The organism is Pontibacter chitinilyticus (genome assembly GCF_039748935.1).
Lineage (GTDB): Bacteria > Bacteroidota > Bacteroidia > Cytophagales > Hymenobacteraceae > Pontibacter > Pontibacter chitinilyticus.
The window spans coordinates 400,440-458,110 of record NZ_JBDIZJ010000002.1 but is presented as its reverse complement, the minus strand read 5'-3'; the positions used below and the strand labels follow the sequence as shown (position 1 = coordinate 458,110).

Below are 57,671 nucleotides of genomic sequence, written 5' to 3'. Positions count from 1 at the left end.
CGTTATCCTTCGGCAGTTGAGCTTTCAGCTTGTCGCTGCTGCCAATGATGTTAATGGCGTCAGCATCGATCACCAATTGGCTGTTGGTGGTAGCCAGCAGCTGCCCGATAGCCGTTTTGGTTACCCGCTCAGTCCCGATGCCCGGCCCAGTGCCAATCACATTATATTTGCCTATATCAGGTGGCAGATGAGAGAACTGCCGGCGGTTCTTATCTACCAGTGTCATTGCTTCTGGTACGGCAGTCTGCAGAATATCGTACCCTGCTGCAGGTACATGCACCGTTAGCAGCCCCACGCCTGAACGGAGGCAGGCGCGGGAAGCCAGCACGCAGGCACCCATCTTGCCGAAGCCACCTGCCAGCAGCAACGCATGTCCGTACAAGCCTTTGTGCGAAAACTTTTTGCGAGGCTTCAGCAGTTGCTGCACATCCTGCTGTGTGGTGAAGTATAAATTAGTTTCGGTGGAAGCAATAAAGCGTTCACTCAGGCCGATCTGCACCACTTGCCAGGTACCGACATATTGTTCGTGCTGCGGCAGAAAGAACGCCTGTTTCGGCAGCTGAAAACTAACAGTATACGTGGCCTTTACAATAGCGCCTTCCTGCGGCGTCTGGCTGTCAGTATAAAGGCCCGAAGGCATATCGATGGAAGTGATGCAAGCGCCGCTGGCGTTCAGCAATTCGATCACCTGCGCATAAAAGCCAGTGACAGGCCGGTTCAGGCCAGTGCCAAAAAGCGCATCAATGACGTAGGCCTGTGGCGGAACCTCCGGTAGCTCTTGGCTGGATTGCAGCCGCCGCTGCTGTACCTGTTCCGGTAGCCGCTCCAGGTTCGCCTGGTAATCGTCGGAGGCTTTGTTGGGATCACCTACCAGGTATACCTGCACCCGGCATCTGTGCTGCAGCAGCAGGCGGGCCACCGCCAAACCGTCGCCCCCGTTATTGCCTGGCCCACAGAAGATCCACGCCTCTTCCGGTTGAAACTTGTTCTCAAACCAACAGGCAAATGCCTTCGCCGCCCGCTCCATCAACTCTAAAGATGTAATCCCTTCTTCTTGTATGGTATAGGCGTCGGCTTGTCGGGTTTGGGCAGCGGTCAGGAGTTTCATAGTGTTTGATGAGGTTTCCTAAATATACTGCTTCTAGGGTATGAGGTTGTTGTAGGATGATAGAGGGTATACTTGGTAGCTACTTTTCACAATCAGAATTGGCTATTCTTACTAGCTGCTGTTTAATGCTCGATTTTTATACTTCCAGCTGTAGTTAGTAGCTGTGGTTTATACTTTAGCAGGCAGGCTATACTTGCTAGCTTCTGTTTGATGCGCAGTTTTATGCTTATCCTGTTTCATCTTTGGCTTTGGTGCGCTCTAAGCCTACGAGGGCACGTCCTGGGGGTGCAGGCGCCCCCAACAAGGGCATCGCGCTGCTTTCATTTCCTGCCCTCGTGCTTCGGGCTGCCTCGCCCAAAAGCTCGTCACCGGAAACTCTCGAGGCGCTCCACCCAAGGACTGGAATCTTTCTCATAACTGCTGCTTATACTTGAGATGAAGCACAAATATCTTTATACAAGTATAACTCTGAACTTCTTACTCTCTCTTCTACTTCTCCTCATTTCTCATCTGGAAAGGATCTTGGTGGAAGGAAAGTGTCCTGATGAGCAGCGACTACAACGCACCTGCTCCAGCTAAAGCAACAACAGAGCTCCTCTCCTTAGACAAGGGAGAACGCGAGTTCGAAGCTTGCGGGCATAGCTCTGAGAGGCAAGGGGTGGTTGGACACGGCACCACAATGCTTATACGCCATCCCAAAGCAACTGCATAATTGCTTTGGCTGTACAAGCACCGGCTTAAAACGCCAGGGTGGCGGTAAGCTTCAGGGCAATATTATTTTTGGGCGCTTTGGCAGCATAAGGGCCGTAGTGGTAAAAGGCGCCTATGCCTATACCGGAGAAGGCTGACTGCAGAAGGTTGTTCAGCAGCAAACCTGATTCGTAATATCCTTTGCGCATGCTTTGGTACGGCTGCTCAGGTGCCAGCGGCTGCTTCAGATCGCCAAAGCCAATATTCGTCACCGCTACCAGATCGGGATGGAAAAGCTTGGTGCGAAACAGGCGCTTGCCAAAGTCCTGCTGCCAGAAAAGTGCGGCGTAGCGGTCAGCAAAGAAGCGGAATGGCGGCATGGTCTCAAAGCCTTCGCCGGCGTATACTTTGTAGTCGGGGTTGTAGCTACCATAGCCGTTAAAGAGCGTCACCAGGGGTGGCTGCCCGTCAATGTAGCCGCCGGCAAAGGTCAGGTAGCTCTGGCCAAACGTGCGGTGGCGAAACGATGCCTCCAACCGGCCCTCATACTTGTTATACCCATAGGCTCCGTGCAGCAGCCCGTTAAACCCGCGGGTATACTGCAGCCATACTACCGGGTACTCTGTCGGCATGGCCATCCGTTGGTGAAACTGCTCCATGTACTGCTCGCCATAGGCATAGCGCAGGCTTACCACGCCTTCTGTGAGGTTATACTTACCCGGTGCGGCAGGTAGCGTAGGGCGGCGCACTTCATAACGAAGCGCTGTTTGCACCTGCAGGTAACGTTGCAGCCGGGCAGAGAAAGCGGCGCTGTAATGGGTGGTATAATCCAGGTAAGGGAGCAGCGCCCACCGCAGGTCTTTCAGCAGAAAACCCTCTTGCTGAAAGGGCAACCGGCGGCCACCTGGCTCCAGCAGATCCTCAAAATAGACGGCCTTCAGTGTCAGCTCCGACGGCTTGTGCAGGATAACGGAAGCATCGGCGCCATACTTGGCCTGGTCGTCTCTGAAGCCATAGCCCCAGTAACCGCCCACGGCAAAGCGTTCTGACAGCCTGCTGTTGGTGTGCAGGCCAGCTCCCAGCCGAAGCCCTTCAAAGTTGCCCACGCGCAAGAGGCGGTTCAGATCCAGGCTGATGGGGCCGAGCGGCAGCTGCCGGGTTGTCAGGAACTCTATTGTGCGGAGCGTGCGGTCCAGGTGCTCCACTTTGCCGACGCTGTCCAGGCGCTGGTAGGTGCGCTGCTCCAGCCGGTTAAGGGAGTCCGGCCGCTGTTGCTCCCAGAAAGCAGCTGGCTGGCTGGCCGCATCAGGTGCCTGCTGCAGCGCTACTACTCCAAATTCTGATTTCCGGAGAGTAGGATGCAGGTTGATGTTGGTGATGTAAGTACGGATATGGCCGTAGGGCTGGTGGCCGCGCAGCTCTATTTGCGGAATGGTGATCTCCACGTCCAGCTCCGTCGGGAACCACTGCTGCTGCGAGCCTACTTGTTCAAACTGCTGCTGTAGCTTCAGGCCGCGCTGCTCGCTGTTAGTGGCCGATTGTGCCAGCACGTTCTGCACTGCCCAGCCGTTGCTGTTGATGTAGAGGATACCTTTCAGCCCATCGAAGTTCTTCCCCTCTTCCGGCGTAAAAGAGATCATAAAGGTGGTGTCCTGCCCGATGACGGATGTTTGCTGCAGCACGAAGTTATACTTGCGGGTACTGCCGGGGCTCAGCGGACTAAGGTAGCGCTTGCCGAAAAAGACGGGCATGTCGTCGTACACGGAGAAGTCGCGGGCTTCGGCGGCTACAATGCCAAAACTAGGCTGCTGTAGCCCCGATACGCGGGTGGCCCGGATGGTTTCTTTGCGCAGGTTGGGCTGCAGAAAGGCATAGTCGGTTATACTTTCTGACAGGAACAGGTGCTGCTTCGCCAGCAGGGCATGCATTTTAAGATAGGCCGAATCCTGGGGCGAGAGCTGCAGCGTGTCGCGCAAATCCAGGTGGCGGGCGTCGGTGGCGGTAAGTATAAATTTGTTGTAGGTGCGGTAAGTATATTGGGGCAGGTTTTTGATGTCGTTGCGGTCCCGGTTTTTAGTAGCCAACCGAATGATACGGTGCGCCGGGTTTTCGGCAGAGCCCCGTACGATCACTTCCTGCAGCTGCGCCAGCGCCGGTTGCAGGTATACGTCGAGGGTAGCTGCCGAGTCAGGGTAAAGTACCTGCGTCTCATACCCGACATAGCTAAAACGCAGGCTGGTAACCGGCTTTCGGTGCCGGAGCCGGTACTCGCCATCGAGGTTGGTGGTGGTACCTGTTTCGCCGCTGTTGGCCACAATACTTACAAACGCCAGCTTTTCGTGGGTGCGGGCATCGCGCACAGTGCCCTGCAAAATGTGCCCCTGCGCGGCAGCGGCCATGGTGAGCAGGCAAAAGGACAGGAACAGCAGGAGGCGTTGTAAAGACATCTGGTAAAGATAAATAAAAGGCGCTAACTCAACCTCGGGAGCCAGCGCCTTTCTTATACTTTATACTGTAGTGCCGCTGCCTAAAACTGCACTAGTATGGCCATTCCGGGTTGCCCGGTGGGTAGAACAGTAGGTAAAACGGCCGTATTGTAGCCTTGTTTCTTGAGCGCCATCTTCGCGTTCAGCCAGTAAACCGTGTTCACCGACAGGATGCCCACACCCGCACCTGCCAACACATCGGCCAGCCAGTGTTTGTTGTTCAGGATGCGCATCACGCCGGTGGCACTGGCCACTGTATAGCTGCCAATGCTGATCCAGGGGCTCTTATGCCGGAATTCTTTATCTACCATTGTCGCTACGGTAAAGGCAAAAGCCGTGTGCCCCGACGGAAAAGCTGTAGGATCCCCGTTGGGCCGGTCTACATTGGTGATCTCTTTGGTTGGGAATACGATGAGGGTGGTCAGTACGCCGGAAGCAGCCAGCAGGGCCGCCTGCCGCCCCAGGTCGTGGCGGTTTTGGGAAGATAGCAGGTCAAATGCAAACAGCCCGACCATCGGGGTAAAGAACAGGTAATTATCAATCTTGGTGCTGAAGTTTGCATACTTCCTGTTGCGTAGGTCGCGGGCATCGAAGCTGCTGATGATACCATGCCCATGGATGGTGTAGAGCCCGGCTGCTACTAAAGCCGCAGCGGGTATTACGGCTCTTTTCAAGAAATGGCCGTCGCTTCCTTCCAGGCGTTGCGCATCTGTAAAAGGGTGCTTTTGCCCGGGCAGCACCGAGTCGGCAGGTATAACACTGGCTGTATCAGCGGCGGTATTCTGCTGTACCTGTGCCTGCACAGGGGCAGGGGCCAGCCAGATGCTAAGCCACAGCAGTTGGACAAGTATCAGGTTCTGTCGTTTCAAGGTTGTTATTTGTGAGATGTTATCAAAATATTAACAAGTATAAATGGGAACGAAGCCACTTATACTTAGGTTTTATAACATCTCAACAAAACGCAGCGGCATGCCCGGCAACTGGTGGTGCCATTTTGCTCTGTAACGGTGGGGCAGTAGCTCTCAGCGGTCTACTTCACCCAGCACAATATCTACGGAGCCTACAATGGCAATCATATCCGCTATCATACAGCCGCGGCTAATTTCGGGCAGCACCGACAGGTTGACGAAGCTCGGCGCCCGGCCTTTGACACGGAAAGGTACATCGCTGCGGTCGGTGGTGCGAAAGTAGTAGCCCAGCTCGCCGCGTGGTGTTTCGCCCCGAAAGTATAATTCCTGTGTGCCCGTCATACGCATCTTTTTGGGGCAGGCGGCCTGCGGGTCAAAGTCGGGTGTGCGTTTGTAGTCGGTGGTGAGGCGGTCGAGACACTGCTGGATCAGCTTCACCGATTGGCGGCACTCCAGCGCCCGCACATAGTTGCGGTCCCAGCAGTCGCCGGTGGTGCCGGCCAGCCCCTGCCCGATGGGCACGTCAAAGTCCAGCTCCGGGTACACGCTGTAGCCATCGATGCGGCGCAGATCATACTTCAGCCCGGAGCCGCGCAGCATGGGGCCGGAGCAGGCGTAGTTGATGGCCACATCCAGCGGCAGTACGCCTACGTTGGCAGTGCGGTCGATAAAGATCTTGTTGCTGAGCAGAATGGTGTCCAACTCATCAAGCTTAGGCAGCAGGTAACTGATAAACTCGCGGCAGCGCTCTTCAAAGCCAATGGGCAGATCATAGTATAAACCGCCCACCCAGATGTAGTTGTAGAGCATGCGCGCGCCGCACACCCACTCCAGCAGGCGCTGGATGTGCTCGCGGTCGCGCAGCAGCCACAGAAACGGCGTAAAAGCACCAATATCGATGGCATAGGTGCCGATGGCGACAAAGTGTGAGGCGATGCGGTTGAGCTCCGTTACCAGCACCCGGATGTACTCCACCCGCTTCGGAATCTGGTCCGTAATGCCCAGCAGTTTCTCCACGCCCATGCACCATACATGCTCCGAGTTCATGGCGGCCAGGTAGTCCATGCGATCTACGTAGGGAATGGTCTGGTTATAGGCCATGTTCTCGGCATGCTTTTCAAAGCAGCGGTGCAGGTAACCAATGTGCGGCACTACCTCCTGAATGATCTCGCCATCGGTGACCACCTCCAGGCGCAGCACGCCATGGGTGCTGGGGTGCTGCGGCCCCATGTTCACGATCATCTCACCCGCCTTCAGGTTATCCAGGCTAAACTTGTTCGGCTCTGACTGCAGCAGGTAGTTGGTGTAGGTGGACACGGGGAGTTAGAAAAGTAAAAAGTTAAATTTAGAAAGTAGCTGCAAGATCGGAAAAATGAGGGAATTAGGAAGGGGTTTGTTGCCTGTGCCTTTCCTGTGTGCGGCTTGAGGCATTTAAGATAGAAACTACTGCCGCTTCCTGCGTCGCTCGAAGTTGGTTCCGGCCTATTATATTGTAGCTAATTTATATAGTATAACCGTTAGTTCAGTTACGGTTATTGGTTATATTTGGTAGGCTAAACGTAGTGGGTTACGTTTAGGAACAAGTTATGCTCAATTTCAAATAATGAATCTATGAAGGATAGCTCAAGCAAATGGAAGGATTTTTTGTTGAAATCAAGCGTCCCACTTGAGTATGAAGTAAAAAGGCTTCTCGATAATTATGGTTGTTTAAGCACGTTTGAATACACTTACTTGAGAAAGGATGAGAATCAAATTCTTAATGAATTCTCATATGATATAGATGCGTCTTTCATCAAAGGTTCACACTTCTTTGAGTTAATGATAGAGTGTAAATATCGAGACCCTTCCACAAATTGGATTTTCACTCCTGAAAATTATGAAGGCTTTCAAGAAGTAAAACCTTATTCCTTTATAAATCCCGTTGATGCGTTTACGGATTTTCATAAGTTTCGAGATTTAGAGTATGAGCCTTTAGCACCTCTCTGCGGGAAAGGGATAGAAATAACATCGGATGGACAAAATCCCAAAACAATTAGCCAAGCAATATATCAGTTAAGCTACGCAATGGCAGAAAAAGTTGTCATTGGGATGGAACATCAATACGAAAAACTTTTAGGTAATATTGATATGGTTTTTTATCCTACACCAATCATAGTAACTACTGCGAACTTATTTCGCTTGAAGGAAAATGTGAGTATAGAAGATATCAAAAAATCAAAGTCTATAGATGAGATAAGTACTAAAGAAGATTGCCTTATTTTAAATAATAATACAGGAAAGAGCTTAGAAGATTTTAACCTCAAGATATTTGATGATTTTATTAGCAAGTATGGCAGGGAAAATCTTAATAAAAAACTTAAGTCCTTCAATAAAGATATAGAATTTGTATGTTCTGTGTTTGCAAAAAATTATTGTCCCTCAGCAATAGCAATTATTCACTTCTCTGAGCTAAATACAGGATTTAAAAAACTATTTAATTTTTTTGAAGAGATTATTAAACCCTCAGAAAGGACACTTAAAAGGCTCGAAGAGAAGAACAACAAATTGAAAGAGATGTCTGAAAAGTTTGAAGCACTAAAGCAAAATAAAAACGAAGCATAACCACACCCATAAGCCAGCTGCGCCGCCTTATGGCCAAGTACGTTAGCCTACCTTCTAAACACATTTTGTTTCTGATTTGGGATGTTTCCGAATGGAAAGAACATACTTTAAACAGCCTATCATTCTAAAATTCTTATCTTAGTAAATTCATTCACTCTTTCTTAACAGGAATATGTTCACTACGAAAAATCTTGTGATCCTTTTTGGTGCGCTGCTCACCATACAGGCCTGCACAACGCAGCCAGAGGGCAAAAGTGTCGCGATACAGGGTATAGACGCTACGCTCCAACCCGGAGACGATTTTTTCCGGTATGTGAATGGCATCTGGTACGATTCTGCCCAAATACCTTCTACGCAGGCAGGCGTAGGTGCTTATATGTTTATGAATTACCCGCAAAGGATTCGTCTGCAAGGCATATTGGATAGTGTCTCTCTCGGTAACAACCCGGCGGGTAGCATTGGGCAAAAAGTAGGGGACTTTTATGCGTCAGGGATGGATACCCTAACTATAAACCGGCGGGGCTATGACCCTATCAAGCCCATACTGTCACGCATAGATGCCATCAGCGATATTCCGTCCTTAATGAAGTTTGTGGCTGATGAATCGAAAGTTTACAATACTTCTATTGTGGGTTTTGGCGTAGGCCCTGATGACAAAAACAGCAGTATGAATATTGCCCAGGTTTACCAAACAGGAATCGGGCTTCCAGACAGGGATTATTATTTTAAAACAGATCCATCCACGCTCGGCATCCAGGAAGCGTACAAAAAATACCTGGCCACCTTATTTGAGCTTACCGGTAAGGATGCCGTAGCGGCAGTAAAAGAGGCGAATTTGGTTTACAACATCGAAAAGCAAATTGCCGCCTCACATAGAACAAGAGTTGAACTTCGGGATGTTAAAGCGAATTACAATAAGCTGGCCGTTTCCGATCTTGCAAAGAGACAACCTGCTATCGGGTGGCAACAGGTGCTCCGTGGTTTAGGGGCAAAAACTGATTCTATCGATGTGATGCAGCCTGCCTATTATGAGCAATTGAACAAACTCCTCCAATCCATACCTGTTGAAGACTGGAAGGTTTATTTGAAAGCCCGATCAATGAGTAACTATGCGGATGACCTGAGCAAGCCCTTTGTGGATGCGCAGTTTGAGCTTACCAAAGTGCTGTCAGGGCAAGCGGTGCAAAAATCACGCGGTGAGATGTTGACCAGTGCGGTGGATAATTTGCTGGGTGAGGCTTTGGGGCAGTTGTATGTGAAGAAATATTTTCCTGAATCTGCCAAGAAACGGATGCTGGACTTGGTGAACAATGTGCAAAAAGCATATGCAGCAAGAATTGACAAGCTTGACTGGATGAGCGACAGCACAAAACAAAAAGCCAAAGAAAAACTGTTTGCCATCACAAAGAAAATCGGCTATCCCGATACATGGAAGGACTACAGTACGGTACCTATTGTACGGGATAACTATTTTGCCAATGTAGTTTCCGCCTCGGGAGGCCAATATCAATATGAATTGGCCAAATTAGGGCAGCCGGTGGATAAGCAGGAATGGTTCACCACTCCTTCCACCGTTACGGCTTATAATAACCCTTCGGCGAATGAAATGGTTTTCCCAGCGGGTATTTTACAGCCTCCCTATTTCGATAATGATGCTGATGATGCCCTCAACTACGGAGGCATCGGAATGGTTATAGGACACGAGATGACCCATACTTTTGACGACCAGGGCGCTCAGTTTGATAAGAATGGAAACGTGAAAAACTGGTGGACCAAAGAAGATTATGAAAAGTTTAAAGCGAAGACCCAACAGGTCATCGATCTGTACAGTTCATTTACCGTATTAGATACCCTGCATATCAAAGGTGCAATGACAGTAGGCGAAAATACCGCGGATGTCAGCGGAGTGGCGGTTGCCTATGATGCATTTAAAATGACCCCTGAAGGACAGGATACGACAAGAATTGGTGGCTTTACTCCAGACCAACGGTTTTTTATATCTGTGGCCAAGATCTGGAGAGTAAAAATGAAAGATGAGTTTCTGCGTTTGTGGATAAACAACAACCCGCATTCACCTCCTATGTGGCGTGTTAACGGTCCTCTGATGAATACCCCCGCTTTCTATTCAGCATTCAATATACAGCCGGGAGATAAAATGTATGTGCCGAAGCAGGATAGGATAGCCGTTTGGTAAACTGTTGGGAGCGAGCATGTTTTACATGTAAAATGCCTGTTTTAGAAAATCAGGTTCAATATAACTTGGCAGTTGTCATGCCCTTGCTACAAGTTTAGCGCCGGTGCAACTTGTGGCAAGGGCATGAAGCCGGTTTGTAAAGGTGTGTAATTTGTAAACTATACTTAGGCTTTTACTATACTTATGCCAATCACAAACTGGCTGCCATACTTTACCACTGCGCTTAAACTGGCGGTATGTTTTTGAATGGAAGGTTATGGCGTGCTTTTTCTAAAAGGTTATGAGATAGGAGAAGGCTGCAAACCCGTGCCAGCGAAAAGAATGCTTAGCCATAGTCCATTGTAACGCCGCAAGAACCGATCCTCTTTCATCTCCGCTAGTGCGAGCTTGCAGCTCGTACTTTCAATCTTTAAGAAACAGGCAAAAGCACAAGCTAAAAGCTCGCTCCACCGAAAGGCTTTTGAAGCCTGGCCTTTATAGTTGGTGATAGCCTTTAAAAAAGTACATAAATTAAAGGTTTTAAGTATATTGCCTTTGCAATTTACTTCCTTATGAAATTCCAATATCTCCTCTTGATTGCCCTGCTGCTCCTGGTTGATATCCTGACCTTTACGCAGATCGCCTCGCTGGTGCGGCAGCCATCTGATCTGGCCGTGGCCGGAGGACTGCTCCTGCTGGGCGTGCTGGCTGCAGCCAATTTCTTTGTGATCCGCTATGCTTTCTCTAAACTCAACGCTTAAATGAACCGACAGATCTTTACCTGGAGCCTCTCTTTTGTGCTCCTGCTCGCCCTTACCATCACTATGACCCAATCCTGTACCCGCATTGACGCTGGCCACGAGGGCATTTTAGTAAAACTGTATGGCACCGACAAAGGCGTACAGGACGTGAGCCTGGTAACAGGGCGCGTGTGGTATAACCCATTTACCGAAGAAGTATACCAGTTTCCGACCTTTGTGCAGACCGTGGACTATGCGCCCTTTACTGTAAATGCGAAGGATGGCTCTGTTTTTACCGTCGACCCAACCATCTCGTTCCAGGTGCTGCCCGGCCACAGTCCGCAGATCTTCAGCAAGTACCGCAAAGAAATCGGCCAAATCACCGAGACGACGCTCTACAACTACACCCGCGATGCTTTCCGGATACAGTTTAACCAGTACAGCACCGACAGCATCATCTCGAACCGCCAGAGCTTTGAAGACAAGGTGCAGCAGGCCCTCGGCGATGCCCTGCACAAAGAAGGCTTTGCCCTGGAGCAGATGACCAGCGGCCTGCAATACCCGGAAGTGATCGTGCAGGCTGTGAATCTGAAAAACCAGGCTGTGCAGCAGGCCATGCAGGTAGAGAATGAACTGAAAGTGGCTGAGGCGCAAGCCCGTAAAAAGATCGTAGAAGCCGAGGCCGAAGCTAAAGCCAATGAATTACGCCAGCGTACGCTCACGCCCCTGCTCATTCAGCAACAGTTCATAGAGAAGTGGGATGGCCGTACGCCGCTTTACGGTAACTCTCCTACGTTTTTCAAGAACGTGCAGTAGAGTATAAAGTAGAGCTTGTGAGAAGTATAACCGACAGCCTTTTTTTTCATGCCGGGTCCAACCACCCCTGCCCCTCAGAGCTGCGCCCGCAAGTTTCGAACTCGCGTTTTCGCTTGTCTAAGGAGGGGAGCCTGTAGTCGCTTTGGCTTAAGTATAAGCGTTGTAGTTCTGGCTAATCAGGATTTCCCTTCTACCAAGACCTTTCCAGGATAACAGGAGAAAAAAGCAAAGAAGTAGAAGTATGAGATTTATACTTGAGCTTAAGTATAAGCAGCAGCTATGAGAAAGCTTCCAGTCCTTGGGTGGAGCGCCTTGGCGGGTTCCGGTGCCCGCAGGGCAGCGCGCCAGCGCAGGTACACGCCACCGCGCAATGCCCTTGTCGGGGGCCCCTGCACCCCCAGGACGTGCCCTCGCGGGCTTAGAGCGCACCAAAGCCAAAGATGAAACGGGACACGTATAAAACTGAGGAAGAACGGCAACTAGCAAGTATAGCCTGTCTCGTAAAGTATCAAACAGCAACTAGTAAGGATAGCTTGCCTGCCAAAGTATAGACCACAGCTATCAAGTGTAAAAAAGCATACGCCAAGTATAGCCGGAAGTATAAAGTTTAGCATCAGCAGCAAGTATAGTCACTATACCCTACTCCGGCTTTTCCCGCTTATCCGAAAAAGGTGTTGGTTTTGTAATCAGCCATTGCGGCTCGCCTTTAAAGCCGTTGAACTCGTTGTGCTGGTCGAAAGGGACTTTAATGCCGTGGTAGTAATCCTGCAACTCATAATCCTTTCGGAGCGGGTGGCCTTCCCAGTCGGTGGCGCAGAGGATGCGACGCAGGTCAGGGTGGCCTGTAAATGCAATTCCCAGCAGATCAAATATCTCGCGCTCGTGCCAGTCGGCGGTGCGCCAGATATGGCTTACGGTGGGTACTTCCGGCATGGGCTGCTCCGGTGTGTTACGCGGCACCTGTACTTTCAGCGTCAGGTGGTGGTCGTAAGGGATAGAGTATAACGTATACGCCACCTCCATGGTACCCGCCTCAGGGCCATTGTCCAGACCTGTGAGGCAGGAGAGGTAATCGAAGTAGGTCTGTTCGTTGTCGTGCAGGGCCAGGCACACGTCGGGCAGGCGCCCGGGCGATAGCACCAGGTACGGCTGCAGGTTATCTGCTTTTTCGGCAAGTATAACTTCCGGCCCAAACTGCACCACTATAAAATCTCTTAACTCCTCGAACGTCACGGTTTATCGCTTCTTGGTGGTATAGCTCCTGCAACAAAATCCTGCGCCGCAAAAGCCTTTCCGGTACTCCTTCAAAAATACACATTAGTTTGGCAAAGGCCTAGTGCAAACCATCTTTATGCAGCACTAACAGCAGGCTGCCAATAGATTGATGGCGGCCACCTTTTCTTTGTTTGGGAAAAAATGTTAATTTTAAATCAGGTTAGTACCTCTCGCGTAACTAACAAACGTTAGTTAAACATCAAGGAGGATAGCGACCCTATCAGGAAGAGCAGCTTAACAGCTGAAGGCAAGATGCAATCAAAGAGTATACCTACCCAAACTTTTTTCAGAGGCGGCGGCGAAATGGGTGAGCGCATCCGGCTGTTAGACTGGGCCCAAACACCGCTCGGCCCTGTAGAAAAGTGGCCGCAGAGCCTGCGCACCGCTGTTAGCATCATGCTTTCCTCCAAAATTCCGATGATGATCCACTGGGGGCCGGAGCTGATCCACTTCTACAACGACGGCTACGCCGCCATCATGCAAACCAAGCACCCGGGCGCCCTGGGTGAGCCGGCGTATCCGTGGTGGGCTGAGATGTGGGACTTCCTGACGCCTATTTTCGACCAGGTGAGAGCCGGCGAAACTACTTATTTTAAAGACCAGCTGGTGCTGCCGAACCGGCGCGGCTTTATTGAGGAAGCATACTTTACATTCTCCCACAGCCCCATTTACAACGAAGCCGGCGAAGTAGGCGGCATTTACGCCACTGCCATCGAAACCACGACGGATGTGGTAAACCATCGGCGGCTGGCGATGCTGAGCCACCTGGCCGCAAGTACCGCGCAGGCGCATACACCAGCACTAGCCTGTCAGGCAGTGGCGACCTCTTTAGCTACCAACCCGCGCGACGTGCCCTTTGCCCTCCTCTACCTGCTGAATGCCTCGGGAGAAACTGCCACACTGGCCGGCATAACAGGTTTAGAGGCGGGAGGAGTGGCAAGTCCTGCCACGGTCAGCCTGAAAAAGGACGCCGCCGCCTGGCCGTGGCCGCTGGCACAAGTAGCGACAACCGGCAAACCGATCCTTGTAGCAGACCTGCAGGAGCGCTTTGGCGAGCTGCCGGGTGGAGCCTGGCCGGAGTCTCCGGCGCAGGCTTTGGTGTTGCCGGTGGCACGGGTTGGGCAGGATGCCAGCCAACTGCCGTATGCTGTGCTTGTAACGGGCTTTAGCCCACGCAGGTCTGTAGATGAGGGGTATACATCCTTTTACACGTTGGTTGCAGACCATGCCGGGCGGGCCATTGCCAATGCGCTGGCCTATGAGGCGGAGCAGAAAAGAGCCGAGGCCCTGGCCGCCCTCGACAAAGCCAAAACACACTTTTTCCACAACATCAGTCACGAGTTCCGGACACCCCTCACCCTAATGCTGGGTCCGCTTCGGGCGCTGCAGCAAACAGACCTGCCGGCAGAGGCGCTGGAAGAGCTGGCCCTGGTAGAGCGCAACGGGCAGCGCCTGCTAAAGCTGGTTAATAACCTGATGCACTATGCCCGGGCCGAGGCCGGGCGGCTGAAGGCAAACTTTCAGCCTGTAAATATTGCTGAGCTGACTACCGACCTGGCGGCTTCATTCCGTGCGGCCACACAAGCGGCCGGGTTGGCCTTTACCGTAGATTGCCCCCGGTTAACGGAGCAGGTATACGTGGATGTAGAGATGTGGGAAACGATCCTGTTCAACCTGCTGTCGAACGCCCTTAAGTTTACATTTGAAGGCCAGATTAGTATTCGGCTGCGGCAGGATGGAGAGCAGGCGGTTTTGACGGTGGCTGATACAGGTATAGGAATAGCTGCCGGGGAAATACCACAGCTCTTCTCGCGCTTTTACCGCATAGAGGGGGTAACGGGCCGCACGCACGAAGGCTCTGGCATTGGCCTGGCACTGGTGCAGGAGCTCATTAAATTGCATGGCGGCACAGTTAGCGTTGCCAGCACAGCGGGAGAAGGCACCACGTTTACGGTAGCCCTACCACTGGGCAAAGCCCACCTGCCTGCTGATCAGCTAGCACCTGTGCCAGCAGCGGAGATGCCTACCACAAGCTCCGAAACCTACCGCAACTGGGTCGCAGATGTAAATTCAACCTATAAGTATAAACGGTCTGTGCCCGAACCGGAATGGCAGTCGGACGCTGCAGAAAAGCCGCTGGTGCTGCTCGTAGACGATAACGATGACATGCTGCACTACCTCCAGCGCGAGCTCCGGCAGGACTACCAGATACAGACCGCTGCCGATGGTGTTGCCGCCTGGGAGGCGATCCAAAAGCATCATCCGGCGCTTGTGATCTCAGATGTGATGATGCCCCACGTAGATGGCTTTCAGTTGCTGCAGCAGATCCGCAGCGATGAGCATACGCGCTTGCTGCCGGTGATGCTGTTGTCGGCCAGGGCCGGCGAAGAGGCCCGTGCTGAAGGGATGGAGGCCGGCGCCGATGATTACCTGATCAAACCTTTTTATGCGCGGGAGCTGAAGGCGCGGGTGAAAGCCAATGTGGAGCTCGCGCGTTTGCGCGGCCAGTTAACGGCTGTGGTTAGTAGTATGGCCGAGGGCTTTGCTGTGCTGGACCACCACCTGCGTTTCACCTTTGTAAATGCCCGTGCACTGCAGATCCTGGGGCTGATAAGCAAGCAGGTGAATGGCAAGCTGTTGCAGGAGGCCCTGCCTGCCGCTGCTTTTAAGGCGCTCCAATCGCGCATTGCCCTCTCGCAGAAAGACGAACTGGCCCGCACGTATGAGTTCCAGGCAAAAGGCCGCTGGCTGGAGGTGCGCATCCATCCGCTGGCAGAAGGCACCGCATTCCTGCTGACCGATATTACTTTCCGTAAAAATTCAAAAAGCAGCCTGCAGCATACCCTCGAAGAAACTGCCAGCCGCAACACGGCTCTGATTAAAGTAAACGAGACGCTGGACAGCTTTGTGCGCCTCGCCGCCCACGACCTCAAATCGCCGATCAATAACCTGAAAGCCTTGCTGCAGCTTCACCAGCAGGAGCAGCACAACCCTGTTTTGCAACAGGAAAGCTTTTCACGGATTCATACTTCTGTGAAGAAGCTGGACCTGACAGTAACAGGTTTGCTGAGCATTGTGAAGTTCCAGGCAAAAGGCGACCGCGGAACGCAGGAAATACGGTTTGCAGAAGTGCTGTCTGCCCTGCAGGAGGAGTTTGCCGGGGAGTTGCAAGCGCAGCACGGACAGCTTACCGGCGAATTTCAGGAAGCAGCCACCATCGTGTATGTGGAGGCATACCTGGTCAGCATTATCCGGAATATTGTGCAGAACGCGCTCAAGTATAGATCGCCGCACCGCCCGCCCGTCATTCACCTGCACACCGAGCGTGAACAGCATACGGTGCTACTGCGGGTATCGGACAATGGCATCGGCATCGACCTGGAGCGCTACGGCCATGACCTGTTTAAGCCCTTTAAGCGCTTTACGGATGTGGCCGAAGGCAACGGCCTGGGACTATACCTGGTGAAAAACATGGTAGAACGAAACGGCGGCAGCTTAGCAGTAGAAAGCAAGTCCGGCATGGGCACCACCTTCAACATCTACCTGAAAGAGTATAGCCGCACAGCGCCCCGGCAAGACAACGAAGCGTAGCACGGAAAGGAATATCCGGAGGAAAAAGGCAGTTTTTGTAAAGCCTGGCAGCAAGTATGGCCGGGCTTTATGCTTCTACAGGGCTTTCTGGCTTTTTATCAGCATCAGCCACAGGTTGGCCCTGCTGCGCGCGTTTGGCCATGATCTGCTGCACCGCTCGTGGCGCACGTATGGTTTCTTTGCGGATGATCTCCTGCAGCTGCAGAAAACCGCCAATCAGCGCTTCCGGCCGGGGTGGGCAACCGGGCACATACACATCCACAGGTATAATCCTATCCACACCTTTTACCACATGGTAGCCGTGCTCCCAATAAGGGCCGCCGCAGTTAGAGCAGCTGCCCATCGAGATCACGTAGCGCGGCTCCGGCATTTGCTCGTAGAGGCGGCGCACGCGGTCGGCCATTTTAAAGGTAACGGTACCCGCCACAATCATCACATCCGATTGCCGCGGCGAGGCTCTTGGTATAATGCCGAAGCGGTCCAGGTCGTAGCCCGAAGCATAGGCTCCCATCATCTCAATAGCGCAGCAAGCCAGGCCAAAGCCCATCGGGAACAGCGAGGTGAGTCGCGCCCAATTGAGCAGATCGTCCAGCTTAGTAATAGCTACGCCGCCTTCTCCTGTCTTCTCCTGCGGTAAATTCAAGTTCTTTGCAAATTATAAGTTTCGAATTGGCCAGATGCCCTTTATACCTGCTCCTGGTTTGATGCAGCTGTATTATAAACGCGTGGCGCTTGCCGGGCGTTCACTTGCTCGTACACGCTTAGCGGTATTTTTGAGCGGCTCTGCGGCAATATGGGTTTTGGCTTTATCCAGTCAAGGTGGCCTTTGGCCCAGGCATAGGCCAGGCCCAGCACCAGCACCCCTATAAAAAAGAACATTTCTGCCAGCGAAAACCAACCCCAGGCACCGTCTGTTGCTTCTATCAGTTCGCGGCGGCCAAACACCGTAGCCCATGGAAACAAAAAGGCCAGTTCCACATCAAAAATGATGAAGATGAGCGCCACCACATAAAAGCGCGGGTTAAACTGTATCCAGGCGTTGCCAATCGGTTCCTCGCCGCTTTCGTAGGTGGCCAGCTTCTCCGGGTTTGGGTTGTTCGGGCGGATCAGTCGGGCTGTAAACAGGCCAATCACCACAAAAATAGCCCCCCCGATCAAGAAAAGCAGGATCGTGCCGAAGTCTGATGTATAGGTTTCTGCCATGCTGTTGCAGCTGTTTATACAAATTTACAACAAAATTGCGGGATTGTTGGTGCGAGAGGGGCAGCGCTTGCAGAAGGTGTGCATGTTGCGGGCACTGGTAGTTTATTGTGGGCTACCTTATCCAACCACCCCTACCCCTCCTTAGATAAGGAGGGGTAGGGGTGGTTGGCCGGGATCAGCTGGTACTGCCTAAAGCAGCTTGAGTAGCGGTGCATGCCTGGTACAATTAGATTAGTGACTCGTTTTCAGGTGATAAAACCAATCTTACTAGAAACCTGTAACAGATAGAGCAAACACCTCACGCTAAAACAAACTTATACTATGCTCACCGGACGCGTAAACGCACCAGAGATCAACACCAAACAAGGCTGGCTCAATACCGACAGAAACTGGTCTATCAAGGAATTCAGAGGCAAAATTGTGCTGCTGGACTTCTGGACCCTCGGCTGCATTAATTGCCAGCACATTGTGCCGGACCTGAAGCGACTGGAGGAAGAGTATGCGGATGTGCTGGTGGTGATTGGCATTCATTCTGCCAAGTTTGATGCGGAGAAGCAGCAGGAGACCATCCGGCAGGCAATTCATAAATTTGGCGTGGAGCACCCGGTGGTAAACGATGCTGAGTTTAAACTCTGGAACCAGTATGGCATACGTGCCTGGCCAACGGTGGTGCTCATCGATCCGAACGGGAAAGTGGTGGGCCAGCATGCAGGCGAAGGCGTGTACAAGACAGTACAGCCGTATATCCAGAAGATGAAGGAGGAGTTTGACGGTGAACTGAACCATGAACCGCTGCCGTTCCACATGGAAACACCACCCAAGGCGACTTCGTTATACTTCCCTTCCAAGCTCATCAGCGACAGCGAAGGCAACATCTATCTCTCCGACAGCGGCCATGACCGCATTCTGAAGCTCAACCAGCAGGGGCAGGTGCTGGAGGTAATCGGCAGTGGGCTCCAGGGCTTCGACGATGGCGGCTACGAAGAAGCAACTTTTTACGAGCCGCATGGCCTGGCGCTGCACGGCGCTATACTCTATGTGGCAGACGTCAAAAACAATGCTATCCGGAAAGTAGACCTGGGCCAGAAGCGCGTCGGCACCGCAGCTGGCACTGGCGAACTGGGCTATTATTTCCGGGACGACAAACTGAATGAGCCCGTAAACCCCAACAGCCCCTGGGACCTGCTTATACTTGGCGGCTACTTATACATAGCCAATGCCGGCAACCACCAGATTCTGCGCATGGACCTGGCTACGGAGCAGGTATACCGCTTTGCCGGCAGTGGCCGCGAAGCGTTAACAGATGGCCTCCTGCAGGAAGCCGCTTTTAACCAGCCCAGTGGCCTCGCCCACAACGGCCCCGTGTTGTATGTAGCTGATGCCGAGGCCAGTGCCATTCGTACCGTAAACACGGAAACAGGTATGGTGCTCACGTTGCTTGGCAGGGGCCTGTTTGATTTCGGGGATGTGGATGGCGATGCGGATGATGCCCTGCTACAGCACTGCGTAGGTCTGGAGGTTATCGACAGTGATGTATACATAGCCGATACTTACAACGGCAAGATCAAGGTGCTGGATGTGCAGCGGCAGCGTGTACGCACCCTGGCAGAGGGGCTGCACGAGCCGAACGACATCCTCTTTCTGAATGGCCGCTTGTGGGTGACCAGCACTAACAGTCACCAACTCTTTACAGTTGATATCAGCACTGGCGAGAAGCAGGAAGTAGCCGTGCAGTACCACCAGCAGGAGGCGGCGGGTTAAGCCGGCACCTGCTGGCCGGTGAGGGTGGCGCGTAGTCGTTTAAAGTAGCGCAACATCACCTGGAAAATAGGACTTTGGATAAGTGAGTAGAAGAAAGTAGCAACAAAAATAGGGCCGCCCAGTAGAAAGCCGATTACCATCACCACAAACTCTACGGCAATGCGCGCCTTGGCAACAGAGAGCCCGGTGCGCTCGGCCATCGACAGCATAAAGCCATCGCGCGGCCCCGCACCAATGCCCGCTGCAACATACAGACCGCCGGCAATACCCACCACCACAATGGCACAGGCCAGCTGCAGAAAGTCGCGGTAAGTATGGCTTGCCTCCGGCAGCACCTGCAGCCACAGGAAAAAGTCCATGATCGGGCCAATGAGCAGTGCGTTCAGGAAAGTACCGATGTTGACGTATTTGCGGTCTATAAACCAGGAAACAGCTGTCAGCAGCAAACCGACAATGGCGCTCCAGGTACCGATGGATAAGCCCAGCTTCTGATACAGTGCCACGTGCAGCACCTCCCATGGGTGCAGCCCCAGGTACTTCACCTTCACGGCAATAGCGTTGCCGAAGCCGAACAACAGCAGTCCTGAAAAGAAGAAAATATACTGAATGACCCGCTCGCGCATGCCTTGTTTCTGTTTTGCCGGATGAGGGCGCAAGAAAGCGAAAATACGCGAAAGCGCCGGCATCTTTTGCCTGTTGTCGCTTGCGCCGGCAATAGCCAACTGGCTTAGCAGAAGCAGGCTGCCTGGTGCTGGCTAGGCGGCCGCCTGCTTTGCCAACTGCTGCTTTACGCGCAGGGCCTGCTGCACATGGCGCTCCTGGTGCAGCACCACAAACTCCAGCGTTTCGCCAATGCGCATCTTCAGTAGCTTAAAGAACTCCACAGGTACTGCTTTTTTGTGCAGGTTGGCGGCTTTCGCTTCCTCCAGCAGGTGCAGCAGTTCGGTCTGGTGCTGCAGGAACTCTTCGAGGGTGGCGCGGGTCAGGGCGCTGTTGTTGGGGTTCATGTGCTTCACCGTCTTGTGCTTTTTCATGTTTTGCGGGCGCACCATGTCCAGTGACTTTTTGCCGAGCCAGCTATAGCTTATACTTGCTGCAACCTGCCCGTTTGTGTTTCGGCTGATGGCGGTGGCCAGGGTGGGGTTGTAGTAGCGGCTGTAGCGGTTCAGGTGCTCCAGGCACTCCAGTATGCTCCAGCTATCGGGGCTGGGTTTGAAGTTGAGGCTGCTCAGATCGAGCGGGGCGAGTTCGGTAGCTACGGTCTGGTAGAGGCTGTTGGTGGTTTGGGAAAGCTGCGCAAGTGTGTTCATACAATTCATAGTTTTAGAGGATACACTGCAAAGATACAGCACCTTAGCTATCTGAATCCTTGATGCAGATCAAGATTTATACTCTCAGGCGGCTCAGCGTTTCGGGCGACATGCGCAGGTAAGAGGCGATATACTTTTTAGGGATGTGCTGAAACAGGTGCGGGCTCCGCTGCATCATGCGTTGCAGGCGCTGCTCCGGTTCGGGCAGCAGCAGGTCTACCTCCCGCTCTATCTTGCCCACCAGCGCCTTCTCTAATTGCTCGTACCAAAACCGTTTGATGTTGGGCCGGTGCTCCATCAGTTGCACAAAGTCAGCTTTGCTGATGCCCCGCAGCTCACTCTTTTTCAGCGCCTGGATATAGTATGCCGAAGGTTTCGCATCGACAAAGGAAGGGAAAGACACCAGCAACGTATTCGGGTAGCCAAAGCCCACGCAGATGTCTTCGTCTGGAAGAGGGAAGTAAATGCGCAGCGCCCCACTGGTCACAAAGTATAAACCCTGCTCCACCTGCCCCTGCCGGATCAGGAAATCATACCGGCTCAGCTGCACCCGCTTTTGCCAGAGCGGCTCAAAAGCATCAATATCCTCCGGGGTGAGGAAGGGGGCTTGCTGAAAGAGGCTGCGGAGCATGGGAGCGTTAAATTATTAAATTATCTACATGTTCAGAGAGTTCATTCAAAACAGCATCTGACATGTATTCTAACCGTTTCTCTTTTGCCAATTCTTCAACAGAATCGTAGGAAATGAACGAACATAAAGGGGCAAGTATATGCTTGAAAACTGGTCTTGATAATTCTCGCATTACTTTATCTTGTCTCTCAAGAGGAGCAACAATGTGTGCTTTGATATTAAGATTAGGTTGTAACGCCATCAGGTCTGCCATGCGTAGAATACCAGAATAAATAGAGGTTGTATGCTCTACCTCGAAAGCGCGCACGATTGAGTGACCTTTTATCCAGAGCACGTCAATATTCTCAATTGTTTTTAAGGTGTCGTTGTCATAGTTTAAGGGCAGGTCCTGCAGCATAGAATCTCTTTTTGGCTGCCAAACTTCCAGTACTCTACTTCTATCATTTTTCGGAATCCATACCTTATACTTCATGCGCTCACCAATTTGTGCGAGCAGTGCCTGAATTTTAATGGAATCGCGGGTTGGAGTGGGCTCATGTACTGAGCTTTCAGGTGTTACTGCAGGACTCCCTCCTTCAGTGCTTTCGCCACCTGTTTCAAATGGTATAAAATGCGCTGTTTTGTTTCTTCTGAATTCCTGATCTAGCAGTTGGAGTGCCGCCCTATCCTGGATTGGCTTGGAGCCTTGCAGGTATTTTATGGCCCAATGCTTCCCGCCGGGTTCAGATAAAATAGCTATATCAAATGGCTGGCAAAATTCTAATTCTTTGATCGTGAGGGCTTGAGCATATCGCTCCCCATCAGGCCAAGGCTTGTAATCTGTTATAGCATCCAACTTAAACCGAGCACCACAGAAGGTTCTCTTCCCCACTTTTACAGCCAGATAAATTATATTACCAGGCTGTGGCCCTCTATTGGAGAATCCTGCGACTCTTTGTTCAATACAAATAGTATAGTTTTCAACAGAAGTTGAACAGTGAAGGATTCTAGTGCTCATTAAGTTGTAAGAAAGAGTTGTCAGTATAGTATAAAGTTAATGTATAGGTATACATGTTCCTAATGCTTCCCCTCACCGCCGTTGCTCAAACTCCTTAAAGTTGGCTATATCCTCCTGCTCCTCCACCTCTACCTTTTCTACGCGGGCGCGCCTGGGTCCTTGGTGTACCCACTGCTGCAGTTGTTGCAGGGCTTCGTCGTTTCCTTCGGCTTCTAAGTATACGCTGCCGTCGGGCTCGTTCTGAACGAAGCCGGTGAGGCCCAGTTCTTCCGCTTTTTCCTGGGTGCTGGCCCGGAAAAAGACGCCTTGTACTTTGCCATACACGCGGATGGCGATACGTTTGGTGTTGCTCATGCTGTTGGGTATAGGTGGCTGCTACTCATCTTCTTTCTGCTTTTGCTGTCCCTTTGGTGTTCCTGCTCAACGCTTGAGCTGGCTCAGAAAATTAGCGGCATCAGCCACTAGCACAGTGTCGTTCATATCAGAGATGATGCCGAAGCAGGCATCCTTCTCCGGCACAAACAGGCGCCCTTCTGTCTCTATTTCATCCTCCTCTGTCCTGCGCTCCAGCAGCCGGAGCTTCACTGAGAAGCCGTTTTCCTGGTAATTTATCGGCGTATCGGAAGTGAACTCCGCCTCAAAGTAACCTTCTTTATTCGTTTCCACTTCCAGGTGCATGCCGGCAAAAGAGGCCGTGAGCCGGGCATGCGGAATAGCACTTAAAGCAAAACGGCGCAGCATACGAAGGCTTTGCTCGCCGGAATTTTCTTCATCTGCATCGTCCTGTTTCTTGTCTTTCTCTATTACCCGGCCTTTCAGGTATACATAGGTATCGGAGTTGTAACCGTAAAAGGGCAAAATCATGACCGGCCGCAGCAGGTGCAGATTTTCTTTCAGCTGTTCTCTGCCTGCATCCAGCTCCTGCTCCAGTTGTATGACGGCTTCGTACAGTTTCTTCTTTATATTCAAAATATAGTAAGTTTGTTTTCCCATTTTAAACGTGGCAGGCGAGCACAGGTTGATGCGTATACCAGGCATTTCGCGCCTGCTGCTCCCGACAGGCAATTGGACGAATCTCCGTTCAGGTAAATTCGGAGGGATTGGCCTGGCACGTTCTCATTCTGCTGCTTTAAGCGGCACAAGCAGGTTGTTTTAGAACGTTTCCGGGCGCGAAGTTTGTTCTTATAGCAGCAACAGGGAGCCGGGTTAAATTAGCTATCTTTGGCCCCTGGAGCTGACAGAGAGGCAGCGGAATCAAAACAAAGTAAAGCGATGTCATTGTTATTCAACGATTTTAAAAGCTGGGAAAGCCACTGCCTTACGGCAGGCGAGCCGCTGTACAAGCCTGTGCTGGAGTACGAAATAGAGCAGAAGGATCGCACCGAAGCCTTTATCTGGGAAAACATTGCCAAAGCCTATGAGGTGATGAAAGACGCCGTGCACACTGGCCTGACCGAAGACATGCGTTCGCGCTCAGGTATGGTGAACAACGGGGCCAAAAAGGTGGCTAAGTCGCCGGTAACGGTGCTGTCGCCGGAGTTTCAGATGCTGGTGTCGCGGGCGCTCGGGGCCAAGGAGGTAAACTCGTGCATGGGCCGTGTAGTGGCTGCTCCCACGGCTGGTGCCTCGGGTATTTTGCCCGGCACCCTCACCACGCTGCAGGAACTTCACCACCTCGACGACAGAAAGATACACGAGGGCCTGCTGGTGGCGGCCGGCATAGCCCTGATCATTGAGCAGAATGCCTCGCTGGCTGGTGCTGTAGGCGGGTGCCAGGCCGAGACAGGTAGTGCGGCGGCCATGGCAGCAGGCGCTATAGTGTACTGCCTGGGTGGCAGCATCGAGCAGGTGTTTACGGCAGTTGCGATTACCATACAATGTATGCTGGGCCTGGTGTGCGATCCGGTAGCGGGCCTGGTAGAAGTGCCCTGCATTGTGCGCAATGCCAGTGCGGCCGCTATTGCTTTCTCCTCGGCCCAATTAGCCATAGCCGGCGTAAACGCAGTTATACCGGTGGACCAATGTGTGGCAGCGCTTGGCGAAGTAGGCGAAAGTATGGAGCGCAAGTATAAAGAGACAGCCGAAGGCGGCCTGGCAAACACCCCCAGAGCCAGAGAAATAGAAAACTTTGTGCTGGTGCAGGACGTGGAGATTCTGCCGGATGAAGATGCAGAGTAGTTTTAAAGGATGATACAAGTATAGAAGGGCAGGAAGCAGAACAGCTTTCTGCCCTTCTTCCTTTCCGGGCGCTTGCTATAACGGTGCACACGTTCATATCTTCTGCTATCCTGTTGCTGATTCATAGCTGTACCGGATAGTTGTGCGGAACAAACGGGGCACAAGATAGCGGCTATACTTGTTTCAGGTGAATTTATACTTGAGTTGAAGTATAAACAGAAGCGTCTGCAGTGACACGCATCTTTTCGTAGCGCGCTTTTGGGCGGAGGAATAACTATTTTAAAGAAAACAGGTATACAACAGTTACTGCTATGCGGAGCAGGACTCCTGCAGATATTTTTTAATTTACCTACCTTCTAATTTAGAATCCCATGAACATGCAACATAAATTGAAAGCAGCGGCACTCGCTGCACTGACGGTTATATGCGCTTCTTTCGGCCAAGTGGCCCAGGCGCAAACCACGCCCACTCCTGCCCCTGCAACGCAGCAGCAGACGCAGAGCTTTACCGATGCCGAGTTGAAGCAGTTTGCCGAGGCGAATACACGCCTGATGAGCTTGCAGCAGGAGAGTGAAACGAAGATGATGGGCATGCTGCAGGAAGAGAAGCTCAGCGTAGACCGTTTCAACGAAATGGCCAATGCGCACCAGCAGCAGAAGCTGGCCGAACTCAAGGCGAGCCCGGAAGAAATGGCTGCTTTCAATAAAATAGCCCAGCGCATCATGGACATGCAACCTGACTTGCAGAAAGCAGCTGAAGTAGCGATCCAAAAAGATGGCCTGGCGCTGGACAAGTATAAGCAAATGATGATGGCTTACCAGCAAGACCCAGCGCTGCAGGAAAAAGTGAACAAGATGATGGTGAAAGAATAAATCCGCAGCATCAAGTATAAATAAAAACAGCCCTGCCGGATATCCGGCAGGGCTGTTTTTATTTATACTTACCGGCAGTTACTGCTGGCTCGGCTGCGGCTCCTCCTGGTTCTGAGAGAACTCCACAATGCGGAAAGTCTTTGATTTCCTGTCGTAATAGCCATAGTGTAGCTTATCGCCGTAGCGGTACACCGTCTGGTATTCCGGCTCCTGCTTCAGGTCGTCCTCATACTTTTCGAGTTTGTCCTGCAGCAGAACGGGCGCTTTCTCGCTCTCTACCTTGGCCAGGCTGTTGCTGTCCAGGATAGACCGGAAGTAGGTGCTTACGCCCGGGCCTGTCGGGAAATTGCTTTTCTGGCCCATCGGATCGTAGAAGTAGCGGCTGTAGTAAGGCGAGTTCAGGTAATAGCTCGGGATGGTATAAGCCGGCGTCCAGCGGCCCGGGATCATCACCAAGCCACGGCGTGTCTGGTAATAGCGGTCAGGGGTGCGCACCAGGCGGCTATAGTCTTGGTCGCCGTTGCGGCCATCCGATGGTGGCTGATAAGAGCCGATCGTCAGCTGAATGCTGTTGTCGCTGAACTTATCAACCGTAATGGCTGGTACGCCGCTGGCCAGATTTTTCATCACCTTCGAAGTTTTCTCGATCACGGTATTATCAGAAGAGAACAGCCCTTTGGTACCACGCTGGCGCACCGGCGTTGATTTGATCGTAATCTCCTCGTCACCACTATAGTTATACTCCTTGAGCGGCTGCAGCGTGTTGAAATCGTAAGCAGTCAGGTTCAGTTGGTCGCGCTCCAGGTGTACCCGAAACAGGATGTTATCGTTCAGGAACGAGTTGAAGCTGGGCCCTTTTTTCTGCACGATCTCCGGCAACGTGCGGTAGCTTGTTTTACCGGTGTTCCAGTCCAGCGTCAGGATCTCGGTGGTGGCTTTGTTGCCTTTCCCTTTTAGATCGTAGCCGTCGAACACCAGGTATACCTGATCGCCGTGGGTATAGATCTTACTGCGGTGATAGCCGGTGTACACGGTGCGCTCCAAGTCGGGGTGCACATAGATCAGGTCTGCCAGGCGGCCGTAGCGGTCGCGCACTTTCGGCATATCTGGTTTAAACACCTGCAGGTCCAGGTGCGCCATATCGTCTTCGGCATCGCGGTACAGGTACAGGTTATCCTTTTTATCCGTGTACAGCATGTAAAAGTGGTTGTCGTTGCCGAAGCCACCCACAAACGTTTCACCGCGCTTTATGTCCAGTTCCTGGTCCTGCAAACTGCGGAAAGCACCCGTGTTCCGGTTGATGGCAAACGGGCGTACGTACTCATGCCGGCCATTGGTGTAGCGGCTGTAAAAAACAAACTCATCATCAGTTACGCGGGTGCCCAGGACCTGTGGGTCCTGCGAAAAGCGGTAGGGAATCTCGTGTTGTGCCAACTGCTGCCCGTTGGGGCCCAGCAAGCTAAAGTTCAGCTTGCCATTCTGGAAGAAATATATGCATACGTTGCCGTCACCATCTGCTACCGTCACCAGATCTTCAGGGTGGCGCAGCGGCAGGTCAAGGTTCGCAAACTCTTTCTGGGCGCTCGCCATGGTGGCAAACAAGCCTAAAAAGAGCAAGGTTAGAATTGATTTACGCATAAGTTAAAGGCTTGAAATGTATACCTTTATAACGTACAAATATTTGGCCAAAGTATATAAATCAGCAGTGTAGCTCACAGAATTAAGTGTTGTCATGCTCTAAGGGATGATTTTGAAATGAGCGTACCCCAATGCTAGGATGCCCCATATCAGAACGCATCCAGTTTGCTGCACGAGCCGGATTGTGGGCGTGCTACATGCCGTGTTATTTCGGCTATCTACAATCGAGATCAGTATAATACCAGGTGTTTAGCTGTAGCAAGTATAAAATAAACTATACTTGCCAACCGGCAGGTAACGTGCCTGTTTTCGGCCAAATCAACTCTGTAACCAACCTATCTATGATGAAAACAACGCACCGTTTATGGCTGTTATGCAGTGTGCTGTTTATTGGCTATTCGCCATTGCAGGCTCAAACAAAGGACGTATACCCTGCTGCTCCCGGCAAGCTTGTCTTGCGCAGCCTTGGGGCTACCATTGGTGCCGGCGTTGCCGATATGAATTTAAAAGCGCTGAATAGCCGTTTGCAGGTGCTGGAGATCGGGCAACTGGACGGTACCTTGTCGGTTATTAACCTGAGCGTGTATGCTGGATTTAATGGTGGCTTTGGCTTGTCAGCAGATGTTAACCTGGGGACATCATCTGGGGGAGCGTATACAATACCAATACCATGCTCAAGCTGAATACCTTTTCCGCTGGCTCCACGCTCTACTACTCTCTCCTGACCACTAACCGCGTGCAGCTGATGGCGCTGGCCGGCCTGCGCATAAATGATATGCGGTTTACCTATAATTCCAACACCGGAGGGGCGCCTGCTTTTAACGACCTCTTCACAAACCCTGCTGCAAACAGCCGGGCTGTTGTGCTGCAAACCAGTACAGGTGCCGAATCAGCCACTTTCGGGGCGAGGTTTCAATACCGCCTCGGAAAGAAAGAGAACCTGAAAGCAAGGGAATACCGCCTGGGCATCGACTCCGGTTACAGTTATTGTTTTGATGACGTGACCTGGCAGGAGCCGCAAAGTAAAACCATGGTCAGGGACATGCCAGCTGTAAAGCCCGACCACTTTTACCTGAACTTCACCTTCTCCGCGCTACTGCTTCGCTGATACGCAGTAGCCATTGTTGCCTGGTGCAGCTATGCTGATGATCTGCCGTGTTCGGAAGTATAGAAATCATTGCAAGGATAAAGGAAGCTAAATAGAAGAGCCCGGCTAAAGTATAGCCGGGCTCTTCTGTAAGTATAAATGAGTCTTAAAACTCTGCGTTCTGCGGCGTTCTTGGGAAAGGGATCACATCGCGGATGTTGCCCATGCCCGTCACGAACTGCACCATGCGCTCAAAGCCCAAGCCAAAGCCGGCGTGCGGACAACTGCCGAAGCGGCGGGTATCCAGGTACCACCACAGGTCTTCCTCATGAATACCTACGCCTTTCATACGCTCTACCAGAATATCCAGACGCTCCTCCCGCTGCGAGCCACCCACAATTTCGCCGATGCCCGGGGCTAGGATGTCCATGGCAGCAACGGTTTTGCCGTCGTCGTTGAGGCGCATGTAAAAAGCTTTAATGTCTTTCGGATAGTCGGTTACGATCACCGGCTTTTTGAAGTGCTTTTCTACCAGGTAGCGCTCGTGCTCGCTCTGCAGGTCGATGCCCCAGCTAACGTCGTACTGAAATTTCTTCTTTTTGTAGTGATTAGAGTTCACCAGAATGTCAATGGCCTCGGTATAAGTCACGCGCTCAAAGCTGTTGTTCACTACAAACTCCAGCTTCTCGAGTAGCGTCATTTCCTGGCGCTCCTGCTGCGGCTTGCTCTTGTCCTCTTCGGCCAGGCGCAGGCCCAGGAACTCGATGTCGGCGCGGTTCTGCTCCAGCGCGTAGCGGATGATGTACCTGATAAATTCTTCGGCCAGGTCAGCATTCATTTTTAGGTCGTAGAAAGCCATCTCCGGCTCAATCATCCAGAACTCAGCCAGGTGGCGCGTGGTGTTGGAGTTCTCAGCTCTAAAAGTCGGTCCGAAAGTATAGATGTCGCTGAAAGCCATGGCGGCCAGTTCGCCCTCCAGCTGTCCGGATACCGTCAGGTTCGTGGCTTTGCCGAAGAAGTCCTGGGCATAGTTTACGCTGCCATCCTCGTTGCGCGGCGGGTTGATCGGGTCTAAAGTGGTGACGCGGAACATCTCGCCGGCACCTTCTGCATCCGAAGCCGTTACGATCGGCGTGTGCATGTACACAAAGCCTTTCTCGTTGAAGAACTTGTGCACGGCAAAGGCCAGCGTGTTGCGCACCCGGAACACCGCGCCGAAAGTATTGGTGCGGAAGCGCAGGTGGGCGATCTCGCGCAGGAACTCCAGCGAGTGTGCCTTTTTCTGTAGCGGATATGCTTCCGGGTCGGCTTTGCCCAGCACCTCAATGCTCGTGGCCTGCACCTCAAAGGCCTGTCCCTTGCCCTGCGAAGCTACCAGTTCGCCGGTTACGGCAATGGCAGCGCCCGTGGTCACGTCCTTCAGGGCCTCTTCGCTGAACTTCTCAGCGTCAGCTACTACCTGCAGACTGTGTATCGTGGAGCCGTCGTTTACGGCGATAAAGTTCACATACTTGTTGCCGCGCTTGGTGCGCACCCAGCCTTTCAGCAATACTGTGTTGCCTACTTCGGCCCCTTGTAGCAGATCTTTTACTTTTGTGCGTTGCATGTATAATGGTTGTTATCGCCTCCCGCTTCAGGAAAAGGCAGATGACTTTAAATGTATAAATTAAAACTGAGGCGGCCGCTATCCGCCCAAACCTTTTCGTAGCCTGCAGCCCGTACGTTAGGGAGCCAGCGCCTGCAGCAACAGCAAGCCTGTTGCTTTCCGACTTTGCGGGCAGGATTAAACTTTCGGTGCAGCTTAAGGCCACGTTAGTAAGCTGACATTTGCTTCCTGGCGTTTAAAATCCCTCAAAGTAACGATATTTTAACCTTTTTTGTAAATGCGAGTAAAATTATCCTAAATTTGAAGGTGCAGATTTTAGCGCAATTTCTCGTATAAACCTATATGCAGCGACTCGATTTAAGACAGCTTTTATCCCAGAAGTTATCGCCGCAGCAGATACAATTTATCAAGCTGCTCCAGATACCTACGGCCGAGCTGGAGATGCGCATAAAGGAAGAAATGGAAATAAACCCGGCCTTGGAAGAGGGCCGCGAGGAAACAGCCGACGAATACAACGACTCGGACGACTACGACAGCGGCGAGGATGACTACGGCAACAACGAGGACGTTGACATCAACGATTACCTGAACGACGACGAGATCAGCGGCTATAAAATGCAGGGCGACCGCGGCGGCGATGAAGAAGACCGTGAGATGCCGATTGCCATGGCGACCAGCCTTACCGACGCGCTGCTGGATCAGTTGGGCTTTCTGAACCTCGACGACAAGCAGTATAGCATCGGCATGCAGCTGATCGGCAGTATCGACAGCGACGGCTATATTCGTCGCGACCTGAGTGCGATTGTCAACGACCTGGCTTTTTCTCAGAACATCGAAACCACCGAAGAGGAGGTAGAAATGGTATTGCACATGGTGCAGACCTTTGACCCCGCCGGCATTGCTGCCCGTGACCTGCCTGAGTGTTTGCTGCTGCAGTTGCACCGCCGCGACCAGGATGCCACCACTGTGCTAGCCGAACGCATTCTGGAGGAGAGCTTTGACGAGTTTACCAAGAAGCACTACCAGAAGATTCAGTCGAAGTTTAATATTTCGGAAGAGGAACTGAAGAAAGCGGTAGATGTGATCATCCGCCTGAACCCCAAACCAGGAGGCGCCGGGGCCGGCATGACGCGCATCCAGTACATCATCCCGGATTTTATACTTACCAATACCAACGGCGAGTTGCAGCTGTCGCTTAACTCGCGCAATGCCCCGGACCTGCGCATCAGCCGTTCCTATGCCGATATGTTCGATGCCTATGATAAGTCGGACAAGAAGGACAAGAAGCTGAAGGAGACGGTAACATTTGTAAAGCAGAAGCTCGATGCGGCCAAATGGTTTATCGACGCCATCCGCCAGCGCCAGAACACACTGCTGCGCACGATGGAGGCCATCATCAAATACCAGCACGACTTTTTTCAGGAAGGCGATGAAAGTGAACTGCGCCCGATGATCCTGAAGGATATTGCCGAGGAGATCGGGATGGATATCAGCACCGTGAGCCGTGTGGCCAACAGCAAAGCCGTACAAACAGAGTTCGGTATTTACCCGCTCAAGTACTTCTTCTCCGAAGGCATCGCCACTGACTCAGGCGAGGACGCCAGCAGCCGCGAAGTGAAGCACATCCTCAAAGAGATCATTGACGGTGAAAGCAAACGGAAGCCCCTTTCGGACGAAAAGATAGAGCAGATACTCAACGAGAAAGGGTACAACATCGCCCGCCGGACAGTAGCCAAATACCGCGAGCAGCTCAACATACCCGTTGCCCGCCTGCGCAAAGAACTGTAGATCATCTGAGCATCAGACTGGTGCACTATACTTTCCTGCACGCAATTTTATACTTATCCTTCTGAATGATTTCGTAGGCAACGGGAATACTGCTTCGTCTTTCTTTAACTACGTTCTTAACAGGATAGCAGTACATCTCCAAGCTATAGTATAGAAGGAGATAGTTCCATTCTGAAAAGGAGGATTTTGCCGCTCAAGCAAACCAGTTCTGGTTTTATAAGATTTGTCTTTAGCGAAGTAAACCATACTTTGTAGGGCTGAAGGGCGGATTTATACTTTTGCCTGCATTTGCGTACACCAAAGCTTACACCTTAGCCAAGCGAACATGAACGTAACATTCCAGGAGCTGAAAGCGCAGTTTGAGAAAGTACTTGTTAAACATGGATTTTCGGAGGAGCGGGCGGAGCTTTGCGCCAGGATCTTTGCTGAGAACAGCCGCGACGGCGTCTACTCGCATGGGCTGAACCGTTTTCCGGTATTTGTGCAACTGGTCGCGAAAGGTATGGTTGCTGTACAGGCTGAACCTGAGTGCATCGGCCGGAATGGTGTGCTGGAAACGTGGGACGGCCACCGGGCGCCGGGTATGTATACGGCTACCCTGGCCATGCAACGGGCTATAGCGCTGGCGAAGGAAAACGGAATTGGCGGTGTAGCTGTGAAAGACACGAACCACTGGATGCGCGGCGGCACTTATGGCTGGCAGGCTGCCGATGCGGGCTGCATTGGCATTTGCGCCACCAACGCTATTGCCAACATGCCGCCTCACGGAGGGGCAGAGCCACGCCTGGGCAACAACCCGCTGGTAATTGCTGTACCGCGCAAAGGAAGAGGCCATCTGGTGCTGGATATGGCGATGTCGCAGTTCTCATATGGCAAGCTGCAGGAGTATGAACTGAAAGGAGAACAGTTGCCCGTAGCGGGTGGTTATGATAAAGACGGCCGCTTAAGTATGGACCCGGCCAGTATCAGGGCGTCGGAGCGGGCCTTGCCGATCGGCTTCTGGAAAGGCTCTGGCCTGTCGCTGATGCTGGATGTGCTGGTGGCCTCGTTAAGCGGCGGTCGCTCAGTTGCCAACATTACGGCTGACGGAATGGAAGCCGGTGTGTCGCAGCTCTTCCTGTGCATCAATGCAGAACATTTGGAGGAATCGATCATAGAAAACATTCTTGCCTATACCCGTAGCAGCCAGCCGGTAGAAGGGGGAGGAAAGGTGCTGTACCCGGGAGAAAGAACGCTACTTACCCGCCGCCGAAACGAGCAGGAAGGCATCCCGGTAAATGAAATGATCTGGCAGCAGGTGCTGGCACTCTAAGTAAAGATTTTGTTGGTATATTAGGAACAGTTTGCCAGCACTAAGTAGAGCGGTGCCAGTATGGCTGGTGCCCACAGCACCAGGCGGCAGGCGCAGCTTCCAATATATAAGTTACATTCATACTTCTTTCAAGTGAACCGTTCTTTTGCACAGGTGCTGTCGGTGGTGTTTCATCCGCTGCTTTTACCAACGTACCTTTTTGCAGTCATCCTCTTTTACCTGCCGGAGCCGCTGCTCGGACTCTCGTACCAGGGCCGCTGGATTATCCTGGGCATGTTGTTCTTTACTACTTTCATTATTCCGGGGCTCGGCGCTTATACTATGGTGCGTGCCGGGCAGCTGGATTCGATGGAAATGGACCGGCGCGAGCAGCGAGGGCTGCCACTCCTTTTCACCGGGATGTGTTATGCTGTAACAGCCTACCTACTGCACCACGAGCAGGCGTTCGATGCGATCTTTTATTTTGTGATGACCATCATGGCAGCCTCCGTTTTCCTCACATACTTGGTGTCGCTGTTCTGGAAAATAAGTGCGCATGCCATTGGCATGGGTGGTGGCTTTGGGCTGTTGCTGGCAATGAACAGGCTCATGCCGGATGCCGGGCTGCTGCCACCGATTGTCGTGGTGCTGTTTCTGTCCGGCGCGGTGTTATCGGCGCGGCTGGCGCTGCACAAACATACGCCCGCACAGGTCTACAGCGGCTTTGCCAGCGGAATGTTGCTGGCGCTGGTGGCAGCGCTTACGGCTAGCTTATAGATGGCAGCCAACGCAAAGCATGCCGGGTGCCGGAATACAGAGCAGGTCTGAAGTATAAGTATATAACGTATAAAGGCAGCAAAGCACTTGCTCCCTTTATACGTTATAGGCAAACGGCTTATGTTAAAAAGCGTAGCCCAGCGACAAGTTTAGCTGCGGCGATGGTGTGACAACGACGGCGGAGTTACCATCTGAAGTTAGTGTACGGCCTACAATGTAGTTTTCCAGCAGGGCGCCGGCTCCTTTGGCATACGCATACTTTACGCGTGCTCCCAGCGCGCCTGAAACGGCCAGGTTCAGGTGCGTACCCAGTTTAAACTGCCAGCCGAGCTCATAGTTCAGCTCCAGCGAGTTCTGGTAAAGGCGCCCGATAAAACGGTAGTCAGGATCTTCCGGAGACAGCTGCGGCTGGTCTAATGCATTTTCCTCAAACACCATAAAGCGATAACCAAACATAGGCCCATGGAAGAAACCGAAAGGCGTGCCGGACCGTTTTTTAGATGTATAATGGCGCTGGCTCATACGCACGGCAAAGCCCTGCACCTTTTTCCCGTTGTCCAGCAGGTTATCGCCTCCGTCTAAATAGGCTTTGTACAGGTAACTTAGCCCTAACTCATTCGATACGTGGTTGGTGCGCAGCTTCTCGTAAGACAAGTATAGCTCGTTCAGTTGCAAGGGATGTAACTTCAGCACATGGTCGTAGGCAGGGTTTATGTTCCGTACTTCCACTTCCTGCAGGTCTTCATCGGGGCCTTGCTGCTGGGCTTTTGCACCTGCCGGCGGCAGCAGGAGTAAAGCCAGGAGCCAGAGGAGCTTGTCGAGATGTAGTTTTTTTGTCATGAGCATTAAATAAGGGCGAAAGGTAATTTAACTTTTGTGTGTAACAGGAGCATTGGTATTGTGGGGCATGCATGCTATGCAGCGGATGTTCTTTATTTTGTACTATAGCTATAACATTTTGAAGGAGAACACCAGCGGCATCCTTTTATGCGTTTAGAATAACTCCTTCACGAATAGGGCGTATACTAGTGTTGTTTGATGAAAGAACTTAGAACTAACAGAACGTAAAATTATGAAAAAATTTGCATCGACAGGACTACTTTTAAGCGCTTTATTATTGGGCACTGTATCCTGTAATCAGAACAAAGGAGCTGTAGAGGAAGCGCAGGAGACAAACGAACAGAAGTTTGACGATACTGCTGTAGAAGATACCAAAGATAACTTGTCGGACTTTATGACCAAGGCGGCTAGCGGTGGCATGATGGAAGTACAGTTAGGCCAACTGGCACAGCAAAAAGCCCAGTCGCAGGACGTGAAGGACTTCGGACAAATGATGGTAGATGATCATACCAAAGCAAACCAGAAACTGAAAGACCTGGCCGCACAGAAGAACATTACATTACCTGACAGCATGGCCCCGGAGCAAATGGACCATGTGAAAGAGCTGCGCGATAAAACAGGTGCTGAGTTCGACAAGGCTTATATGTCGTTAATGGTAGATGACCACCAGGAAGACATTGACCTGTTCCAGAATGCAGCCCAGAACCTGGAAGACCCGGATGTAAAAGCTTTTGCGTCCAGCACAGTACCTGTACTGCAGAAACACCTAGACCGTGCGAAAGAAGTGAACAATACTGTAAACAAATAAGAAGCCAATGTAGCGCGGTTAAAGCCGCTCCGGGCAATTTGAATCAAAGCATCTGCAGGTTTTCTACTTGCAGATGCTTTATATTTTCCGTAGCTTATACTTATGAAAAAAACTATACTGATAGGTCTAATTGCTGCAAGTATGCTTACCGGCTGCAACTCAGACGACAGCATCAGGCAAGCAAAGGAACAGAGCGTACAGCAGTTTGAAGCTGCCGGTGTTACCAACATGGAGAATGATGCCCTTTTTGCTGCCGAGGCAGCCAGCGCTAACCTGCTGCAGATACAGTTAGGGCAGGTGGCGCTTGAAAAAGCCGTGAGCCCGGAAGTAAAACAGCTGGCAGAGAAATTAGCCAACGACCATCGCCAGATGCAGGATGACCTGGAAACGCTAGCCAGTCAGACCAAACTGGTGCTGCCCGATAAACTTGGGACAGCACATCAGAAAGTATACGATGAGATAACCGGCAAAGATGGTATTGCATTTGACCTGGCTTACATCCGGGCTATGGAAGACCAGCACGAAGATCTGGTGCAGCGGTATGAAGACATGGGCGAGAACGGCGTAAGTATGGAGGTGAAGCAGTATGCTTCTAAACAGCTGCCACTGCTCAGGCTGCACCTGCAAAAAGCAACCGATCTGGAAAACGTGGTAAACGACGCCAGCTAAGTATAAAAAGCCGCCCCAGGATAAGGCGGCTTTTTATACTTTCTAGTGCAACTATGCTTCCCCGTTCTCGCGGTAATGGCTGGTCTTGAGCTCTTCTTTCAGGAACCGGGAGGTATAGCCTTTGCCCGAAGCGGCTACTTTCTCCGGCGTGCCCTTCGCCACAATCATGCCGCCCCCTTCGCCACCTTCCGGCCCGATGTCGATGATCCAGTCGGCTACTTTGATCAGGTCGAGGTTGTGCTCGATGATGAGCACCGTGTTGCCCTTGTCGGTGAGCTTGTGCAGCACGTCCGACAGGTGCTCAATGTCCTGGAAGTGCAGGCCGGTCGTCGGCTCATCCAAGATGTAGAGCGTCTGGCCCGTGTCTTTTTTGGATAGCTCCGTGGCCAGCTTCACGCGCTGCGCCTCGCCACCGGAAAGGGTAGTGGCCTGCTGGCCGAGTGTGATGTAGCCCAGGCCCACCTCGTTCAGCGTCTGAATCTTGCGCAGAATACGGGGCTGGTTCTCAAAAAACTCTACGGCATTCTCCACCGTCATGTCCAGCACGTCGGTAATGCTCTTGCCTTTGTAGCGCACTTCCAGCGTTTCGCGGTTGTAGCGCTTGCCTTTGCATACTTCGCAGGGCACGTATACGTCCGGCAAAAAGTTCATCTCAATCGTGCGCATGCCTGCGCCCTCGCAGGCTTCGCAGCGCCCGCCTTTCACGTTAAATGAGAAGCGGCCCGGCGAATAGCCTCTTATTTTAGCTTCCGGCAGCTGCGCAAACAAGGTGCGAATCTCCGTGAACACACCCGTATACGTGGCGGGGTTGGAGCGCGGCGTGCGGCCAATCGGCGACTGGTCCACCTCAATCACCTTGTCTATCTTCTCCAACCCTTCTATACTTTTGTAAGGCAGCGGGTCGCGCTTGGCTCGAAAGAAGTGCGTGTTAAGTATAGGATAAAGCGTGTCATGAATGAGGGACGACTTGCCACTGCCCGACACGCCCGTTACACAGATCATTTTGCCCAGCGGCAGCTCCAGCGTCACGTTCTTCAGGTTATGGCCGGTGGCGCCAATTAGCTTCAGCACCTCCCCTGTGCCAGGGCGCTTCTCGCGGGGCACGGCAATGCCGCGGCGGTTGCTCAGGAAGTTGGCCGTTGTCGTGCCGGCGTTCACCATTTCTTCCGGCGTACCGGCCGTTACCACCTGGCCACCGTGTATGCCGGCGCCGGGGCCAATATCCACCACATAGTCCGCCTGCAGGATCATGTCTTTGTCGTGCTCTACCACGATGATAGAGTTGCCCAGGTCGCGCAGGTCTTTGAGCGCGTTGATGAGGCGCTCGTTGTCGCGCTGGTGCAGGCCAATGCTAGGCTCATCCATGATATAGAGTACGCCCACCAACTGCGTACCAATTTGCGTGGCCAGGCGGATGCGCTGGCTCTCGCCGCCCGACAGCGTGCGCACGGGGCGGTGGAGACTCAGGTAATCCAGGCCCACATCCAGCAAAAAGCCGATGCGCTTGCGGATCTCTTTGAGCAGCTCGCGCGCAATTACGTTCTGGCGCTCACTTAGCCGCTCTTCCAGCCCCTCAAACCAAGCGGCCAGTTTCGTGATGTCCAGTACCGAAACTTCGCCGATGTTTTTGTTATCCAGCTTAAAGTGCAGCGATTCTTTTTTGAGGCGGTAGCCGTTGCACTCGGGGCAGGTGGTGGTTTGGGTAAAATCTTCGATCCAGGCGCGGATGTTATCGGAATCCGACTCCATCTGGCCTTTCAGGAAGTTAATAATGCCCTCAAACTCCACGGTATAGTTGCCCTTCCTGGTGTTTACCTCCAGGTCTTCTTCCAGGCCATAGAGCAGCACTTTCAGCACATCGGCTGGCAGGTCTTTGATCGGTGTAGACACCGATACCTTAAAGTGCTTGAACAGCGCTTCGATCTGCTTAAAGATCCAGATATCGCGGTACTCGCCAAGGGGCGCAATGCCGCCGCGGCGTATACTTAAATCTTTATCAGGTATAACGGACTCCTCCGTGATTTCCTGCACTTCGCCCAAGCCATTACACACCGGGCAGGCGCCATACGGCGAGTTAAATGAGAAAGAGTTTGGCGCCGGATCATCATAGGCGATGCCGGTGGCCGGGTCCATGAGATGCCGCGAGAAGAAGTGTGTTTTATCTGTATCCGCATCCAGCACTAACACCATGCCCTTGCCGTGCGTCAGCGCATTCTGGATAGAGCTGGAGAGGCGATAGCGGTCTTCTTCCTTCACCACAATCTTGTCAATCACGATCTCGATGTCGTGAATTTTATACCTGTCTACCTGCATTTTGGGTGTGATCTCCACCAACTCGCCGTCTACGCGCGCGCGGATAAAGCCCATCTTGCGGATCTGCTGAAACAGCTCGCGGTAATGTCCTTTGCGGCCTTTTACCACTGGGGCAAGTATAACCAGGCGTTTGCCATCGAAGTTTTCGAGGACATGGCTCACGATCTGGTCATCACTTTGGCGCACCATTTTCTCGCCGGTCACATAGCTAAACGCTTCAGAAGTACGCGCCCACAGCAGGCGCATAAAGTCGTAGATCTCGGTGATAGTGCCCACCGTGGAGCGGGGATTGCGACTGGTCGTTTTTTGCTCAATCGAGATCACCGGCGAAAGGCCCTCGATCTTATCTACATCCGGTCGCTCCAGGCCACCCATAAACGAGCGGGCATAGGCCGAGAAGGTTTCCATGTAGCGGCGCTGCCCTTCGGCATAAATGGTATCAAAGGCTAGCGAGGACTTGCCCGAGCCGCTGATGCCGGTAAATACCACTAGCTTATAGCGCGGCAGTTTAATGGAAATATTCTTAAGGTTATGTTCACGGGCACCGTATACTTCTATTTGCTGCGCATCGCTGTCCAGTGCTGGCGCGATAGCGGCTTCAGTTGCTGTGCCGGATAGTGAGGATTGCTCTTGGTTAAAAGCCATGCAGGATGGGTTGATTTTAAATAGCAAAGGTACAAAATTGCCGGCGTTCTGCAGCTGCAAAACGCCATCCTTTCTTAACAGCAGGAAGCGGCAATTGGTTTAGCTGTAGCAGCTTTTATCGAAGAGGTACAGAGGATTGCTTTAAGGCAGGTTGGCCTTTGCCTTTTCCTGCTCGGCCACCTGCGCGTGCACATGGCTGGTAGGTGTATACGATTCGGTGTGGCTGTCGATCTGCACCTGCTTTTTGGTATAGCGGCGGTAGCCGTACCACCCAAACGCCAGCCCCAGCGGAATAAAGATCATGCCGATACCAAAGTATAGCGGGTCGTCGAAGAGCTTCATAAAGGTAAGGCCAGCCAGGATCAGGGCCATGGCCGTGCGGGAGTAAGCCAGCAGTGTGCGCTCGTTAGCCAGGTTGGTACGCTCCAGGGCTAGCGTATCCCGGATTTCCAGGTTGCGCTTTTCCTTGGCTTTGAGATCTGTCTTTATCGCTTTCTTTGCCTTTTTGTCCAGCATTATCTCAGGCTTTTAGCTAAGGTATACGGAGTGAAAAAGCAGGGGGTGCAGCTACCATATAAGTATAAATATAAGTATGGCCGGAGAGTAATAAAAAAGCAGGCCCTGTTGGAGCCTGCTTTTTTAAAGTATAAGATTGGCTGAAGTATAGCCTTAGAAGTTTGGCGACAGCAGGTATTTGCTGTAGAAGTCGTCGATGATCTTCACGGCTTCAGTGGCGTCGTCTACGATGTGCACCAGGTCCAGGTCTTCGGGGCTGATGTTGTTTTCAGTGTGCAGCATTACCTCCTCGATCCACTTAAACAGGCCTTCCCAGTAAGAGCGACCCACCAGCACGATCGGGAAAGCACCGATCTTTTTGGTCTGGATAAGGGTAATGGCCTCAAACAGCTCATCGAGCGTGCCAAAGCCACCGGGCATGCCGATGAAGCCCTGCGAGTATTTCACAAACATCACCTTGCGCACAAAAAAGTAGTCGAAGTTGATGAGTTTGTCAGAGTCGATGTAAATGTTGTTGAACTGCTCAAACGGCAGTTGGATGTTCAGGCCTACCGATTTACCCCCTTCGGAGTGAGCACCTTTGTTACCGGCCTCCATAATGCCCGGTCCACCCCCGGTAATCACCCCATAGCCATGGCGCACCAGCTTGGCGGCAATTTCCTCGGCCATGATAAAATACTTGTTGTCGGATTTGGTGCGAGCTGAACCAAAAATAGAGACGCAGGGGCCAATTTTGGCCAGCTTCTCAAACCCATCCACAAACTCGGCCATCACCCGGAAGATCTGCCATGAGTCGGCAATTTTGATCTCGTTCCAGTCTTTGTCTACAAATGCCTGGCGAATTTTGCGGTCTTCTTCTGATGCCGGCGGTGCGGTCGATTGCCCGCTTTCGCGGAGGTCTGTTACAGAACGGGCTTTGTTTTCATTTACATTAGGCTTTAAGATCGTCTGCCCACTGCCTGTGTCCACCGTTTCCTCGTGTAGTTTTGTTTTGCTTGTCTTTCTAAGCTTTGTCATAATTCTTCTTCTTCATCTTCTGCAGGGGCTTGGTGCCGCCTGTGCGCCTGTTTTTCTGATGCGCATCCTCATACAATTAAAAGCACCCTAAGGTCGTGAGGTGCGCCTACGGGTGCTACAGGTATTCGATAGCTGTTGGGTGTAAATATATCTATTTGGAGCGGATTGCAATAACCGGATCTAGATTTGACGCTAAAACAGCCGGAATGATACCCGAAAGCATTCCTATCACGGCCGATACGCCGAAGCCCAGGATTATGTTGCTCATCGAGAGGACCACCTTCATCATATCTTGCGGAATCAGGGTGAGCAGAAAAACGAGCAGGATGCCAATGCCACCGCCTAAAACGCTCAGGAACACCGCTTCAAACAGAAACTGGAAAAGTATAAAATAATTTTTAGCGCCGAGCGATTTCTGGATACCAATGATGTTGGTGCGCTCTTTTACGGACACAAACATGATGTTGGCAATGCCAAAGCCGCCCACCAGCAGCGCCAGTCCGCCAATACACCAGCCGGCCACACCCACAACATCAAAAAAGCCGGATACTGCCTGTGTCGCCATTTCCGGCCGGTTCATAGCAAACGTATCTTCATCGCGTGGACGCAGGCCCCGGATGTTGCGCATAATGCCGCGTACCTCATACTCCAGTTCCAGCAGGCCGACGTCTGTTTCGCGCCCTTTCACGGCAATGGTTGAGCCAATGCCATTGGGGCCTACGTCGTAGATCTTGCTGAAAGCTCCATACGGGATAATGCCTTCTTTGTCGTAGTCTGAAAACCCGAAAATATTTTCGCCTTGCTTCTCCAGAATGCCGATTACCCGGAATTTCTGGCCGCCTGCTTTTACCTCCTGCCCGATAGGAGAGCTGAACGGGAAGAGCGACTTGGCAATTTCATCACCCAGGATAATGACGTTGCGGGCGGCATCGGTTTCCTGCGGAGAAAAATAACGTCCCTGCGCAAGCGGAACGTCCATTACTTTGTTATAGTTAAAGCTTACGCCGGAAAGCGTGGCATCGGAGTAGCTGTTGTTGCGGTGTTTGTATGTGAGGCCACCCTCGCTGGCCATAATGGTGACGCCCGCATCGTTGGTGAGGTGGCGGTCCAGTTGGCGGAACTCACGGATGGTAGGCTCCGGCCGTTGGAAATACTTCCACCACGGATAGCTGCCGCCAAAGGCCCACGGCCACTTCTGCACATAAATAACATTGTTGCCCATAAAGCTCATGCTGTCGCGCACGTTGCGCTCCAGCGAGTCGACGAGCGTAAATACAGAGATGATCGCAAAAATGCCTATCGTAACGCCCAGCAACGACAGAATGGTACGGAAAACATTAGCTCTGAGCGCCTGCCAGGCAAAGCGGAAACTCTCAGCTATTAGTCGCAGGTATATCATAGTTTCTCTTAGTAGGGAATTAAGCCGGCATCAAAGTAATTTGCTTAAATGTAAGAATAATTCAGGCAAAATAAGTAAATTTGCGGCTTGTTTTTGCGGGTGCGAGCCAACAGTAATCTACGTATTTTACCGGTAATCGCACCACTGCTACCATGCCCCTTACGTATTAAATACCGTAATATTTAATTTATGAAGTTATCCGAATTTAAATTTGACCTCCCTGAAGATCTTTTAGCCACCCATCCTTCTGAAAACCGCGACGAATCGCGTATGATGGTAGTGCACCGCGACAGCGGCAAGATCGAGCACCGCATTTTCAAAGATATACTGGAGTATTTTGACGATGGCGATGTAATGGTGGTGAACGATACCAAAGTGTTTCCGGCCCGCCTCTATGGCAACAAAGAGAAAACTGGTGCCAAGATTGAGGTTTTTCTGCTGCGCGAGCTTAACAAAGACATTCACTTGTGGGATGTGCTGGTAGACCCGGCCCGTAAAATACGTGTAGGCAACAAGCTATATTTTGGTGAGAGCGACCTGGTGGCTGAGGTAATCGATAATACTACTTCCCGGGGTCGTACCATCAAGTTCCTGTTCGATGGTCCGGACGAGGAGTTCTACAAAACAATTAACGACCTGGGCGAAACACCGCTTCCGAAGTATATTAAACGCGAGGCGGAGCCTGCTGACAGAGAGCGTTACCAGACCGTGTATGCGAAGAACGTTGGTGCTGTAGCTGCTCCTACCGCCGGTCTGCACTTTACCAAAGAGGTGCTGAAGCGACTGGAAATTAAAGGAGTGGATGTAACCCCGCTGACGCTGCACGTAGGCCTGGGCACTTTCCGCCCGGTAGATGTGGAAGACCTGACCAAACATAAAATGGACTCTGAGAACTTTATGGTGCCCAGTGCTACTGCCGAAATGGTGAACAAAGCACTAGACAACAAAAAGCGCGTGTGTGCCATTGGCACAACCTCTATGCGTGCCCTGGAGTCGTCGGTATCGGCTAACAGCCGCCTGAAGCCAAACGAAGGCTGGACAGACCGTTTCATCTTTCCGCCCTACGACTTTAAAATTGCCAACAGCCTGATCACGAACTTCCATATGCCGGAGAGCACGCTGCTGATGATGGCTGCTGCTTTTGGCGGGTATGACCTAATCATGAAAGCTTACGAAGAGGCCGTAAAAGAGAAATACCGCTTCTTCAGTTACGGCGACGTGATGCTGATCCTGTAAAGTATAGATTACCTAAAAGTATAAAGCCCCGGCCATGACAAGCCGGGGCTTTTTTATGCGCTACCTGGCTCCCAACGCTTTCACTTTCTAACTCCTACACGCTCTCACTCAAAACGCTTATCTTTGCCGCTATGGATCAACTCCCGGAATATGCCATTATTGTGGCGGGTGGCAGCGGCAGCCGCATGCAGTACTTGCTGCCCAAGCAGTTTATAGAGGTGGCCGGCAAGCCCATCCTGATGCATACGATTGAGCGCTTTTATACTTACAACCCACAGGTGCGGCTGGTAGTAGTATTGCCCGAACAGCAGCTGAGCACTTGGCGCGCACTCTGCCACAAGTATAACTTCAGGCTGTTTCATATGGTGGTGCCGGGTGGTAGTACCCGCTTTGGCTCTGTGAAAAATGGCCTTGATGCCGTGCAGGGTGAGGCGTTGGTAGCAGTGCACGATGGCGTACGCCCCTTTATCGATACCACTATCATAAAAACAACGTATGCGGCGGCGGCGGCATATGGCAGCGCTGTAGTGGCGGTGTTGCCCAAAGACTCTATCCGGGAGCTGACGCCGGAGGGAAGCCGTGCTGTGCCGCGCGACAAGTATAAACTGGTGCAAACGCCGCAATGCTTTCGCGCAAGTATACTTCGCCAGGCCTATCAACAGCCGGAGCAGGCCCACTTTACCGATGATGCCTCAGTAGTGGAAAGTATTGGGGAAAAGATCGTGCTGGTGGAAGGCAGCTACCGCAATATCAAGATCACCACACCAGAGGACCTTATACTTGCCGAAGCCTTTGCCAGGAAATAAGTATAAACCGTAATCGCAAGCAAACTGCAAAGCCCTCATAGCGTCTGTCGCTCAAGGTGCGTAACCAGTCAGCATCTGTTCCGACCTTTCTGTTTTGCTGAATTCTCCCGTGTCTTTCGTCTTTTATCCTATGCTTATACTTAAAGAACCGGCTGCCGGCCTGCTTCCAGGTAAGCTTGGTTCTGCTGCACAGTTTCAGGCGATATGACTTCCAGCGTCGGGTTTGGTTTGGAGAGGTTGAGCAGGTAGCCCTGCATGTCTATCAGGTTTGGCAGGTCGTGGGTGATGCATAATACCGTTTTACCCAGGTGCTGTACCCAGTCCTGTAGCAGGCGAAATACCTTGTTTTTATAGTATACATCCAGCTGTTGGGTAGGTTCATCCAACAGGCAGATGCCAGCATCCTGCAGGATCAGTTGCGCCAGCCACACGAGCTGCTGCTCGCCCCCGGAGAGGGTAGTAAAGTCATGGTTTGCCAGGTGCGAAAGCTGCAGTTGTGCCAGTATCCGGGCGACCAAGGCATAATCGGCCGTAGCATAGTTCTCGAAAAAACGCTTCTTGCGGAACAGCCCCATCACTACCAGATCCCGCACACTGATCGGAAAGTTGATCGCATTTTTCTGAGGAAGGTAGCCGAATAGCCCCTGTTCGGCCGGGTGAGACAAATGCCGGAGGTCTTTGCCCTGCACCAGCAATTGCCCCTGGTAAGCTATCTTTTGCTGAAAAGCTTTGAACAGCGTGGTTTTCCCTGCACCGTTGTGGCCGATTACAGCCACAAAGGCCGGAGCAGGTACAGAAAAAGAAAGGTTGCGAATCAGGACGCGCTGTCCATAACCCGCAACCAAATGCTTTGCCTCAAGAATCAAGCTTTGCTCAATTATGAATTACAAATTATGAGTTATGAATAACAGACACTAGCAGGGTATACCATGTATGCTTCGTACTTCACAATTTACAATTGCTGTTAGTACTCGTCTTCGTTAAACATGAAGTCTTCTTTGGTCGGATAGTCCGGCCAGATCTCTTCGATGTTCTCATACGGCTGACCGTCGTCTTCCAGCGCTTGCAGGTTCTCTACCACTTCCATAGGTGCGCCAGAGCGGATAGAGTAGTCAATCAGCTCATCTTTTGTGGCTGGCCAAGGTGCATCCTCCAGATATGAAGCTAATTCCAGTGTCCAATACATAATATTTCTCCTTTAATAATTTGATGGCTTAAAAAAATAGTTTGCAAAAGTATAAATAAAAAGAAGAACAAAAATTTAAAGCATAAAATAATTGCTTTTTTGTCCGTTTTTAACAACACAACGCAAACAATTCAGAAATGTTCAAAAAGCTGGTAAGTTATTTTACGGCTATAACAACAGCTACAGGAAGCGTGCCAAATACATAAAAAAGCGCCTGTTACAGCTGTAACAGGCGCTTTTTTATGTATAAAAGGTATTTTGAGCTTTGTTAACAGTACTCCTGTTTTGTTGGCGCGCCGGAGTAGGTTGCCTGCTAAAGCAAGTATAATTTTTTTCCGGAGCGGGAGCTACAACCGTGCGGCTATTTGCTGATAGCGCTTAATTGCCCTTTGAAGAGCTCAATTAGCTCCTGCTTGGTATTTATCTTCCGGTTAAAGTTGCGGATCTTGCCTTGCAGCATGTTACGGAAAGTTTCGTTGCCCGGCGCATCACTCAGCTTGCCTAAGTTAGATTCCAGCACCTCCAACTCATTTTTATCAGACTTGATAAAATCGCGCAGGGCCGCAATGCGTGCCTGCAGGCCATCTGTTTCGTTCAGGTCTTCACCATTTACCTGCTGGCGCTTGCGAATGTAGTGCTCCAGGCTGCTTGTTTCAAACACTTTGTCGCAGGCTTTGATAAAGCGCTCCCAGATCATGTCGGATACGCTCTGGCTCACCGGGCCTACTTTTTTCCACTCAGCCTGCAGCTCTTTGGCACGTTTCACGGCATCGCCCAGGTTGTAGTGCTGCAGCAACTTCTCGGCCTCGCTTACCAGCTCTTTCTTACGCTCGTAGTTAGTTTCGTAGTATTTGTCGCGCGATTCGGTTTTCTCATTATTGATCTTCTGCTTCAGGCGCTCGAAAAAATGATTGTGCGCTTTGCGGAACTCCGTCCAGAGGCGGCTGGTGGTTTTGCGGGGCAAATTGCCACCCACTTCTTTCCATTGGTTCTGCAGTTGCTTCAGCTTGGCCGTGGTCACTTCCCATTCGTCCGAGTTCTGCAGCGCCACTGATTGCGCAATCAGGTCGCGGTACTTGTCGAAAGTGCGGTTAAGCATCTGCTTTTTATCCTCAAAGAAGTTTTTCTTGCGCTCAAAAAAGCGCTCTACGGCGGCTTTAAACCGCTCTTCCACTTCTTCAGTAAGTTCTTTTTCTACCGGCCCGGTCTTAATCCAGTTGGCACGCAGTTCCTTGAGCTTCTCAGTGGTCTCTTTCCAGTCGATGCTGTCCTGCAGCGCTTCTGCTTCCTGTGTCAGGGCAACTTTAATGCTGAGGTTCTTCTCACGGTTCTGCCGGATGGTTTCATTGATCTCTTCTTCAGCCTTGCTCAGCGTGTGATATACCTGCTCAAAGTTTCCAAGGGCGTCGTAGTTGCCTACCTGCTCTTTCATGTGCAGCACCTTCATCAGAAAGGAGCCCTTGTTCTCAGAGGTTGCGATGCGCTCCAGCAGGCCTTTAACCTTGTCCTGAAACATCTCGAAACGCTTTGCAAAGTAAACCAGCGAATCCTCCTCTGACTCTTTTACATCACCTACCTGGCGGGCAGGGTAATTCATAAAGGGTTTTAGCCACACCTGCTGGTCCTGAATGAAGCCATAGGTTCTGGCTTCTTCCAATAGATCGTTGTTTTCCATTTATTGGATGGGTTATGGGTCGTAAATGTAGGTATGGCGGTAAATTAAACTAACGTTAGCATACGCAGGTGGTACCTGCCGCGTTGGCCATGCCCGGCGAGGGGCAGGAGGTTGAACGGCAAGGGCAGTAAGCTGGTGCTTCAATCAGTTGGTAACGGCTTTCCCTACTACAGTTTTTTACAAGTTTAATGATTTCAAAGCAATTTTGTGAAGCGAAAATGCATGAATTTTTGCGATATTTGTATTTCCTTACAAAATAATAATCAGCAGGATAGCTATTCAGGGAGCAGGTGCTGTAGCAAGCCCACGCCTGCCGGCTACCCGATATGTTGACAGAACACGATAAATTATAGCATGAGCAACGAGACAATTATCTTTTCAATGGCTGGCGTAAGCAAGATCTACCCGCCACAAAAGCAAGTTCTAAAAAACATTTACCTGTCGTTTTTTTACGGCGCTAAAATCGGCGTGCTGGGCCTAAACGGTTCCGGTAAGTCCAGCCTGCTCAAGATCATAGCGGGTGTAGACAAGGAGTTTCTGGGCGAAGTAGTATGGTCGCCGGGCTATACAGTGGGCTACCTGGAGCAGGAGCCGCAGCTGGACCCAACCAAAACCGTGCGCGAAGTGGTGGAGGAGGGCGTAAGCGAAGTAGTGGCCCTGCTGCGCGAGTTCGACGAGATCAACATGAAGTTCGCCGAAGAGATGACGGACGACGAAATGAATAAGCTCATCGAGCGCCAGGGCGAAGTACAGGAAAAGCTGGACCAGCACAATGCCTGGGAACTGGACAACCGCCTGGAGCGTGCCATGGATGCGCTGCGCACGCCGCCGGAGGACGCCATCGTTGGCAACTTGTCGGGTGGTGAGAAGCGCCGCGTGGCCTTGTGCCGCCTGCTGTTGCAGGAGCCCGATGTGTTGCTGCTCGACGAACCAACCAACCACCTGGACGCTGAATCGGTGGACTGGCTGGAGCAGCACCTGCAGCAATACAAAGGCACGGTGATCGCCGTAACCCACGACCGTTATTTCCTGGATAATGTGGCCGGTTGGATTCTGGAACTGGACCGTGGCGAAGGCATTCCGTGGAAAGGCAACTATAGCAGCTGGCTGGAGCAGAAATCAGATCGCCTGGCCAAAGAGGAGAAGACAGAGAGCAAGCGCCAGAAAACCCTGCAGCGCGAACTGGAGTGGGTGAAGATGGCCCCCAAAGCCCGCCACGCCAAATCGAAGGCCCGCATCAGCCAGTATGATAAACTGGCTGGAGAAGAAGCCTCTCAGAAAGAAGCCAAGTTGGAGCTGTTCATACCAGATGGCCCGCGCTTGGGTGCTCAGGTAATTGAGGTAAACCATGTAAGCAAAGCCTATGGCGATAAACTGTTGTTTGAAGACTTGAACTTTGCCTTACCGCAGGGCGGCATAGTAGGCATCATCGGTCCGAACGGCGCCGGTAAAACGACTTTGTTTAAGCTGATCACTGGCCAGGAGAAACCGGATAACGGCGACTTTACCGTTGGCTCTACCGTGCAGATCTCCTACGTAGACCAGGAGCACGCGCAACTGGAGCCTAACAAATCGGTTTTTGAAGTGATCTCGGGCGGCACCGAGCACATGATGATGGCAGGCCGCCAGGTCGTGTCGCGGGCTTACGTGAGCAAGTTCAACTTTTCGGGTGGCGACCAGGAGAAGAAAGTAGAGAAGCTATCCGGAGGGGAGCGCAACCGTGTGCACCTGGCCATGACGCTGAAAGAAGGTGGTAACCTGCTGCTGCTCGACGAACCGACCAACGACCTGGATGTGAACGCCATCCGGGCGCTGGAAGATGCGCTGGAGAACTTTGCCGGTTGTGCCGTGATCATCTCGCACGACCGCTGGTTTCTGGACCGTATCTGCACGCATATCCTCGCCTTTGAGGGCGATTCGCAGGTATACTGGTTTGAGGGCAACTATTCGGAGTATGAGGAGAACAAGAAGAAGCGCCTGGGTGATGCCGAGCCGAAGCGCATCCGGTATAAAAAGCTGGTTTAGACTTTTATAAGAAGTGCCCGCGCAGGGCAGCTGTATGTTTACGGCTAGCAAGTATAAAAAGGCCGCTGCAATACTATTGCAGCGGCCTTTTTTCGTTTCGGTACTCTCCTGCCCTGAGCTGCATCAATAAGTATAAATTATACTATAAAGCGCAGTAGAATGGGCATGAACCCGGCAAATAGGATTGTATAAAAAAGGACTTTTTTGATATAGTAAAAGTTCTTTACTTATTCATGGCCCAACCTTTATTAGCCTCGTATAACATATAAGAAGCTTATTACTAGTAGATTATATGTTTAACTTAAATGGATTGGCTATGAGAAAATTCTATTCAAACAGCGATCAGGTTGCTTACTGGATCATTGCTGCCTACCTGACAGCAATTGGTACCATTGCTTTAATAGCAGCCTAACTATTCTTTATTCGTTCAACCATAAAAAAGGCTGTACCTACCTCGTACAGCCTTTCCTATTTGCAATAGGCTTGCGGTGCGGCAGCGTAAGTGCAGGCTACTCTTGTGCTACTTTTTCAAACTGCAGCTCATAAAAATGGAGATCCGGGTTGTCAGAATCCAGACGCATACTGGCAATGCCTCCATCCGCTCCTGTCAGAAAACGCACATTGGTTGGGTGCAGCAGGGCATACTTGTTCTTCCAGTTCAGGTTAAAAATGTCGTGTTGCCAGTAAGTAAGAGTGCCGCCCAGCGTAGGGGCCGGTACCAGTTGCAGTTCCAGGGTGTTGCCTTTCAGTGTAACCGTGGCGTCGCCGTAAAGCTGGCTGTGGTAAGTGCCGGCATAGTCGGCAAGAGCGTGCGTTGGCTGTTCTTTTCGTTTTTTCTTCTCTTTTGGCGCTTTCGCCAGTGCCGCTTCCTCCGCTTTTTTGCTCTCCGCGGCTGCATCCAGGTAAAACTGGCTCCAGTCGCGGCCGTTCTGAATGCCTAAAAACTGATCAACCGTATAGTTGGCAACCGGTGTCATGATGCTGCTCATGCTGTTGGTCAGGATCACGATGCCCAGGTGTTCTTCCGGTAGCAGTACGGTGCGGCTGTTCATGCCTTCGTGGCCGCCGCTATGATACACCATTTTATGCCCTTGGTAGTCGCTCAGGAACCAGCCCAGGCCCGTGCCGCTAAAGTGCGTCGACGGGATAGTTTCCTCGGCCTGCTTTGTTACCGGAAACGGGTTATGCAGGTTCCACATGGTCCGGCTTACGTCTTCGCTGAAGATGCGCTTGCCTTTGTACGTGCCCCGGTTCAGCTGCAGGCGCAGCCATTGGGCATCCTGGTTCACGCTGGTGAAGATGCCGGCAGCCGGGTTCCAGCTGTCCCAGGCGGTGAGCACGGTAGGGTACGGATTTCCGTTCTCGTCGAAGCCGTGTGGAGTGGTTACGTTGTCTACACCCTTCAGATCGTTTATGGAAGTATAGGTGCGGCTCATGCCCAGCGGCTGCAGGAAATGCGTCTTGATAAAGTTCTCCCAAGTGGTGCCAGAAACAGCCTCGATCACCTCGCCGGCTGTGATGAACATCAGGTTAGAGTAGCCGAAGCCGTCACGGAAGCCATATACTGGCTCCAGGTAACGCATGCGTTTTATAATTTCAGGGCGGCTGTAGGTGGTGTTGTACCAGAGCAGGTCGCCGGCAAACGTCCGGAAACCTACGCGGTGGCACAGCAGGTCTTCGATGGTGAGGTTTTCTGTAACGTAAGGGCTGTATAGTTGCAGGTAGGGCAGGTATTTCTGCACCGGATCGCTCCACTTCAGCTTGCCCTCATCCACCAGAATACCTAAGGCAGCGGCCGTATAAGCTTTCGTGTTGGAGGCGATGCCAAACAGCGTGTTGGCATCTACAGCGCCGCCTATTTTGCTGTTCTTTACGCCGTATCCTTTCGCGAAGATAACGGAGTCATCCTTCACAATGGCGATGGCCATGCCAGGTACATTCCAGTCTTTTAAGGTTTTCTGGTAATAAGCGTCCAGCTGTTGCAGATCGGCAGTGGGTTTTGCCTGTTGTGCATGCGCCTGTTGCTGCACCAGTAGCGCCAGCACCAGCAAGAGCAGCACCCGCAACCGGGCGAAAGGTATAGGATTGGTTATCATGTAAAGTTTAGTTATTTTGTGGTGTAGCAAGGTACTTAATTTTGGCTTGTCGGGGAAACTGCCTGCTACATTCTGCTATACTTGCACATCTTGTTATACTTACTACAGCTTTCATGAAAGGGCAGACCATTGACCCCGGTTTAGGGGAGAAGTATACCGGTAAAACAAAGCGCCTCATCAACAAAGACGGCTCTTTTAACATTCAGAAGTATGGGTTTAAAGCAGGCCTGAACGATGCCTATCAGCTGCTCACCGACATGCCTATCGGATGGCTGTTGCTCACGCTCACCGGCTTATACCTGCTCGTGAACTGTGCCTTTGCGCTCCTGTACCTGTGGTTCGGCATAGCGCACCTGGGCGAGCCGGATCGGAGTTTGCCTCCCTTTCTGCATGCTTTTTTCTTTAGCGTTCAAACCTTCACAACCGTGGGGTATGGTGTGCTGTCACCGCACGGGCTGGCGACCAACCTGGTGGTAACGGTAGAGGCGCTGACCGGCTGGATCGGGTTTGCAATCATAACCGGGTTGGTGTACAGGCGGTTTTCGCAGCCGGTAGCCCGTATCCTGTACAGTCGCAATGCCATTATTGCGCCGTACCAGGGTGGCTGGAGTTTGCAGTTCCGGATCGCCAACATGCGGCGTAATGTGCTGATGGAGATGGAGGCGCGGGTGATGCTGATCCTGCATGATACCCATACCTTTAACCGGCGGTACTATAACCTGAAATTGGAGCGCTCATCCATTTACCTGTTTCCCCTGAACTGGACCATTGTGCACCCCATTGATGAGGACAGCCCCTTGTACAACACCACGCCCGAGGGCCTGGCTGCGCAGGAAGCAGAGGTGCTTATCATGATCAAAGGATTTGATGAGACGTTTGCGCAGCAGGTGCGCTCCCGCTTCTCATATCGCTTTGATGAAGTAGAATGGAACGTCCGGTTCCGGCCTGCTTACCAGACCGATCCTGAGGGAGAAGTGATCCTGGACCTCGAGCGCCTGCATGAAACAGAGGCCGTAGAAGCTTCGCAACTGTAAGCATGCAGGTCCTCTACTTGGCGCAGCAGCACATCAACAGGTCCGAGTGGGATGCCCTGATCACCCGTTCGCCGCAGCGGCAGGTATACGCCCTGTCGTGGTACCTGGACATTGTAGCGACTACCTGGGATGCCATTGTAGCCATTGATGCACAAGGGAAGTATGCCGTGGTGATGCCTGTGCCCTGGCGAAAGAAACTGGGCATGCGCTACGTGCAACAACCGCTGTTCTGCCAGCAATTAGGTCTGTACAGCACGGCAGAAACTATCGAAGCAAACATTTACGAGCAGTTTCTGGCCGAGGTGCGCAGCCGGTTCAGGTATGTGGCCGGGTACCAGTTTAACACCGGAAACCAACTGCCTAAGCAAGCCGGTCGTGCCGATGTGGTGCTGAGCCAGACCTTTACTTTATACCTGGAGCTGAAGAAGGGCTATGAGCAACTCTATCAGGGCTATACCCGCGACCGCAAAATAAACCTGAAAAGAGCCCAAAGAGCGTTACTGCAGCTGCAGGAGAGTGATGATCCGGAGCCGGTAATCACGTTTTTCAAAGCAGAAACAGCAGATCGTATTTATGGCGGTGTGGCCGAAAAGGCTTATGATACGTTACGTTTGTTGTTTGCTGCCTTACAGGAGCGGGGGCTTGTGCGGCTGTTCTATACAGTAGATGCGGAAGGCCGTAAAAATGCTGGTTGTATGTTCATTATCTGGCAGGGCAGGATCGTGTACATCTATAATGCAGCAGCCGGCTATGGACGAAAGCTAAACGGCCGTACCTTACTATTGGATTTCGTTATTCGGGAGTATGCCGGGAGGGACTTTATCTTTGACTTTGAGAGTCCGGATGAACGGGAGCCCGACATTGTGCATTTCTACAGCAGCTTTGGGGCTGAACCTGCTTCTATGGCTGTATTGCAGTACAATCATTTGCCCCGAAGTATAAAATGGCTACGTGCTGCACGCATGCGCCTGATCCGGAAAATGCGTGGGCTGCCGCACCCGTAAGCTTAACTGTCTCCTTCTTCCCGCGCTTTGTGCGGCCCTGTTTCATACTCCTTTTTCTCCATCTCCAGGCGCTGCAGTTCTTCGGCCGATAGCGGCTGTGTGATCTTGCTCAGGTCAGGCTGGCCGGCATCTACCCAGGCGGTGTACCAGTAGCTTGCCACAGCCAGGATGGCGCGCCGCATCTGGTGCTCTACCTGTCCGTTCAGCTTCCTGCTATAAGCCAGGGCAAAATCGCGGGAATATACGCGGGTGGTCATGTTGTTGCGCACTTCATAGCTATACTTCTTCCCTTCATCAAACTCCTGTGTCAGCTGTTTTTCTAAGTATAAAACGGAGTCCAGCGCCGTATGAGCGCTACCTACCAGTTCCCATGCTTTCAACTGCGGCTGCTCAATGTACTGCGCCTGCCCTACAAAGAAGTCATAGTTATCGGAGTATAGCTCTGGCAGCCGGGTTTCCCAAAAGGCGTGGATGCCCAGTTGCCCGGTTAGTTGCCCGTTATAGTTTTGCGTGGTATGCAGCGGCACACAGGCATCGGCCACATAATGCCCCATTTCAGTGGAGAGGCGCAGAATACGGTCCAGGTTGCGGTCTTTAAAAGCCTGCGTGAGCTGGTACTTCATCCGGTTAATCTGCCATGGCACAATGCCATAGGCCTGCAGGGTATCTTCGCTATACTTCGCCACCGCCTCTTGCCAGAAACGCGGCATCTTGTAAAGGGCGCTGTCGCCATACACGTCCAGGTCGATGTAATGTCGCGCGGCTTCATCTTCTACAGCATAGCGGCGGCGGTCGGGGTTCACGGCATTTTCAGTGATGTAGCGGAGGTGCTTTTTATAGAAGCCCACCATCTCAGGTGGCAAAGCAAACACGGCCAAGTGGTTGATGCGCTGGTGTGCAAAAAAGCCCCAGGTATAGCCATGGAGGGGCAGTAGCAGAAGAAAGAGCAGTAGGAAAACGAATTGCTTTCGGGCCATACCTGCTGCATACGAAAGTGAGATCGTAAATGGCTGAACCAATCTGCTCCTTAAGCACTGCCAATGTGATCAGGTTTGCTTCAAGGTCCTTCGCCGGAGGCCAGGAAAACAGGTCTCACCTGCATCATAATCTCTTCTGCTAAGCTGCATCTAGGCAGGCGATTAATTAAAATAAAGGACTTGCTGTTAAATAAAAATATTTTACATAAATATAGAAACATTTATATATATTATGATGTATAACGCTGATCATGACATCAACCTCGACCAATAAGAGGCTGCACCACTTCGACCTGCTGCGGCTTTTTTTAGTATTGCTGGCTTTAATGAGTCATTTTCTACTCTCGCAGCATGTAAGCAGACCGGGTTTGATAACTATTGTGATACGCTCGGCAACACCAGCACTGCTGATCATATTTGGTTTTATGATGGAGCATGTTTATGCCAGGCGCTGGGTAGTTAAGGGGCCGCGTGTGATACTGGAAAGAATGCTGGGCAGGGCGGTGCTGTGTTACCTGGCATTTGCGGCCATCGTGCTGGTAGTATTCCTGAACGGAGACATTCCTTTTACCAGGTTCCTGGGAAACATTCTCCTGCTAATGCCGGGGCACCCGCACGCCGACATTTTCAAATACTACGCGCTGCTGCTGCCGGCTACTTTTTTTCTGATGTGGGTGCGGTTTACGTTTGGCTGGAGACATAAGCTTTTCCTGGTGCTGCTATTAGTAGCCTTGGCCGAGACAGGCCAGTTTTTCATACATGTTATTCCCTCCCCCTTTCAATACTTAGGTAGTTTCTTCCTCGGTCTTAACGATACGGTAGGCCCTAGTATCATTCATTCGCTTGTACTGATTGTATTCGGAGAACTGGTGGCCAGCTATACTTCCGGCGGAAGTGCTCCGCTCCAGAAACAGGTATTGGTATGCATGGGCTTAATTTCCGTCGGGGCAGTTGTGCAAGAGATCGAAGGAGCGGGCTTATCTCACTTTATTATAGCTTTAGCCAGATATAACGGCTACAGGGCGCATAACAGCTACATCTATTATGCTTATGGCATCGTTACTTTTATGCTGTACGCAGCCTGTAGCTGGCTTGCCGTGCTTCGCTTTCCAAGCAGTCTGAAGCAGAAGATATCCTACTATGGTGGTAATACATTTATCATCTTCTTCTACGGCAATGTAATCGTTCTCCTGACGCCTGCTATCAGCCACAGTCTGCTTTCGCTGGCATTAGCGTGGGTCGCAACGGCAATTTTGTCCCTGGCCACTGTTAATGTCTTTGAATGGGCCGAACAGCGGTTTGTAGTGATACAGGTTTTTAACAACTGGCTTGGAGGAGCTGTGCATAGGGTCCTGCTATCCTCCCGTTCAGTGATATACCTGACAGGTGCTTTAAAACGGCAAAATGCAAAGGTGCAGCAACTGGTGCCGCAAGACGAGGAACCGGAAAAAGTACTTGTCAGCAACTAAGAGGTTTATACCGAAACGGCATGTAATTCTGCTTTGCTGATAGCCTTTTGTTTACATAAGTACAAGTTCGTTATACCTGTTTAGCAAAATTAAACCGCCTGCCACAATAGCTGTAGCAGGCGGTTTTTACATTAGTCAAGCATACTTGCCGATGTATGAGCTTATCGTCTTTTGGCCAGCGCCGGGAATTTCATTTTGTAGTCGGCGTCTACTTCGCCTTTGGTAATTTTGGCCAGCTTGTTTTTGATCAGGCGCTTCTTTAGGCCATTGAGGTGATCGGTAAACAGGATACCTTCCACATGGTCATACTCGTGCTGGATCACGCGGGCCGTCATGCCGTCATAGGTGTCCTCGTGCTCGTTCCACTCCTCATCCAGGTAGCGAATCACAATGCGCTCAGGGCGGTAGACCACCTCGCGCACGCCGGGAATGCTCAGGCAGCCTTCCTCAAAGCCCCACTCTTCTCCATCCTCTTCTACAATCTCGGGATTGATGAAAGCTTTCTTCACGCCTTTTCCTTTATCCTCGTCATCCATCATGGGCTCCGAGTCGATCACAAATAGGCGGATGCTTTTGCCGATCTGCGGCGCGGCCAGGCCAACGCCATGGGCATGGTACATGGTAGCAAACATGTCCTCCACCAACTCCTGTAGGTTGGGGTAGTCCTGCGGAATATCATCAGCTACTTCTTTTAGTACAGGGTCGCCAAAAGCGACAATTGGGTAAATCATATCGTTCTACTTTCTAAATACGACTGTAAAATAATGGCGGCACTCACGCGGTCCACGGTGCCTTTGTCCTGGCGGTCTTTCTTTTTCAGGCCACCTGTCAGCATGGCCTGTTGTGCCATTTTCGAGGTAAAGCGCTCGTCCACTGTATGCACCGGTATCTGCGGAAAGTCTTTCTGCAGCTTGCGTACAAATCCCACCACGTGTTGTGTAGAATCCGTTGCCTCGTTTTGCAGGTTGCGGGGCATGCCCACCACAAAGGCCTCTACCGGTTCGCGCTGCACATAGTCCTTCAGAAAGGAGAACACATCTTTGGCATGAACGGTTTCCAGCGGCGAGGCAATGAGCTGAAGTACGTCCGTGGCAGCAAGGCCTACACGCTTGTTTCCGTAATCCATTGCCAGTATTCTACCCATGTGCCCGAAGCTTTAAACTACAAAGGTATGTATTTTAGTTGTTCTTTGCTTGTATGTGATCTGGTGGATAGTACAAAAGCGTGCGTGCTCTTGTTTCCCCTACTTCCTGTTCATAGGCGCGATCGATCCAACAGGACCTACAGTTGCATCGCCTGTTCTTAAAACCGCGCAGGCAGGCCTGTGTTTACAGCGCCTTAGCCGCTCTACAACTTAAACTGCAATGTTACATAGTAGTTGCGGGCGTCTGAGGGGATGATGCCGGGACCGGGGTAGCCGACAGCACGGCGCGTGAAGTAGCGGTTGTCTGTCAGGTTGCTGATGCCTGTTTCCACAGTGAAGTGCTTATACGTGTAGCTGCCCGAGAGGTCCATCACCCAGTAAGCGGGTATCTCGCCTACCACCGCTGAGGGATCGAACGTAGCGGCATTGTCTTCACTGTTCTGGGCATCGGTGTATTGCCTGGCCGTATACGAATACTGGTACGCCAGTTTCAGGTTGCGGCGCTTAAATGAGAGGCCCAATTTGGCAATAACTGGCGGCGCCAGCTCTACCTGGTTGCCGTCGGTGGCTTTGTCGGGGCTGCTATACTTAGTGTTGACCAGTGTGATGTTGGAGAAGGCGGAGAGGCTGGTCGGGTGGTTCGGGCAATCGTATAGCTTCAGCAGGTCGGCCTCCACAAAAGTTTCCAGGCCAATGTTGCGCGAGTCGCCCACATTGGTGCGGATCCGGTTGGTGGTGCCCGGTATATTCTTAAAGTTGATACGGTTTTGGTAGGCCAGGTAAAACAGACTGGCATCATACGTCACCATGCCGCTGATATTCCCCCGGAAACCCAGGTCGGCGCTGTAGCCGCTTTCGTCCTGCAGGTGCTGATCTACGAACTGGTTTGGATTGATGATGCGCATGTCGTTGAAGTTGATGGCCCGGTAGTTCTGCGAAAAGTTGCCGTACACCTCCAGCTGCTCGCTGGGTTTGTAGCTCAGGCCCAGGCCCAGCAGCAGCACATTGCGGGAGTTGCTGCGGGCCTCGGGCACGGTTTCATCGCGAATCACGTTGCCGGCCTGGTCGGTTACCTGGTCCTGGTAGCTGCCATCGGCATTGGTGTTGATCCACTCGTAGCGCAGGCCCGGGGTTATACTTAGCCGGGGCGTAAGGTTAAAGATGTTCTCGGCAAACAGCGCCACGTTGCGGCTTAGGTAATCATAGTCGGAGGTGCTGGGGCCGCCGGATTCGGAGTAAAACTTAAAATCAGCACCAGAAGCCGCAGAGCCATTTCCCTGCTTCT

50 protein-coding genes (2 of these 50 cut by a window edge) are annotated in these 57,671 nt (G+C 51.8%); 21 read left to right on the top strand and 29 right to left on the bottom strand.

All coding sequences use genetic code 11. The annotated features are described in order from the left end of the window. From ABDW72_RS05525 to ABDW72_RS05505, 5 genes are all read right to left on the bottom strand, one after another. Nucleotides 1-1,108, bottom strand: the 5' portion of a protein-coding gene (locus tag ABDW72_RS05525; RefSeq protein WP_347157462.1) for an NAD(P)H-hydrate dehydratase. It extends 419 nt beyond the left edge of the window; the window shows 1,108 of its 1,527 coding nt (coding positions 1-1,108); it begins with the start codon at nt 1,106-1,108; the stop codon falls past the left edge of the window. Between the two features lie 226 nt (nt 1,109-1,334). Then, complete coding sequence (locus ABDW72_RS05520) at nt 1,335-1,523, bottom strand: hypothetical protein (RefSeq protein WP_347157461.1); 189 nt, start codon at nt 1,521-1,523, stop codon at nt 1,335-1,337. 322 nt (nt 1,524-1,845) lie between these two features. Further along, entirely contained in the window at nt 1,846-4,245 is a 2,400-nt protein-coding gene (locus ABDW72_RS05515) for a DUF5686 and carboxypeptidase-like regulatory domain-containing protein (protein ID WP_347157460.1), read from the bottom strand. Between the two features lie 80 nt (nt 4,246-4,325). After that, nucleotides 4,326-5,153, bottom strand: coding sequence for a phosphatase PAP2 family protein (locus tag ABDW72_RS05510; protein ID WP_347157459.1), 828 nt, complete (start codon nt 5,151-5,153; stop codon nt 4,326-4,328). A gap of 153 nt (nt 5,154-5,306) precedes the next feature. Next, the gene (locus tag ABDW72_RS05505) at nt 5,307-6,509 is read right to left on the bottom strand and encodes an NADH-quinone oxidoreductase subunit D (protein ID WP_347157458.1); all 1,203 of its coding nucleotides are present in this window, start codon (nt 6,507-6,509) and stop codon (nt 5,307-5,309) included. A 294-nt stretch (nt 6,510-6,803) separates the two neighbouring features. On the opposite strand from ABDW72_RS05505, the gene ABDW72_RS05500 reads away from it, so the two are divergent. The 4 genes from ABDW72_RS05500 to ABDW72_RS05485 all read left to right on the top strand — a co-directional run bounded on the left by ABDW72_RS05500 (nt 6,804) and on the right by ABDW72_RS05485 (nt 11,522). Next, the gene (locus ABDW72_RS05500) at nt 6,804-7,793 is read left to right on the top strand and encodes a hypothetical protein (RefSeq protein WP_347157457.1); all 990 of its coding nucleotides are present in this window, start codon (nt 6,804-6,806) and stop codon (nt 7,791-7,793) included. A gap of 172 nt (nt 7,794-7,965) precedes the next feature. Further along, on the top strand, nt 7,966-9,987 hold the full coding sequence (locus ABDW72_RS05495; RefSeq protein WP_347157456.1) for a M13 family metallopeptidase: 2,022 nt from the start codon (nt 7,966-7,968) through the stop codon (nt 9,985-9,987). A gap of 551 nt (nt 9,988-10,538) precedes the next feature. Continuing rightward, a complete protein-coding gene (locus ABDW72_RS05490) occupies nt 10,539-10,727 on the top strand; it encodes a hypothetical protein (RefSeq protein ID WP_347157455.1) in 189 nt (62 codons plus the stop codon). After that, on the top strand, nt 10,728-11,522 hold the full coding sequence (locus ABDW72_RS05485; RefSeq protein ID WP_347157454.1) for an SPFH domain-containing protein: 795 nt from the start codon (nt 10,728-10,730) through the stop codon (nt 11,520-11,522). A 639-nt stretch (nt 11,523-12,161) separates the two neighbouring features. On the opposite strand, the gene ABDW72_RS05480 is transcribed toward ABDW72_RS05485, so the two are convergent. Continuing rightward, nucleotides 12,162-12,755, bottom strand: a complete 594-nt coding sequence (locus tag ABDW72_RS05480; protein WP_347157453.1) for an NADH-quinone oxidoreductase subunit C — start codon at nt 12,753-12,755, stop codon at nt 12,162-12,164. A 294-nt stretch (nt 12,756-13,049) separates the two neighbouring features. Between ABDW72_RS05480 and ABDW72_RS05475 the strand changes: the two genes are divergently transcribed. Then, on the top strand, nt 13,050-16,388 hold the full coding sequence (locus ABDW72_RS05475) for an ATP-binding protein (RefSeq protein ID WP_347157452.1): 3,339 nt from the start codon (nt 13,050-13,052) through the stop codon (nt 16,386-16,388). A 67-nt stretch (nt 16,389-16,455) separates the two neighbouring features. Here ABDW72_RS05475 and nuoB read toward each other — a convergent pair whose 3' ends face one another. Both nuoB and ABDW72_RS05465 read right to left on the bottom strand, forming a co-directional pair. Next, nucleotides 16,456-17,031 carry an NADH-quinone oxidoreductase subunit NuoB gene (nuoB, locus tag ABDW72_RS05470; protein ID WP_347157451.1) on the bottom strand — a complete coding sequence of 192 codons (576 nt, stop codon included), beginning with the start codon at nt 17,029-17,031 and terminating at the stop codon, nt 16,456-16,458. Between the two features lie 41 nt (nt 17,032-17,072). Then, nucleotides 17,073-17,591, bottom strand: a complete 519-nt coding sequence (locus ABDW72_RS05465; protein ID WP_347157450.1) for an NADH-quinone oxidoreductase subunit A — start codon at nt 17,589-17,591, stop codon at nt 17,073-17,075. A gap of 321 nt (nt 17,592-17,912) precedes the next feature. Here ABDW72_RS05465 and ABDW72_RS05460 point away from each other — a divergent pair, with 321 nt between their 5' ends. Then, entirely contained in the window at nt 17,913-19,352 is a 1,440-nt protein-coding gene (locus tag ABDW72_RS05460; RefSeq protein WP_347157449.1) for a thioredoxin-like domain-containing protein, read from the top strand. On the opposite strand, the gene ABDW72_RS05455 is transcribed toward ABDW72_RS05460, so the two are convergent. The 6 genes from ABDW72_RS05455 to ABDW72_RS05430 all read right to left on the bottom strand — a co-directional run bounded on the left by ABDW72_RS05455 (nt 19,349) and on the right by ABDW72_RS05430 (nt 23,283). Beyond that, entirely contained in the window at nt 19,349-20,038 is a 690-nt protein-coding gene (locus tag ABDW72_RS05455; RefSeq protein ID WP_347157448.1) for a YczE/YyaS/YitT family protein, read from the bottom strand. The genes ABDW72_RS05460 and ABDW72_RS05455 overlap by 4 nt on opposite strands. A gap of 69 nt (nt 20,039-20,107) precedes the next feature. Beyond that, nucleotides 20,108-20,662 (bottom strand): DinB family protein, encoded by a 555-nt coding sequence (locus tag ABDW72_RS05450; protein WP_347157447.1) that lies wholly within the window; start codon nt 20,660-20,662, stop codon nt 20,108-20,110. A gap of 76 nt (nt 20,663-20,738) precedes the next feature. Further along, on the bottom strand, nt 20,739-21,293 hold the full coding sequence (locus tag ABDW72_RS05445) for a Crp/Fnr family transcriptional regulator (protein WP_347157446.1): 555 nt from the start codon (nt 21,291-21,293) through the stop codon (nt 20,739-20,741). 7 nt (nt 21,294-21,300) lie between these two features. Beyond that, nucleotides 21,301-22,290, bottom strand: coding sequence for a hypothetical protein (locus ABDW72_RS05440; RefSeq protein ID WP_347157445.1), 990 nt, complete (start codon nt 22,288-22,290; stop codon nt 21,301-21,303). 72 nt (nt 22,291-22,362) lie between these two features. Next, nucleotides 22,363-22,644: an acylphosphatase gene (locus ABDW72_RS05435; protein WP_347157444.1), complete on the bottom strand. Its 282-nt coding sequence runs from the start codon at nt 22,642-22,644 to the stop codon at nt 22,363-22,365. Between the two features lie 66 nt (nt 22,645-22,710). Next, nucleotides 22,711-23,283 (bottom strand): hypothetical protein, encoded by a 573-nt coding sequence (locus ABDW72_RS05430; protein ID WP_347157443.1) that lies wholly within the window; start codon nt 23,281-23,283, stop codon nt 22,711-22,713. A 279-nt stretch (nt 23,284-23,562) separates the two neighbouring features. Between ABDW72_RS05430 and sdaAA the strand changes: the two genes are divergently transcribed. Both sdaAA and ABDW72_RS05420 read left to right on the top strand, forming a co-directional pair. Then, entirely contained in the window at nt 23,563-24,468 is a 906-nt protein-coding gene (gene sdaAA, locus ABDW72_RS05425; protein ID WP_347157442.1) for an L-serine ammonia-lyase, iron-sulfur-dependent, subunit alpha, read from the top strand. A gap of 371 nt (nt 24,469-24,839) precedes the next feature. After that, the gene (locus tag ABDW72_RS05420) at nt 24,840-25,340 is read left to right on the top strand and encodes a DUF4168 domain-containing protein (RefSeq protein ID WP_347157441.1); all 501 of its coding nucleotides are present in this window, start codon (nt 24,840-24,842) and stop codon (nt 25,338-25,340) included. 78 nt (nt 25,341-25,418) lie between these two features. On the opposite strand, the gene ABDW72_RS05415 is transcribed toward ABDW72_RS05420, so the two are convergent. Continuing rightward, a complete protein-coding gene (locus ABDW72_RS05415) occupies nt 25,419-26,978 on the bottom strand; it encodes a hypothetical protein (protein WP_347157440.1) in 1,560 nt (519 codons plus the stop codon). 341 nt (nt 26,979-27,319) lie between these two features. Here ABDW72_RS05415 and ABDW72_RS05410 point away from each other — a divergent pair, with 341 nt between their 5' ends. Further along, nucleotides 27,320-27,661, top strand: a complete 342-nt coding sequence (locus ABDW72_RS05410) for a hypothetical protein (RefSeq protein WP_347157439.1) — start codon at nt 27,320-27,322, stop codon at nt 27,659-27,661. Further along, complete coding sequence (locus tag ABDW72_RS05405; protein WP_347157438.1) at nt 27,649-28,086, top strand: hypothetical protein; 438 nt, start codon at nt 27,649-27,651, stop codon at nt 28,084-28,086. Before ABDW72_RS05410 ends, ABDW72_RS05405 begins: the two co-directional genes overlap by 13 nt. Before the next feature lie 145 nt (nt 28,087-28,231). On the opposite strand, the gene asnS is transcribed toward ABDW72_RS05405, so the two are convergent. After that, a complete protein-coding gene (gene asnS / locus ABDW72_RS05400) occupies nt 28,232-29,671 on the bottom strand; it encodes an asparagine--tRNA ligase (RefSeq protein WP_347157437.1) in 1,440 nt (479 codons plus the stop codon). A gap of 342 nt (nt 29,672-30,013) precedes the next feature. Between asnS and rpoN the strand changes: the two genes are divergently transcribed. The 3 genes from rpoN to ABDW72_RS05385 all read left to right on the top strand — a co-directional run bounded on the left by rpoN (nt 30,014) and on the right by ABDW72_RS05385 (nt 33,527). Next, the gene (gene rpoN, locus ABDW72_RS05395) at nt 30,014-31,459 is read left to right on the top strand and encodes an RNA polymerase factor sigma-54 (protein ID WP_347157436.1); all 1,446 of its coding nucleotides are present in this window, start codon (nt 30,014-30,016) and stop codon (nt 31,457-31,459) included. A 325-nt stretch (nt 31,460-31,784) separates the two neighbouring features. Further along, complete coding sequence (gene yiaK / locus ABDW72_RS05390; RefSeq protein WP_347157435.1) at nt 31,785-32,771, top strand: 3-dehydro-L-gulonate 2-dehydrogenase; 987 nt, start codon at nt 31,785-31,787, stop codon at nt 32,769-32,771. Between the two features lie 132 nt (nt 32,772-32,903). After that, nucleotides 32,904-33,527 carry a hypothetical protein gene (locus ABDW72_RS05385; RefSeq protein ID WP_347157434.1) on the top strand — a complete coding sequence of 208 codons (624 nt, stop codon included), beginning with the start codon at nt 32,904-32,906 and terminating at the stop codon, nt 33,525-33,527. Between the two features lie 123 nt (nt 33,528-33,650). Here the strand turns inward: ABDW72_RS05385 and ABDW72_RS05380 are convergent, their stop codons facing one another. Continuing rightward, complete coding sequence (locus ABDW72_RS05380) at nt 33,651-34,367, bottom strand: ABC transporter ATP-binding protein (protein WP_347157433.1); 717 nt, start codon at nt 34,365-34,367, stop codon at nt 33,651-33,653. A gap of 232 nt (nt 34,368-34,599) precedes the next feature. Between ABDW72_RS05380 and ABDW72_RS05375 the strand changes: the two genes are divergently transcribed. Both ABDW72_RS05375 and ABDW72_RS05370 read left to right on the top strand, forming a co-directional pair. Next, nucleotides 34,600-35,175: a DUF4142 domain-containing protein gene (locus tag ABDW72_RS05375; protein WP_347157432.1), complete on the top strand. Its 576-nt coding sequence runs from the start codon at nt 34,600-34,602 to the stop codon at nt 35,173-35,175. A gap of 102 nt (nt 35,176-35,277) precedes the next feature. After that, nucleotides 35,278-35,844 (top strand): DUF4142 domain-containing protein, encoded by a 567-nt coding sequence (locus ABDW72_RS05370; RefSeq protein WP_347157431.1) that lies wholly within the window; start codon nt 35,278-35,280, stop codon nt 35,842-35,844. Nucleotides 35,845-35,895: 51 nt separating this feature from the next. On the opposite strand, the gene uvrA is transcribed toward ABDW72_RS05370, so the two are convergent. The 4 genes from uvrA to ABDW72_RS05350 all read right to left on the bottom strand — a co-directional run bounded on the left by uvrA (nt 35,896) and on the right by ABDW72_RS05350 (nt 41,734). After that, nucleotides 35,896-38,802 carry an excinuclease ABC subunit UvrA gene (uvrA, locus tag ABDW72_RS05365; protein ID WP_347157430.1) on the bottom strand — a complete coding sequence of 969 codons (2,907 nt, stop codon included), beginning with the start codon at nt 38,800-38,802 and terminating at the stop codon, nt 35,896-35,898. A gap of 141 nt (nt 38,803-38,943) precedes the next feature. Continuing rightward, nucleotides 38,944-39,318 carry a DUF202 domain-containing protein gene (locus ABDW72_RS05360; RefSeq protein WP_347157429.1) on the bottom strand — a complete coding sequence of 125 codons (375 nt, stop codon included), beginning with the start codon at nt 39,316-39,318 and terminating at the stop codon, nt 38,944-38,946. 153 nt (nt 39,319-39,471) lie between these two features. Next, complete coding sequence (locus tag ABDW72_RS05355) at nt 39,472-40,335, bottom strand: LOG family protein (RefSeq protein ID WP_347157428.1); 864 nt, start codon at nt 40,333-40,335, stop codon at nt 39,472-39,474. A 151-nt stretch (nt 40,336-40,486) separates the two neighbouring features. Continuing rightward, nucleotides 40,487-41,734, bottom strand: coding sequence for an ABC transporter permease (locus ABDW72_RS05350; RefSeq protein ID WP_347157427.1), 1,248 nt, complete (start codon nt 41,732-41,734; stop codon nt 40,487-40,489). 189 nt (nt 41,735-41,923) lie between these two features. Between ABDW72_RS05350 and queA the strand changes: the two genes are divergently transcribed. Then, entirely contained in the window at nt 41,924-42,970 is a 1,047-nt protein-coding gene (queA, locus tag ABDW72_RS05345) for a tRNA preQ1(34) S-adenosylmethionine ribosyltransferase-isomerase QueA (protein WP_347157426.1), read from the top strand. Between the two features lie 131 nt (nt 42,971-43,101). After that, nucleotides 43,102-43,776 (top strand): 2-C-methyl-D-erythritol 4-phosphate cytidylyltransferase, encoded by a 675-nt coding sequence (locus tag ABDW72_RS05340; RefSeq protein WP_347157425.1) that lies wholly within the window; start codon nt 43,102-43,104, stop codon nt 43,774-43,776. Nucleotides 43,777-43,916: 140 nt separating this feature from the next. Here ABDW72_RS05340 and ABDW72_RS05335 read toward each other — a convergent pair whose 3' ends face one another. The 3 genes from ABDW72_RS05335 to ABDW72_RS05325 all read right to left on the bottom strand — a co-directional run bounded on the left by ABDW72_RS05335 (nt 43,917) and on the right by ABDW72_RS05325 (nt 46,637). Further along, on the bottom strand, nt 43,917-44,642 hold the full coding sequence (locus ABDW72_RS05335; RefSeq protein WP_347157424.1) for an ABC transporter ATP-binding protein: 726 nt from the start codon (nt 44,640-44,642) through the stop codon (nt 43,917-43,919). A 98-nt stretch (nt 44,643-44,740) separates the two neighbouring features. After that, on the bottom strand, nt 44,741-44,962 hold the full coding sequence (locus ABDW72_RS05330; RefSeq protein ID WP_007652164.1) for a DUF2795 domain-containing protein: 222 nt from the start codon (nt 44,960-44,962) through the stop codon (nt 44,741-44,743). Nucleotides 44,963-45,323: 361 nt separating this feature from the next. Next, nucleotides 45,324-46,637, bottom strand: a complete 1,314-nt coding sequence (locus ABDW72_RS05325; RefSeq protein ID WP_347157423.1) for a DUF349 domain-containing protein — start codon at nt 46,635-46,637, stop codon at nt 45,324-45,326. Nucleotides 46,638-46,991: 354 nt separating this feature from the next. On the opposite strand from ABDW72_RS05325, the gene ettA reads away from it, so the two are divergent. Continuing rightward, nucleotides 46,992-48,662, top strand: coding sequence for an energy-dependent translational throttle protein EttA (gene ettA, locus ABDW72_RS05320; protein WP_347157422.1), 1,671 nt, complete (start codon nt 46,992-46,994; stop codon nt 48,660-48,662). A gap of 509 nt (nt 48,663-49,171) precedes the next feature. Here the strand turns inward: ettA and ABDW72_RS05315 are convergent. Next, nucleotides 49,172-50,758: a serine hydrolase gene (locus ABDW72_RS05315; RefSeq protein WP_347157421.1), complete on the bottom strand. Its 1,587-nt coding sequence runs from the start codon at nt 50,756-50,758 to the stop codon at nt 49,172-49,174. 113 nt (nt 50,759-50,871) lie between these two features. Between ABDW72_RS05315 and ABDW72_RS05310 the strand changes: the two genes are divergently transcribed. After that, a complete protein-coding gene (locus ABDW72_RS05310) occupies nt 50,872-51,792 on the top strand; it encodes an ion channel (RefSeq protein ID WP_347157420.1) in 921 nt (306 codons plus the stop codon). Nucleotides 51,793-51,794: 2 nt separating this feature from the next. Beyond that, complete coding sequence (locus tag ABDW72_RS05305; RefSeq protein WP_347157419.1) at nt 51,795-52,796, top strand: GNAT family N-acetyltransferase; 1,002 nt, start codon at nt 51,795-51,797, stop codon at nt 52,794-52,796. A 2-nt stretch (nt 52,797-52,798) separates the two neighbouring features. On the opposite strand, the gene ABDW72_RS05300 is transcribed toward ABDW72_RS05305, so the two are convergent. Next, nucleotides 52,799-53,773, bottom strand: coding sequence for a zinc dependent phospholipase C family protein (locus ABDW72_RS05300; protein WP_347157418.1), 975 nt, complete (start codon nt 53,771-53,773; stop codon nt 52,799-52,801). A 251-nt stretch (nt 53,774-54,024) separates the two neighbouring features. Here ABDW72_RS05300 and ABDW72_RS05295 point away from each other — a divergent pair, with 251 nt between their 5' ends. Continuing rightward, a complete protein-coding gene (locus ABDW72_RS05295; protein WP_347157417.1) occupies nt 54,025-55,242 on the top strand; it encodes a hypothetical protein in 1,218 nt (405 codons plus the stop codon). Nucleotides 55,243-55,403: 161 nt separating this feature from the next. Here the strand turns inward: ABDW72_RS05295 and def are convergent, their stop codons facing one another. From def to ABDW72_RS05280, 3 genes are all read right to left on the bottom strand, one after another. Beyond that, nucleotides 55,404-55,973 carry a peptide deformylase gene (def, locus tag ABDW72_RS05290; RefSeq protein ID WP_347157416.1) on the bottom strand — a complete coding sequence of 190 codons (570 nt, stop codon included), beginning with the start codon at nt 55,971-55,973 and terminating at the stop codon, nt 55,404-55,406. Further along, nucleotides 55,970-56,386 carry a Holliday junction resolvase RuvX gene (gene ruvX / locus ABDW72_RS05285; protein WP_347157415.1) on the bottom strand — a complete coding sequence of 139 codons (417 nt, stop codon included), beginning with the start codon at nt 56,384-56,386 and terminating at the stop codon, nt 55,970-55,972. The genes def and ruvX overlap by 4 nt, the downstream gene beginning before the upstream one ends. Before the next feature lie 203 nt (nt 56,387-56,589). Next, nucleotides 56,590-57,671: the end of a TonB-dependent receptor domain-containing protein gene (locus ABDW72_RS05280; protein WP_347157414.1), read on the bottom strand. The gene runs 1,345 nt beyond the window's last position; 1,082 of the gene's 2,427 nt are visible here — the last part of the coding sequence; the start codon falls outside the window, past its right edge; the stop codon is at nt 56,590-56,592.

Bases quoted from the DNA above. Each gene is read 5' to 3' on its own strand.
- ABDW72_RS05520 (WP_347157461.1), bottom strand. From the start codon at position 1,523: ATGAGAAAGATTCCAGTCCTTGGGTGGAGCGCCTCGAGAGTTTCCGGT.
- ABDW72_RS05515 (WP_347157460.1), bottom strand. From the start codon at position 4,245: ATGTCTTTACAACGCCTCCTGCTGTTCCTGTCCTTTTGCCTGCTCACC.
- ABDW72_RS05500 (WP_347157457.1), top strand. From the start codon at position 6,804: ATGAAGGATAGCTCAAGCAAATGGAAGGATTTTTTGTTGAAATCAAGC.
- ABDW72_RS05495 (WP_347157456.1), top strand. From the start codon at position 7,966: ATGTTCACTACGAAAAATCTTGTGATCCTTTTTGGTGCGCTGCTCACC.
- ABDW72_RS05490 (WP_347157455.1), top strand. From the start codon at position 10,539: ATGAAATTCCAATATCTCCTCTTGATTGCCCTGCTGCTCCTGGTTGAT.
- ABDW72_RS05485 (WP_347157454.1), top strand. From the start codon at position 10,728: ATGAACCGACAGATCTTTACCTGGAGCCTCTCTTTTGTGCTCCTGCTC.
- ABDW72_RS05475 (WP_347157452.1), top strand. From the start codon at position 13,050: ATGCAATCAAAGAGTATACCTACCCAAACTTTTTTCAGAGGCGGCGGC.
- ABDW72_RS05465 (WP_347157450.1), bottom strand. From the start codon at position 17,591: ATGGCAGAAACCTATACATCAGACTTCGGCACGATCCTGCTTTTCTTG.
- ABDW72_RS05460 (WP_347157449.1), top strand. From the start codon at position 17,913: ATGCTCACCGGACGCGTAAACGCACCAGAGATCAACACCAAACAAGGC.
- ABDW72_RS05455 (WP_347157448.1), bottom strand. From the start codon at position 20,038: ATGCCGGCGCTTTCGCGTATTTTCGCTTTCTTGCGCCCTCATCCGGCA.
- ABDW72_RS05450 (WP_347157447.1), bottom strand. From the start codon at position 20,662: ATGAACACACTTGCGCAGCTTTCCCAAACCACCAACAGCCTCTACCAG.
- ABDW72_RS05445 (WP_347157446.1), bottom strand. From the start codon at position 21,293: ATGCTCCGCAGCCTCTTTCAGCAAGCCCCCTTCCTCACCCCGGAGGAT.
- ABDW72_RS05440 (WP_347157445.1), bottom strand. From the start codon at position 22,290: ATGAGCACTAGAATCCTTCACTGTTCAACTTCTGTTGAAAACTATACT.
- ABDW72_RS05435 (WP_347157444.1), bottom strand. From the start codon at position 22,644: ATGAGCAACACCAAACGTATCGCCATCCGCGTGTATGGCAAAGTACAA.
- ABDW72_RS05430 (WP_347157443.1), bottom strand. From the start codon at position 23,283: ATGGGAAAACAAACTTACTATATTTTGAATATAAAGAAGAAACTGTAC.
- sdaAA (WP_347157442.1), top strand. From the start codon at position 23,563: ATGTCATTGTTATTCAACGATTTTAAAAGCTGGGAAAGCCACTGCCTT.
- ABDW72_RS05420 (WP_347157441.1), top strand. From the start codon at position 24,840: ATGAACATGCAACATAAATTGAAAGCAGCGGCACTCGCTGCACTGACG.
- ABDW72_RS05415 (WP_347157440.1), bottom strand. From the start codon at position 26,978: ATGCGTAAATCAATTCTAACCTTGCTCTTTTTAGGCTTGTTTGCCACC.
- ABDW72_RS05410 (WP_347157439.1), top strand. From the start codon at position 27,320: ATGATGAAAACAACGCACCGTTTATGGCTGTTATGCAGTGTGCTGTTT.
- ABDW72_RS05405 (WP_347157438.1), top strand. From the start codon at position 27,649: ATGCTCAAGCTGAATACCTTTTCCGCTGGCTCCACGCTCTACTACTCT.
- asnS (WP_347157437.1), bottom strand. From the start codon at position 29,671: ATGCAACGCACAAAAGTAAAAGATCTGCTACAAGGGGCCGAAGTAGGC.
- rpoN (WP_347157436.1), top strand. From the start codon at position 30,014: ATGCAGCGACTCGATTTAAGACAGCTTTTATCCCAGAAGTTATCGCCG.
- yiaK (WP_347157435.1), top strand. From the start codon at position 31,785: ATGAACGTAACATTCCAGGAGCTGAAAGCGCAGTTTGAGAAAGTACTT.
- ABDW72_RS05380 (WP_347157433.1), bottom strand. From the start codon at position 34,367: ATGACAAAAAAACTACATCTCGACAAGCTCCTCTGGCTCCTGGCTTTA.
- ABDW72_RS05375 (WP_347157432.1), top strand. From the start codon at position 34,600: ATGAAAAAATTTGCATCGACAGGACTACTTTTAAGCGCTTTATTATTG.
- ABDW72_RS05370 (WP_347157431.1), top strand. From the start codon at position 35,278: ATGAAAAAAACTATACTGATAGGTCTAATTGCTGCAAGTATGCTTACC.
- uvrA (WP_347157430.1), bottom strand. From the start codon at position 38,802: ATGGCTTTTAACCAAGAGCAATCCTCACTATCCGGCACAGCAACTGAA.
- ABDW72_RS05360 (WP_347157429.1), bottom strand. From the start codon at position 39,318: ATGCTGGACAAAAAGGCAAAGAAAGCGATAAAGACAGATCTCAAAGCC.
- ABDW72_RS05355 (WP_347157428.1), bottom strand. From the start codon at position 40,335: ATGACAAAGCTTAGAAAGACAAGCAAAACAAAACTACACGAGGAAACG.
- ABDW72_RS05350 (WP_347157427.1), bottom strand. From the start codon at position 41,734: ATGATATACCTGCGACTAATAGCTGAGAGTTTCCGCTTTGCCTGGCAG.
- queA (WP_347157426.1), top strand. From the start codon at position 41,924: ATGAAGTTATCCGAATTTAAATTTGACCTCCCTGAAGATCTTTTAGCC.
- ABDW72_RS05340 (WP_347157425.1), top strand. From the start codon at position 43,102: ATGGATCAACTCCCGGAATATGCCATTATTGTGGCGGGTGGCAGCGGC.
- ABDW72_RS05330 (WP_007652164.1), bottom strand. From the start codon at position 44,962: ATGTATTGGACACTGGAATTAGCTTCATATCTGGAGGATGCACCTTGG.
- ABDW72_RS05325 (WP_347157423.1), bottom strand. From the start codon at position 46,637: ATGGAAAACAACGATCTATTGGAAGAAGCCAGAACCTATGGCTTCATT.
- ettA (WP_347157422.1), top strand. From the start codon at position 46,992: ATGAGCAACGAGACAATTATCTTTTCAATGGCTGGCGTAAGCAAGATC.
- ABDW72_RS05315 (WP_347157421.1), bottom strand. From the start codon at position 50,758: ATGATAACCAATCCTATACCTTTCGCCCGGTTGCGGGTGCTGCTCTTG.
- ABDW72_RS05310 (WP_347157420.1), top strand. From the start codon at position 50,872: ATGAAAGGGCAGACCATTGACCCCGGTTTAGGGGAGAAGTATACCGGT.
- ABDW72_RS05305 (WP_347157419.1), top strand. From the start codon at position 51,795: ATGCAGGTCCTCTACTTGGCGCAGCAGCACATCAACAGGTCCGAGTGG.
- ABDW72_RS05300 (WP_347157418.1), bottom strand. From the start codon at position 53,773: ATGGCCCGAAAGCAATTCGTTTTCCTACTGCTCTTTCTTCTGCTACTG.
- ABDW72_RS05295 (WP_347157417.1), top strand. From the start codon at position 54,025: ATGACATCAACCTCGACCAATAAGAGGCTGCACCACTTCGACCTGCTG.
- def (WP_347157416.1), bottom strand. From the start codon at position 55,973: ATGATTTACCCAATTGTCGCTTTTGGCGACCCTGTACTAAAAGAAGTA.
- ruvX (WP_347157415.1), bottom strand. From the start codon at position 56,386: ATGGGTAGAATACTGGCAATGGATTACGGAAACAAGCGTGTAGGCCTT.